This is a genomic window from Chitinivibrionales bacterium, from assembly GCA_035516255.1.
In the GTDB taxonomy this organism is placed as follows: domain Bacteria; phylum Fibrobacterota; class Chitinivibrionia; order Chitinivibrionales; family FEN-1185; genus FEN-1185.
Map to the genome: position 1 here is coordinate 1 of DATJAL010000061.1, position 57,671 is coordinate 57,671.

The 57,671-nt window shown below is 54.9% G+C and carries 52 protein-coding genes (1 of these 52 running past the window's edge); 26 read left to right on the top strand and 26 right to left on the bottom strand.

Annotation, left to right across the window (positions count from 1 at the left end; all coding sequences use genetic code 11):
• Positions 1–179: 179 nt before the first annotated feature.
• Positions 180–656, top strand: coding sequence for a hypothetical protein (locus VLX68_17480; GenBank protein ID HUI94034.1), 477 nt, complete (start codon positions 180–182; stop codon positions 654–656).
• Between the two features lie 53 nt (positions 657–709).
• Here the strand turns inward: VLX68_17480 and VLX68_17485 are convergent, their stop codons facing one another.
• Positions 710–2,401, bottom strand: coding sequence for a hypothetical protein (locus VLX68_17485; protein HUI94035.1), 1,692 nt, complete (start codon positions 2,399–2,401; stop codon positions 710–712).
• 3 nt (positions 2,402–2,404) lie between these two features.
• Positions 2,405–3,238 carry a TIGR02147 family protein gene (locus tag VLX68_17490; protein ID HUI94036.1) on the bottom strand — a complete coding sequence of 278 codons (834 nt, stop codon included), beginning with the start codon at positions 3,236–3,238 and terminating at the stop codon, positions 2,405–2,407.
• A 190-nt stretch (positions 3,239–3,428) separates the two neighbouring features.
• Between VLX68_17490 and folD the strand changes: the two genes are divergently transcribed.
• A complete protein-coding gene (gene folD / locus VLX68_17495) occupies positions 3,429–4,280 on the top strand; it encodes a bifunctional methylenetetrahydrofolate dehydrogenase/methenyltetrahydrofolate cyclohydrolase FolD (protein ID HUI94037.1) in 852 nt (283 codons plus the stop codon).
• Positions 4,281–4,731: 451 nt separating this feature from the next.
• On the opposite strand, the gene VLX68_17500 is transcribed toward folD, so the two are convergent.
• Positions 4,732–5,466, bottom strand: a complete 735-nt coding sequence (locus VLX68_17500) for a hypothetical protein (GenBank protein ID HUI94038.1) — start codon at positions 5,464–5,466, stop codon at positions 4,732–4,734.
• Between the two features lie 209 nt (positions 5,467–5,675).
• On the opposite strand from VLX68_17500, the gene VLX68_17505 reads away from it, so the two are divergent.
• Positions 5,676–6,503, top strand: a complete 828-nt coding sequence (locus VLX68_17505) for a hypothetical protein (protein HUI94039.1) — start codon at positions 5,676–5,678, stop codon at positions 6,501–6,503.
• 370 nt (positions 6,504–6,873) lie between these two features.
• Positions 6,874–7,215 carry a hypothetical protein gene (locus VLX68_17510; protein ID HUI94040.1) on the top strand — a complete coding sequence of 114 codons (342 nt, stop codon included), beginning with the start codon at positions 6,874–6,876 and terminating at the stop codon, positions 7,213–7,215.
• 175 nt (positions 7,216–7,390) lie between these two features.
• On the opposite strand, the gene VLX68_17515 is transcribed toward VLX68_17510, so the two are convergent.
• Complete coding sequence (locus tag VLX68_17515; protein ID HUI94041.1) at positions 7,391–8,113, bottom strand: hypothetical protein; 723 nt, start codon at positions 8,111–8,113, stop codon at positions 7,391–7,393.
• 586 nt (positions 8,114–8,699) lie between these two features.
• Here VLX68_17515 and VLX68_17520 point away from each other — a divergent pair.
• The 4 genes from VLX68_17520 to VLX68_17535 all read left to right on the top strand — a co-directional run bounded on the left by VLX68_17520 (position 8,700) and on the right by VLX68_17535 (position 12,502).
• Positions 8,700–10,760 (top strand): sodium-translocating pyrophosphatase, encoded by a 2,061-nt coding sequence (locus tag VLX68_17520; GenBank protein ID HUI94042.1) that lies wholly within the window; start codon positions 8,700–8,702, stop codon positions 10,758–10,760.
• A 269-nt stretch (positions 10,761–11,029) separates the two neighbouring features.
• On the top strand, positions 11,030–11,506 hold the full coding sequence (locus tag VLX68_17525) for a DUF2147 domain-containing protein (protein ID HUI94043.1): 477 nt from the start codon (positions 11,030–11,032) through the stop codon (positions 11,504–11,506).
• Positions 11,507–11,535: 29 nt separating this feature from the next.
• Positions 11,536–11,919, top strand: coding sequence for a hypothetical protein (locus VLX68_17530; GenBank protein HUI94044.1), 384 nt, complete (start codon positions 11,536–11,538; stop codon positions 11,917–11,919).
• 16 nt (positions 11,920–11,935) lie between these two features.
• The gene (locus VLX68_17535) at positions 11,936–12,502 is read left to right on the top strand and encodes a hypothetical protein (GenBank protein HUI94045.1); all 567 of its coding nucleotides are present in this window, start codon (positions 11,936–11,938) and stop codon (positions 12,500–12,502) included.
• Positions 12,503–12,684: 182 nt separating this feature from the next.
• Here VLX68_17535 and VLX68_17540 read toward each other — a convergent pair whose 3' ends face one another.
• The 3 genes from VLX68_17540 to VLX68_17550 all read right to left on the bottom strand — a co-directional run bounded on the left by VLX68_17540 (position 12,685) and on the right by VLX68_17550 (position 16,654).
• Positions 12,685–14,385: a glycoside hydrolase family 30 beta sandwich domain-containing protein gene (locus VLX68_17540; GenBank protein HUI94046.1), complete on the bottom strand. Its 1,701-nt coding sequence runs from the start codon at positions 14,383–14,385 to the stop codon at positions 12,685–12,687.
• A 105-nt stretch (positions 14,386–14,490) separates the two neighbouring features.
• Positions 14,491–15,537 carry a glycoside hydrolase family 16 protein gene (locus VLX68_17545; protein ID HUI94047.1) on the bottom strand — a complete coding sequence of 349 codons (1,047 nt, stop codon included), beginning with the start codon at positions 15,535–15,537 and terminating at the stop codon, positions 14,491–14,493.
• A gap of 70 nt (positions 15,538–15,607) precedes the next feature.
• Positions 15,608–16,654: a glycoside hydrolase family 16 protein gene (locus VLX68_17550; GenBank protein HUI94048.1), complete on the bottom strand. Its 1,047-nt coding sequence runs from the start codon at positions 16,652–16,654 to the stop codon at positions 15,608–15,610.
• A 318-nt stretch (positions 16,655–16,972) separates the two neighbouring features.
• Between VLX68_17550 and VLX68_17555 the strand changes: the two genes are divergently transcribed.
• The 4 genes from VLX68_17555 (at position 16,973) to VLX68_17570 (ending at position 21,233) form a co-directional block, all read left to right on the top strand.
• A complete protein-coding gene (locus VLX68_17555) occupies positions 16,973–18,214 on the top strand; it encodes a linear amide C-N hydrolase (protein ID HUI94049.1) in 1,242 nt (413 codons plus the stop codon).
• Between the two features lie 17 nt (positions 18,215–18,231).
• A complete protein-coding gene (locus VLX68_17560) occupies positions 18,232–19,167 on the top strand; it encodes a hypothetical protein (GenBank protein HUI94050.1) in 936 nt (311 codons plus the stop codon).
• Between the two features lie 108 nt (positions 19,168–19,275).
• Entirely contained in the window at positions 19,276–20,232 is a 957-nt protein-coding gene (locus tag VLX68_17565) for a hypothetical protein (protein ID HUI94051.1), read from the top strand.
• A gap of 80 nt (positions 20,233–20,312) precedes the next feature.
• The gene (locus tag VLX68_17570) at positions 20,313–21,233 is read left to right on the top strand and encodes an expansin EXLX1 family cellulose-binding protein (GenBank protein ID HUI94052.1); all 921 of its coding nucleotides are present in this window, start codon (positions 20,313–20,315) and stop codon (positions 21,231–21,233) included.
• A gap of 248 nt (positions 21,234–21,481) precedes the next feature.
• Here the strand turns inward: VLX68_17570 and VLX68_17575 are convergent, their stop codons facing one another.
• Complete coding sequence (locus tag VLX68_17575) at positions 21,482–23,707, bottom strand: S8 family serine peptidase (protein HUI94053.1); 2,226 nt, start codon at positions 23,705–23,707, stop codon at positions 21,482–21,484.
• Positions 23,708–24,183: 476 nt separating this feature from the next.
• Here VLX68_17575 and VLX68_17580 point away from each other — a divergent pair, with 476 nt between their 5' ends.
• The gene (locus VLX68_17580) at positions 24,184–24,474 is read left to right on the top strand and encodes a GIY-YIG nuclease family protein (GenBank protein ID HUI94054.1); all 291 of its coding nucleotides are present in this window, start codon (positions 24,184–24,186) and stop codon (positions 24,472–24,474) included.
• A gap of 4 nt (positions 24,475–24,478) precedes the next feature.
• On the opposite strand, the gene VLX68_17585 is transcribed toward VLX68_17580, so the two are convergent.
• On the bottom strand, positions 24,479–25,222 hold the full coding sequence (locus VLX68_17585) for a YceH family protein (GenBank protein HUI94055.1): 744 nt from the start codon (positions 25,220–25,222) through the stop codon (positions 24,479–24,481).
• 625 nt (positions 25,223–25,847) lie between these two features.
• Between VLX68_17585 and VLX68_17590 the strand changes: the two genes are divergently transcribed.
• The 4 genes from VLX68_17590 to VLX68_17605 all read left to right on the top strand — a co-directional run bounded on the left by VLX68_17590 (position 25,848) and on the right by VLX68_17605 (position 29,603).
• Positions 25,848–26,654 carry a hypothetical protein gene (locus tag VLX68_17590; GenBank protein ID HUI94056.1) on the top strand — a complete coding sequence of 269 codons (807 nt, stop codon included), beginning with the start codon at positions 25,848–25,850 and terminating at the stop codon, positions 26,652–26,654.
• Between the two features lie 19 nt (positions 26,655–26,673).
• Complete coding sequence (locus VLX68_17595; GenBank protein HUI94057.1) at positions 26,674–28,143, top strand: hypothetical protein; 1,470 nt, start codon at positions 26,674–26,676, stop codon at positions 28,141–28,143.
• Between the two features lie 220 nt (positions 28,144–28,363).
• Positions 28,364–29,107, top strand: coding sequence for a DUF5777 family beta-barrel protein (locus VLX68_17600; protein HUI94058.1), 744 nt, complete (start codon positions 28,364–28,366; stop codon positions 29,105–29,107).
• Between the two features lie 97 nt (positions 29,108–29,204).
• Positions 29,205–29,603: a hypothetical protein gene (locus VLX68_17605; GenBank protein ID HUI94059.1), complete on the top strand. Its 399-nt coding sequence runs from the start codon at positions 29,205–29,207 to the stop codon at positions 29,601–29,603.
• 26 nt (positions 29,604–29,629) lie between these two features.
• Here VLX68_17605 and VLX68_17610 read toward each other — a convergent pair whose 3' ends face one another.
• From VLX68_17610 to VLX68_17620, 3 genes are all read right to left on the bottom strand, one after another.
• A complete protein-coding gene (locus VLX68_17610; protein HUI94060.1) occupies positions 29,630–32,149 on the bottom strand; it encodes a glycogen/starch/alpha-glucan phosphorylase in 2,520 nt (839 codons plus the stop codon).
• Positions 32,150–32,472: 323 nt separating this feature from the next.
• Positions 32,473–32,913, bottom strand: coding sequence for an Hsp20/alpha crystallin family protein (locus VLX68_17615; protein HUI94061.1), 441 nt, complete (start codon positions 32,911–32,913; stop codon positions 32,473–32,475).
• A gap of 47 nt (positions 32,914–32,960) precedes the next feature.
• A complete protein-coding gene (locus VLX68_17620) occupies positions 32,961–33,149 on the bottom strand; it encodes a hypothetical protein (protein ID HUI94062.1) in 189 nt (62 codons plus the stop codon).
• 595 nt (positions 33,150–33,744) lie between these two features.
• Here VLX68_17620 and VLX68_17625 point away from each other — a divergent pair.
• The 4 genes from VLX68_17625 to larC are packed head-to-tail and all read left to right on the top strand — an operon-like array spanning position 33,745 to position 37,105.
• Positions 33,745–34,395, top strand: a complete 651-nt coding sequence (locus VLX68_17625; GenBank protein HUI94063.1) for an HAD-IA family hydrolase — start codon at positions 33,745–33,747, stop codon at positions 34,393–34,395.
• A gap of 20 nt (positions 34,396–34,415) precedes the next feature.
• Positions 34,416–35,132 carry an ABC transporter ATP-binding protein gene (locus VLX68_17630; GenBank protein ID HUI94064.1) on the top strand — a complete coding sequence of 239 codons (717 nt, stop codon included), beginning with the start codon at positions 34,416–34,418 and terminating at the stop codon, positions 35,130–35,132.
• A complete protein-coding gene (locus VLX68_17635) occupies positions 35,125–35,937 on the top strand; it encodes an ABC transporter permease (protein ID HUI94065.1) in 813 nt (270 codons plus the stop codon). The genes VLX68_17630 and VLX68_17635 overlap by 8 nt, the downstream gene beginning before the upstream one ends.
• Before the next feature lie 10 nt (positions 35,938–35,947).
• On the top strand, positions 35,948–37,105 hold the full coding sequence (gene larC, locus VLX68_17640; GenBank protein ID HUI94066.1) for a nickel pincer cofactor biosynthesis protein LarC: 1,158 nt from the start codon (positions 35,948–35,950) through the stop codon (positions 37,103–37,105).
• 35 nt (positions 37,106–37,140) lie between these two features.
• Here larC and VLX68_17645 read toward each other — a convergent pair whose 3' ends face one another.
• From VLX68_17645 to VLX68_17655, 3 genes are all read right to left on the bottom strand, one after another.
• Entirely contained in the window at positions 37,141–37,881 is a 741-nt protein-coding gene (locus VLX68_17645) for a class I SAM-dependent methyltransferase (protein ID HUI94067.1), read from the bottom strand.
• Entirely contained in the window at positions 37,860–38,597 is a 738-nt protein-coding gene (locus VLX68_17650; protein HUI94068.1) for a dolichyl-phosphate beta-glucosyltransferase, read from the bottom strand. The genes VLX68_17645 and VLX68_17650 overlap by 22 nt, the downstream gene beginning before the upstream one ends.
• Positions 38,598–38,674: 77 nt before the next feature.
• Positions 38,675–40,285, bottom strand: coding sequence for a DUF6311 domain-containing protein (locus VLX68_17655; protein HUI94069.1), 1,611 nt, complete (start codon positions 40,283–40,285; stop codon positions 38,675–38,677).
• 366 nt (positions 40,286–40,651) lie between these two features.
• On the opposite strand from VLX68_17655, the gene metK reads away from it, so the two are divergent.
• Both metK and VLX68_17665 read left to right on the top strand, forming a co-directional pair.
• The gene (metK, locus tag VLX68_17660) at positions 40,652–41,815 is read left to right on the top strand and encodes a methionine adenosyltransferase (protein HUI94070.1); all 1,164 of its coding nucleotides are present in this window, start codon (positions 40,652–40,654) and stop codon (positions 41,813–41,815) included.
• 197 nt (positions 41,816–42,012) lie between these two features.
• Complete coding sequence (locus VLX68_17665) at positions 42,013–43,599, top strand: aromatic amino acid ammonia-lyase (GenBank protein ID HUI94071.1); 1,587 nt, start codon at positions 42,013–42,015, stop codon at positions 43,597–43,599.
• A gap of 19 nt (positions 43,600–43,618) precedes the next feature.
• Here the strand turns inward: VLX68_17665 and VLX68_17670 are convergent, their stop codons facing one another.
• Positions 43,619–43,843 carry a hypothetical protein gene (locus VLX68_17670; protein ID HUI94072.1) on the bottom strand — a complete coding sequence of 75 codons (225 nt, stop codon included), beginning with the start codon at positions 43,841–43,843 and terminating at the stop codon, positions 43,619–43,621.
• 564 nt (positions 43,844–44,407) lie between these two features.
• On the opposite strand from VLX68_17670, the gene VLX68_17675 reads away from it, so the two are divergent.
• On the top strand, positions 44,408–44,944 hold the full coding sequence (locus VLX68_17675; GenBank protein ID HUI94073.1) for a hypothetical protein: 537 nt from the start codon (positions 44,408–44,410) through the stop codon (positions 44,942–44,944).
• 89 nt (positions 44,945–45,033) lie between these two features.
• On the opposite strand, the gene VLX68_17680 is transcribed toward VLX68_17675, so the two are convergent.
• The gene (locus VLX68_17680; GenBank protein ID HUI94074.1) at positions 45,034–46,452 is read right to left on the bottom strand and encodes a FecR domain-containing protein; all 1,419 of its coding nucleotides are present in this window, start codon (positions 46,450–46,452) and stop codon (positions 45,034–45,036) included.
• Complete coding sequence (locus tag VLX68_17685; GenBank protein HUI94075.1) at positions 46,449–47,021, bottom strand: sigma-70 family RNA polymerase sigma factor; 573 nt, start codon at positions 47,019–47,021, stop codon at positions 46,449–46,451. The genes VLX68_17680 and VLX68_17685 overlap by 4 nt, the downstream gene beginning before the upstream one ends.
• A gap of 175 nt (positions 47,022–47,196) precedes the next feature.
• On the opposite strand from VLX68_17685, the gene VLX68_17690 reads away from it, so the two are divergent.
• Positions 47,197–47,742 (top strand): hypothetical protein, encoded by a 546-nt coding sequence (locus VLX68_17690; protein ID HUI94076.1) that lies wholly within the window; start codon positions 47,197–47,199, stop codon positions 47,740–47,742.
• Between the two features lie 40 nt (positions 47,743–47,782).
• The gene (locus VLX68_17695; GenBank protein ID HUI94077.1) at positions 47,783–49,456 is read left to right on the top strand and encodes a tetratricopeptide repeat protein; all 1,674 of its coding nucleotides are present in this window, start codon (positions 47,783–47,785) and stop codon (positions 49,454–49,456) included.
• 72 nt (positions 49,457–49,528) lie between these two features.
• Here the strand turns inward: VLX68_17695 and VLX68_17700 are convergent, their stop codons facing one another.
• The 8 genes from VLX68_17700 to hypF all read right to left on the bottom strand — a co-directional run.
• Positions 49,529–50,077, bottom strand: coding sequence for a hypothetical protein (locus tag VLX68_17700; GenBank protein HUI94078.1), 549 nt, complete (start codon positions 50,075–50,077; stop codon positions 49,529–49,531).
• A 212-nt stretch (positions 50,078–50,289) separates the two neighbouring features.
• Complete coding sequence (locus VLX68_17705) at positions 50,290–51,186, bottom strand: hypothetical protein (protein ID HUI94079.1); 897 nt, start codon at positions 51,184–51,186, stop codon at positions 50,290–50,292.
• On the bottom strand, positions 51,183–51,854 hold the full coding sequence (locus VLX68_17710; protein ID HUI94080.1) for a hypothetical protein: 672 nt from the start codon (positions 51,852–51,854) through the stop codon (positions 51,183–51,185). The genes VLX68_17705 and VLX68_17710 overlap by 4 nt, the downstream gene beginning before the upstream one ends.
• Positions 51,851–53,419: a hypothetical protein gene (locus VLX68_17715; GenBank protein ID HUI94081.1), complete on the bottom strand. Its 1,569-nt coding sequence runs from the start codon at positions 53,417–53,419 to the stop codon at positions 51,851–51,853. The genes VLX68_17710 and VLX68_17715 overlap by 4 nt, the downstream gene beginning before the upstream one ends.
• Before the next feature lie 90 nt (positions 53,420–53,509).
• Positions 53,510–54,514, bottom strand: coding sequence for a hydrogenase expression/formation protein HypE (hypE, locus tag VLX68_17720; protein ID HUI94082.1), 1,005 nt, complete (start codon positions 54,512–54,514; stop codon positions 53,510–53,512).
• A gap of 3 nt (positions 54,515–54,517) precedes the next feature.
• The gene (gene hypD / locus VLX68_17725; protein ID HUI94083.1) at positions 54,518–55,603 is read right to left on the bottom strand and encodes a hydrogenase formation protein HypD; all 1,086 of its coding nucleotides are present in this window, start codon (positions 55,601–55,603) and stop codon (positions 54,518–54,520) included.
• A complete protein-coding gene (locus tag VLX68_17730; protein HUI94084.1) occupies positions 55,600–55,824 on the bottom strand; it encodes a HypC/HybG/HupF family hydrogenase formation chaperone in 225 nt (74 codons plus the stop codon). Before VLX68_17730 ends, hypD begins: the two co-directional genes overlap by 4 nt.
• Before the next feature lie 82 nt (positions 55,825–55,906).
• Positions 55,907–57,671: the 3' portion of a carbamoyltransferase HypF gene (gene hypF / locus VLX68_17735; protein ID HUI94085.1), read on the bottom strand. 506 nt of this gene lie beyond the right edge of the window; only the last 1,765 of its 2,271 coding nucleotides appear in the window; the start codon falls outside the window, past its right edge; the stop codon is at positions 55,907–55,909.

The following is a 57,671-nucleotide window of genomic DNA, read 5'->3' on the forward strand; positions in this document are numbered from 1 at the left end:
CGAGAATTGTTTGAGTATATTGAGCATGTGTATAATGGCCAGAGAATCCATACGGCGATCGGCATGCCGCCCCGTATATTTGAGTCTGTAAAGTTGAACCAATGTGCCTAAACGAGTGTCCATTTTAAGGAGTCAGGTCCAGTGTACACATCTATACTGATGCAAATGGTAAAGCCTTAATGGTTGAAAGTGGACTCGTAGGTATTGGCAATACGTCGCCGGGTACTATTGACGGAGCGCAACTAAAGCTTGATGTCACCGGATATGCTGGGTTTAACGGTCTGCGTGTAGGGTTGGACGGTTCCAATGATATTTTAGCTGATTCCGCCAACGGTCTTACCATCACTTCAAAGAACGCCAGCGCAAAAATGCAATTCAAAACAGGCGGAACTTCTAATATCCGTATGACAATTGACTCAGGGGGAAACGTCGGAATAGGCCAGACAAATCCGGGGTCCAAGCTTGATGTTGCTGGTGCTCTTACTTTGGAACCTACAAATACTCCGGCCAATCCTGCGTCGAGCGCAGAAGGCAGGATTTACATTCGCAACAACAAGCTAATTATTCAGTACAATGATGCTGGAACCATCCGATACAAGTACCTTGCCCTTAACGGAACGGGGGTAACGTGGGTGCATACCACGACTGCGCCGTAATTTGTTCGTGACGGAATAGTTCCGGGGTGATGGCCGCTCTGGCCATCACCCTTTCAGAAGGGAAGCCGGTATGTCGAGAGACCCAGATTTCGGTCAACCAGATAAATTGTATTCCCAAAAATGTGAATGTCATCACCGCCCCTACTCGGCTGAAATTTCGCAACAAACGTACCTTGTGCGTCGAAAATGTGTACTTCAAGAACGCCTTGACCACCGAAGTCAACAACATCTCGCGTGTAAAGTCGCCCCTTAGTATCAATAGCCATTATGTTTGGGCTACCGCTTGTCCCAACTCTAAATTCGGTACTGCTTATCGTCACCAATGAGGTATCCACTACATGAATACACTGGCAAATGCCATCACCAACGAATACCGTTCTGCTGGCGCTTGCTACAATCTCCACGGCCGACTGCACCTGGACACTATCGACTATTCGCCCGGTGGAATCCTCTTTAGCAATGGTATGGCCGTTATTATAGATAACGTACAGATAATTGTTTGAATCAATCGCCAAATAAACGGGCTGGGTAACTGCCCAATGTCCAAGCGTTGTGCCGTCTGCCGCATATTTATTGATACCGTTCGACGAGACTGCATAAATCCTGCCACGTGAATCGACAGCTACGTCTGTGGGTGAATTCAAATCGCCCGAACCAATTACTCTTATGGAATCACCAGTCCTGTTGAAAACTCTTACAAAACTGTCACCGATGTAAACACCATAGAATAAAGAATCTGGCCCAATAGCAAATCGGTCTACCGGCTTCAATTGAGGAACGCTATCGATCAGTGCGATGTTGGTAACCACCTTAATGGTTGTGCCTCCGCTGAACTTTCCCGCATTGTCACCCTTGTCGATGGAAACCACCTTGTACTCATAGCTCTGGTCTTGAATCCCCGTGCTGTCTCTGTAAACCGTACCTCTGACCAACGTAGTCCCGTTGATCGGTGTCTGGCCGAAGCTTGAGTCAACATTCCGCCGATATACGTTGTACCCCTTGACCAATGCCGAATCCTCTTTGTTCCAGGTGAGCGTGACTATCTGCCTTGCGGTGTCATAACTAATCTTCAATCCCGTTGGTATTGGAATCCCTGTAAACGGCAGTACGATCGTATCAGCCAAGGTATCATTCTTTCCTGCCCTCACCGCCAGACTCGTATCCAGCACGCCATAGTTGTCCAGAACTGAGAGAATGCGCACGTTATAGCTGCCTTGCGCCATGTTTGCCAGCGTAAAATTACCCACTGAATCTTGCGGCTCTGTGAGGGTATTGGTTCCCATCACGATAATGAAGACTTTGCGGGCGTCATCGCCCGGTTGCAGGCGGATAACACCCCGCAAAGAACCAGGGGCTTTCAGGGTATCGGTGGGCGGATTGATCGTGGAGTCTTTGACTACTTTTATGGAGTCCTGGTATACAACTCCGCTATCGCCGGTGGCGAGTACGTTATAAGTGCCGGTGTTAAGTTTTGCGGCGTAGTTGCCGTTACTGTCGGTGATTGCGGAGTCAACGGTTGCGGCTGTCGCCAAAATTTTTCCCAATCCGCCGGTGCGCGGGTTGTAATTGACCGGGTAGAAGCGGACGGTAGCATGCGCAGCCGGCGTTCCGCCGGGGTTATACAGCATTGCTGAAACGCTCGGGTTCCCTACCTCTGTCCCACCCGCAATATTTTTCGTACAATGAAGGAAAATGAGAGAAGTTAGGACCACTAGAATTGCTGCTGCCAACAATAGTTTTTTCATATCTTATTCCTCTTTTTCTTCCGTTGACACCGGAAAACACTGGAAATTCACCGCGAACACCTGCGCCGGGTTCCGTTCGGCTTCTGCTATTGACAAAAGCCTGCCTCTGCACTCCGCGATCGCATCAACAGCTTGTTTATATGATTCCTTTGAGAGGCCGACTATGCAAGCAGTAACATTTCTTTCGTCCTTGTTATGCGAGTCCAAAGATTCAATCGCCAGATGTCCCAGATTTTTATGGAAATTCATTGCCGCGACCGATGTTACTTCGGGGCCTGTGCTGATAACGGGAGGGCTCTGCACGAAGTGCCCGCCTTTTTCCTTTATCAAGCCAAGTTCAAGGAGAAGCTGAAAGGATTTTCTCGCCTGGGATTCGGTGATCCGCGGCGTGACACGTTTTGCCAGTTTGGCAAAATCTTTTTTAAATCCTTTTTGCGTCACAATCTCGCGTATCACGGCGTTGTGCCAATTGCTCAAATACGAATAAAGCCGCTCGTCGATCTTGCCTGCGCTGGAATTTTTCCTCATCACCATCATCCTTGAGAAATACCGGTCTTTTTCCCTGTGCGTTTTGGCCTGGGTGAAATTCACCATGTTTTCGAAATAGTCGGATTCCTTGGGGCTGAGTTTGAAAAGGTCGCACAGCTTGAGGCACAGGGTCTGGTTGAGGTTTCTTTTTCCCTGCATCACGAGCCAGAGAAAGTTGGAGGTTGAAAGCCCGAGCTTGAACGCGGCAAAACGGTGGGAGAATGTATGGTTCAATTGCTTGTGTTCGTTGAACACGTCTTTAAGATATAGCCGATAATCGGTGTACTCATAAATATTGGTTTTTTTCATGGATAAATCCTTTTGAATATAACATACCAAAATGGGCGGGGGATGTCAATAGGGAAGAAAAAATATCGTGTTCATTTAGAACACAGTCTGCTGGCAAAGCCTTGTTAATTTGCGGTCTGTGATATCTTCAATCCTTTATTTATTTTTATCTTTCTTGGAAAATTCAATCTCTATCAAAAAAGGACAACCCATGCCTCCGCTCATTCTCGACGGCGCCTCCCTCGCAAAGTCAATCGAAGAATCCCTCAGGCCCCGCGTTGAAGCGGTTGCAAAGAAAACAGGCGCGGTCCCAATCCTGGCCACCATTCTGGTGGGCGCTGACCCGGCAAGTGCCACCTATGTAAAAATGAAGGGCAATGCCTGTTCGCGCGTGGGCATGCAATCGAAAAAGGTGGAGCTTCCCGAAGCGACGACCACCGAACAATTGCTTGCCGCGATCGACGGGCTTAATGCCGATAAAAACGTCCACGGCATCCTTCTGCAGCACCCGGTGCCGGGCCACATTGACGAGCGGCAATGCTTTGACCGCATCGCTCTCGGCAAGGACGTTGACGGCGTGACTTGCCTGGGTTTCGGCCGCATGGCAATGGGCGAGGCGGCCTACGGCAGCTGCACGCCCGCCGGCATCATGACCTTGCTCGAACATTACAAAATCCCGTTCGCGGGAAAGCACGCCGTGGTGGTGGGCAGGAGCCCGATTCTCGGCAAACCCATGGCCATGATGCTGCTCAACAAGCATGCAACGGTCACCATCTGCCATTCAAGAACGCAGGACCTGCCGGGTCTGGTGCGTCAGGCCGACATCGTGGTGGGCGCGGTGGGGAAACCGAAATTCATCAAGGCGGACTGGATAAAGGACGGCGCGGTGATCGTTGACGCCGGATACCATCCGGGCAAGGTGGGCGACGTTGACCTTGAGGGAGCAGCGCCGCGCTCAAGCGCCTACACGCCCGTTCCCGGCGGGGTGGGGCCGATGACGATCGCGACGCTCCTGCGGCAAACGGTAGAGGCCGCCGAAAAGGCCTGCGGTATCGGTAAATAAGATTGCCACAGAGACACAGTGGGCACAGAGAAAATTGTAGTTTGACAGCCGAGAAAAGTCTATTTCATAGCCGCAGCTATCAGCGGCCACCGGTCAGCAGCCAGTCAATCTGCAAGAAGTAAACCAATCTGAATGATTTGCTTTTTGTGACATAACCTCTGTCCCCCTGCCCCTTTCCCCGAATCAGGAAAAGGGGAGCGGAAGCAACCTGTCGTTTCCAATGTTTCACGATGGTAAGTAAACTCGTTAGATTCCTGTTCAGCTGTCGTCACAAGGGTGCGCCCAACAGAAGGTTCAGGCTTGCAGCTATTGGTACCTGGCCGCACCCAGGAGGGGGTAGCGGAGGACCGGCCGCGCTGGATTTCGGATACGATATCGTAGGAAATAATTTGGAGCGCGACCGGGCCGTAGCGAGGGGGAAACCTCCCCCAACCAGAATTTTTTTCAAAAATTAAATTCTTACCATCATCGCTAATTTTATCGCCTCATACAGCGACTTCACCAGCGGCGGCGCGTAAAACCGTTTGGCGTATTTCACGATATCGGCGTCGGGCTTCTTTTCCCGGTTGAACCACGAATACAAAAAGGGCCTTCCCGTGTCGCTCCTTCCGGTGCGCTCGTAAATGACGCGCCCGGTTTTGTCCCATATCTGCACGTGAAAGCTCGTTTTGGCCGTATAGGAAGTGGGCCGTTCATAGGAAGGGCCGTTGAACCTGTCGTGGCGCCAGCCCGTTGGCCGGATCGCCGCGTTCCTGATTTCGCAGGAATAGGGCACGGCGATGAAGTCGGCGCCGTGCTTTTTCGCCAGGGACTGCACGCGCAGCGAAATGTCGCGGAGGTTCGCCGTGTCCTTGTCGAGCAGGGAATAGCCGCCGCGCCTGAAATCAGAAAGGGAATCGAGCGTGTCCGGCTTGCTTTGGCACAATCTGAAATTCTGTGAGACCTCAAAGGAGAGCAGCGCATTCGCGGCCCGGATAAAAAAGGAATCGTTGAAAAGGGAATCGGGGATCGCCTTGGTGTTGTCCACGTAGAGGACATGGAGGGTGTCAAGCGGCAGGCACAGCACTGTTTTTCCTTTGTCAAGAAGAAGGCCGGCGCTGTCGTTTTCGTAGGTCGCCATTCGGCCCGCGCAGCCGGCCAGGCACAGGGCCGCAATCGGGACCAACAGGGACAGGTTCTTTTTCATATTCGTCCGGTTTGCAACTGGTGATGGTGGTATATTTATTTTATTGATATTCTATCTCCTAAAGATAGATTATCGTACGGTGCCGCAGGTAACCGTGATTTTCGCAGGACGCGGGTGGCGCGATGATGAACCATGCTTCATCGCCGGGAATCCCGGCCGCATCAGCCCGCCTTCTATTCAGATAGGAACCTTTACCAAAGGAGTGTGCCATGAACCGGCAGATATTGTTTTTTCTTGCGGCGGTGGCGGTGATCGTCATTATCATCGTCACGGTGGTCATGATGGGCCCGGGCAGGGTGGCGACGTCAAAGGAGCGGTCGGCGGCGAGCCTGGAAAATTCCGGCGTGTACGATTCTGCGATGTCGTCGTACGGCATGGCGCTCGTCGCAAAGACCGAGGGCAGGACCTTTCCCGATATTCCGAATAAAACCACGGCGGCAAACCTCAAGATATCGCAAATGAACCCACAGACCTGGGAGAAGCCCATTGCCGAAATCGTTGACTGGCTGAACGTGGACACAAAGGTGCCCGGCGAGGTGCAACAGCTTTTCGACGGGCTGGCGCGCTGCGAGCAGAAGGTCAACTACAAGAATTACATCTTTGAAATAAAAACGAACAAAGTGAAGCTCGACCAATATAAAATGGTCTGGCGGCAGATGTTCTGCCCCGAATCCACGCTGCAGGCCGGGCTTGTCGAAAAGGCGTTTTCGCAGAGTGCGGTCATCATGACGATCACCGGCAATGAAACGTATTCATACGATTTGAACTTTGTCAACACCGCAACGGGCAAGCGCATCAACGTGCCGGTGGATTTCGACAAGCCGGCGCCGTTTCTGATCAAGCCGGGATCGTACTGTCTTCTCATGAAGAGCAAGACCCTGTTCAAGCACGGGCTGCAGGCCGAACGGGACTGGACGTCCGGCACCGAGGCCGTTTCGTTTACCGTGCCCGATTCGGCGAACGTGATGTCGGCGATGTTGCGGACCGAGGTGGAAAGGAAGAAGGAAAAGGCTCCGCGCGGCGATTTGATGAAATAATTTTAAAATTTTTGGCGGGGGAAGTCTCCCCCTGGCCCCCGGCTTCCGCCGCCTTCTTGACAAAAACAAAAATCGGGAAGGCGGCGGCGATCCGGGGGCACACCCCCTCTTTGGCGCCGGTACTCGGTGGTTTGCAGGCAGACTTGGTGGCTGGCGAGACGGTGGCGGTTACTCGAGCTATTATTTTGTGGAAAAAGAAGAATATTATAGACAGCACAGATAAAGTTGAAATAAAGTACTCGTCTGGCTGACCACTTGAGAAAAAAAATAAAACCGGCAAAAGGTCTTCTGCCCGGCGTTAGGTAGGACTGGAGGCCGCTCTGGAGAGCGGTGCTGCCCGGCGCCCCGCGAGCACTGGATTAAGCCGAAAATGAAACTAAAAATGCAAATGTTGAAAAAGTCAAATAATGATTTAATTGACGCGCTTGAAAAAAAGGGGTTCAATCGCGTACTTGTAGAGCAATTACTTGAAAATATAAAAAAAATATCTTTTAGGAATATTCAACTAAAAATTGATGAGCCTGTCTTTTCAAAATATGGAATTTGGGATGCCTTCCTTGCCGATGATTTGATCTCGATGTCAAAACCAATTGTGGATATTCCACAACAACGATGGAATGCATTTAACAATATTGGTTTGAAAAAGGCTACAATTCTGGATGTATGCAACTTCTTTGGGGCAATAACTGAATTGATTTTTTTTATTTGGTAAGACAAAAAGAAGAGGATGAATTTTCGCGCCAGGTTGGACTGGAGGGTGAGCTCAAACGAATTGCCGGCCGACCCCTCGCCGCAGGCGACTTCGGGCGGACCGGCAACGAGGCGAACAGCCGAGCCCGAAAGGAGAACCGGTGCCGTGACCGGCAGGCGCCCAAATCATATTGATATTATTTTACTTTTAACTCAAATCCCGCCTGAATCGCAAAATACCCCTTCCCCCGGAACTGCGGATCCCGAAAGTACAGGCCAGCCATCACCGCGAGAAAATTCGATTCAAAGGTTTTCCATTCAGGCTGTATTATGGCCATGGCGCTCAGGCGGTCGGAGAACACCTTGGTGCCGAGCACTGAAAGGGTGTGGTAGTTGAGGCCGCTCATGACCATTTTGTTTATTTCAACCAGAGCATAGGCGTCGTCCTGCACGTCGACGTCTTCCGTTTTGTGAAGTGCCCAGGAGTGTATTTCAAGAAAATAACCCGAGCTTTTCATATCGAAATAGTTCGCGGTGACGCAGTCGACCGCGATGAAACGGCCGAGCTTTACTTTTATTTCGGGTGCGGCAGAGCACCACCAGCCGTTGACCGAGGCGGGATGAATGGCCTTGCGCGCGGAGTCGCCGTAATCGGAAGTTGCCGTCGCCATGGGATAATACCCGTATCCGAAAACATTGAACATGCCGTAGTAGCCGCCGCGCAGGGTGATGTCGAAAAAGGCGATGGGCTCCAGGGTGACGCGCAGGCCCAGGAAATCGTCCGCCGGCGTCCATTCGTTCGCGAGTCCCGCGTCGAGTTTGGTGGATTTCCAGAAAATGTTTTTGCTTTTAGACAGGGGCAGCCGGTACTGGGCCCGGGAATCGAGCAGCACCCCGAGGGGGTTGAGTGAAAATCCCAAGGATTGATAATAGATAAGGCCTTGAGTGGCAAATGTAGATGAGGCAAAAAGAAAAATAGGAGCTAGAAGGACGATACTATTATGTCTGGCTCTTTTCATCTGTTTACAAAAATATAATTAATGGAAAATAGAAAATTTGTTTCTTAAGACATGACCTCGCCCCGGCCCTTCGGGCCACCCCTCTCCGAATCGAAGAGGGAAAATGGTTTGTGTTTTTCATTTTCCCCAGGGCGTTGCCCCGGGCTACAGATATTTCGCCCCTGCGGGGCTCAGGAAACCCAACCAAAACATTTTCCAATCAATCAATTGGTAAGTTTCCATTTCTCAAAAACAGTCGCTTCAAGGGTGCGCCCAGCAGTAGGTTAGGGCTTGCAACGGGTGGTTCCCAGCTGCACCCAGGAGAGGGGAGTGCCGGGGAGGCCGAGGCCGGGGGAGATACTTCTCCCCCGTATTTCTTATTCATCTTCAAGCATTCTTCATAACTTTTTCCCCCACCAGAAACCTTTTTTTCATGCCATCTTTTATTTATTTTGTTAGGCCGCCACTGTTTTGTTTTTATCATACATTTTAACCGAGGAGCAGGAGTATGCATTACATCACCTGGTGTGCCCTTGGGGCAGGAGTTCTGGGAGTTCTTTATTCGCTTGTCACCGCGGGCTGGATCATGAAGCAGCCGAGCGGCTCCGACCGCATGAAGCAGATTTCCGAAGCGGTCCGCGAGGGCGCCACCGCGTTTCTCAACCGGGAATACCGCACCGTTGCCATGGTTGCCGTGGTCATTGTCGTCTTGTTGGGTATCATGGGTTGGAAAACAGGAAGCGGCGTCTGGATCGCCATCGGCTTTCTCATCGGCACGGTCGGCTCCGCGCTGGCCGGATATATCGGCATGATGGTGACCGTGCGCTCCAATGTGCGCACGGCCGAGGCCGCGAAGAACGGGCTGCAGAAGGCATTGTCCCTGGCTTTCAAGGGCGGGTCAGTGACGGGCCTTATGGTTGTCGGCCTCGGCCTTCTCGGCGTGACCGGCTTCTACATGGTGGCGAAACATTACGCGCCCGAATCCGCGTTTCATGCACTGGTCGGTCTCGGGTTCGGCTGCTCGCTTATGAGCGTGTTTGCGCGCATCGCGGGCGGCATTTACACCAAGGCCGCCGACGTGGGCGCCGATCTGGTAGGAAAAGTTGAAGCAGGAATACCCGAAGACGATCCGCGCAACCCGGCCGTGATCGCCGATAACGTGGGCGACAACGTGGGCGACTGCGCCGGAATGGCGGCCGACCTGTATGAAACCTATACGGTGACGATCGTCGCCGCTATCCTTCTTGCCAAGACGGTGTTCGGCGCGCAGAGCATGTGGGTGGAATTCCCTCTTCTCATAGGCGCCATTTCCATCGTTGCGTCGATCATCGGAACGTACTTTGTCAAGATGGGGAAGACGCAGTACATCATGGGAGCATTGTACAAGGGGCTCGCGGTCTCCGGTGTGCTTGCCGCGATCGCATTCTATTTCGTCTCCGTCCTTTTCATCAAGCAGCTCCCCGCGGGTGAGCAGGTTTTTTCGGCCCTGAATGTGTTCCTCATGGCTGTCATCGGCTTGGCGCTTACCGGCCTCATCGTCATGATCACGGAATATTTCACTTCGACGAGTTTCGGGCCGGTCAGGCATATTGCCAGCGCGAGCCAGACAGGCCACGCGACAAACATCATTGCCGGTCTTGCAGTGTCGATGAAGTCAACGGCGCTCCCGGCGCTCGTGATAAGCGCCTCGATCCTGGGCGCGTTCTGGCTCGGCCACGGTTTCCAGAACGCCGCGGCGGGTCTCTTTGCAATCGCCCTTTCCGCAGTCGCCATGCTTTCCATGACCGGTATCGTGGTGGCCATCGACTCCTACGGCCCGATCACCGACAATGCGGGCGGCATCGCCGAGATGGCCGAGTTGCCCGAGGCGGTACGCAACATCACCGACCCCCTCGACGCCGTGGGCAACACCACAAAGGCCGTCACAAAGGGGTATGCCATCGGCTCGGCGGCGCTTGCAGCGCTCGTGCTGTTCGCCGAGTTTTCCCGGTCGTTCGGTACCGCGATCTCGTTCGATCTCTCCGATCCGCGGGTGCTGGTCGGTCTCCTTATAGGCGGCTTGTTGCCGTTCTTTTTCGGCTCGCTGCTCATGGAGGCCGTGGGAACCGCCGCAGGCGGCGTTGTCGAGGAAGTCAGGCGCCAGTTCAAGGCGTTTCCCGGCATCATGGCGGGAACGCAGAAACCGCAATATGGAACCTGCGTTGACATCGTGACAAAAGGCGCGATCAAGCAGATGATGCTTCCCGCTCTTCTTCCCGTCGCGGTGCCCATTGCCGTCGGACTCATCCCGGGCCTGGGCAAAGAGGCGCTCGGCGGCGTGCTCATCGGCGCGATCGTGACCGGACTGTTCCTGGCCATCGCCATGACCAGCGGCGGCGGCGCATGGGACAATGCCAAGAAGTTCATCGAGAACGGCGCGTACGGCGGCAAGAAGTCAGACGCGCACAAGGCAGCGGTCACGGGCGACACCGTGGGCGACCCGTACAAAGACACGGCGGGCCCCGCCATCAACCCCATGATCAAGGTGGTGAACATCGTGGCGCTGCTCATTGTGCCGCTTATCAAGTAGGCCCTTTTTATTTGCAGTATAGTTTTTGATGAAGGACAGGCGGGGTGACAGTGTAAGTTTCCCCGCCTTTTTTATTGCTCTCAGGAAAGGTAAAATTCCCCGCAGCTCTGCTGCGGTTCTAAATTATTCTTAAATTTCTTGGCACCTTGAAGCTCTGCTTCGAGGTAGTTCATTTCGTCCACCTAGTTGAGGCGCTTTCTTTTCCCTGATTTTCTTAGTATATTTTTCTTATCCAACGATCATTCAAGAGTATTCATTTTATTTTTTTTATGAAAACTACCTATCGTTTTTCGATCATCATCCTCCTGTCACACTTTTATTTTATTTCCGCCTCTCCCGGCGATTCGATTCTCGGCAAATGGCAGAATCCCGAGGGCACGGCGTGTTTTGATTTCTACAAGGCCGGCAACGAATACCGCGCCAGGCAGCTCGGGCTTTCGCATCCCGATTTGATCGACACGCTCAATCCAGTGGATTCCCTCAAGTCAAGAAAAATGTACGGCGCGACCGTGCTGTCCGGGCTTGTGTTTAATGCAAAAAAGAACCGGTGGGAAAAAGGGACGGTGTATGATTGCGAAAACGGAAAGACCTACTCATGCCTTTGTACGATCACCGATAACGGGCAAAAACTGCGCATGCGGGGCTATCTGGGGATAAGCGTTTTGGGAATTACAAAAAACTGGGTGAGGCCCACGGTCGAGACCCGGCGAAAGATCGAGCGGATCGAGGCCGTGGCGAGAAAATAACATTGAACGATATAGCAAGCAGGTGTTCCATGAGAGTTCTCCAATTTCTTTTCGTTCTGTTTCTTCTTTCGATGGCCGGTTGCGTCAAGACGACCCAAAAGACCAAACTCATGGTCGTGACCACCTACCAGTACAATGACGTGTGGATCCTGGACTGCCTCTCAAAGCCCGAGGCGGACAGCATCATCAAGGTCGTTTCGGCCCAGACCGCGCAGCCGGTCCTCAAGATTTCCTATTCCGCAAGGGACCTCATGAAATTAAACAAAGACAGGAACTACAAGCTGTCCTGCAACCGCCTTGACGTCCTGACCGCGGAGCAGCGCGTGCCCCAGGCTGCATCGGGCACGGCCTATGAGGTGGAAAAGGCCAACGGGGTATGGGTGGTCAAGGGGACGTACAAATGGTCGCGGTAAGAACCTGGAATCAAGCATGAAAAAACTGGCCTTGCTGTCGGCCGCCGTTCTCCTCATCTCGTGCGCCAACACGTATTTCTGCAATTTCACCCTGCTCGACGTGCAGCGTCCCGCGGGTGCGGCCGAGAAGTGCGGTCCCGTTGCGATCGCCAGGGACCCCGATACGATGTCCATAAAGTACCGGTTCAGCGACAGCCTTTTCGACGCCGTGTTCTTCATCACCGAATACCAGTTTGAGTTCAACTTGAAAAATAAGACGGGGAAACCCGTTTCCATTCTCTGGGAGAAATCCGCGTATGTCAATCCCCGCGGCGAGCGCAAGCGGGTGATCCACCGCGGCGTCAGCTATGCGCAGAAGTCGGTGCAGCAGCAGCCGACCGTTGTCGCCAAGGGAGAGACGGTTTCGGAAATCATGCTGCCGTCCGAACATATCAACGTGTACCTGTACGGCAGCGGCGGCTGGTCGCTGTACCCGCTGTTCTCACAGGGCGACGTGGGGAAAAACGTGAGCGTCGTGCTGGCGTTCCAGATCGGCGGCGTCGTAAGCGAGTATGTGTTCACAATGAAGATAAACGCCATATAGTCATTTTGCCGGATAACCAGGATCGATTAAAATCGCGGCTTATCATTTCACTGGTATTTTTCCCTTTCCTTGTTTTCCCCTCATTTGCCAAGGTCACGATTGCGGCGGTGCTTCGAAGGGCGCTTAAAAAAATCTGCTGTTGCGGGATTGTCCGGGGCGATAACAATTGACAAGAGAGAGAATCAATTCCCTATTATCCAGTGGAACGGCTGGAGCGAACACTTCCCGCACGTGATCTTTACCATATATATCCCCGTGCCGAGTCCTCGCGTGTTGAGCGCCGCCCGGTCGCCTGAAACAATTTTTTTAATCAGCGCCCGTCCGCTCATGGCAAACAGCTCGACCGCATAGGTGTTTACAGAAGGAAATTTTAGGGAAATCCCGTCAGCCGACTGCCGCGCCCAAACGCGGCGGCCGAACGCCGCGGCCTGCGCCATCCTTTCCGAAATGGAAACAGTCGGCGCCCATTTGAACGTGAAGCTTGCCTTTGAGGGCACGAGGTAGGAAAACGACTGGCCGCCCCACACCACCCTGACGGTCTTGTCGGCAAGCGTGTCGTTGAACACGAGCAGCGCGATGGACTGGTCCGGGTTTACAAAGGCAACATTGAGGAGCTGGTTGTCGTAGGTTGACTGTATGCGGTACGCGCCGTTGGAGACGAACTTGGTGATGTGGCCGATGTCGTAGTAGTCGATGCGAAAGTCAAACGTGCCCTGTTTTGACGCGTCGTAGCGCCACACGCGCACCAGGCCCCGGCAGTCGCTGCAGCCGCCCACATGCGGCCCGTTCTGCTCGTCGGCGGCGATGGGCCATTTGACAAATGATCTTGAGAAATCGCGGATCACGGCGACCATTTTCCGCATGTCGGCCTCCTGCTGGGGCCGGCCGTCGGTGAACCCCGACCATTCGGTGAAGTAAACGTTATAGCCCTGGTCAAAAACTGTTGTCTGAAGCGAAGGGTCGCCGCCGTACCCATGAAACGCCACACCGCCGATGATGGGACTGTACTGGATCGCCGGGTCGTTCAAAAACGGCTGAACCAGGCTGAAGTGGTCCCAGTTGAAATCCAGAAGCAGGATCTTGGTGGTCAGCTTTGCGGCCGCGAACGCGGGCAGCCAGTAACTCGTGAGCATGGTGTGCATGGCGTCGCTGCCCATTATCGAAACCGACGGATAGTCGATGCTGTCGCAGCAGGACGGTTCATTGTTGAGCGTCACGTAATTAATGTGCACGCCCTCCGCATCGTATGCCTGGATGGTCTTGAGGTAATAGTTTACATGGTGCGGATAGCACGCGGGGAGGATCTCGCCCCCAACGAGGCTGTTGTTCGATTTCATCCATGCCGGCGGGCTCCAGGCGTTCATCTGCAGGGTGAGCGCGGGGTTAAGCGCCCGCGCCCTCTTGGTCAGGGGGAGCACGTCCCGCCGGTCGTGGTTGATGCTGAAATTGGGCAGCATTGAGTCGTATTTGTCGGCCGCGCTGTCGTCGTAGGTATACCGCTCGAGCGTGAGGTCGGACGAGCCCATGGGGTTGCGCAGGTAGCTCACCCCGATCCCCTTGACCGGGTCGAAGAGGGCGGTCATGAGGCTGTCGCGGAGTTCCGGTTTGACAACACTGTCCACCAGCCAGGCTGCGCCGTCGGTGAACGATGCGCCCGCGCCTTCCCATTGCTGGTATTTTATTTTCTCGTTCACCGAGAGGACCATGTCGGCGTGCTGCGTGTCCTGGCCGAACACGGCCGAATCGCAGGGTTCGAGCCCGCGCGCGACCCACGTCGACGTGGTCGTGGTGATCCAGGCCTTCACGGTTTCACCCGCGGCGAAACTCGGCGATGAATGCAAGGTCAGGATGATCAGCGTAAAAAACAGTATTAAACGTTGCATACCGCGAGGCCCCGGTAATTTCCATGAAATAGTGGTTTCGGCAAAGTAATGAAAATAGTGTTGGGAGAACGCAAAGCGGTAGCGTGATCTGTCATGCGCAGGGTGTCATCTGTCCCAAATGATTCTGGTCTGAAAGACATCTTTTACTCCTGATATCCGGAGCAGGTATGTTCCTTTGGCAAGCGAGCAAAGCGGCAGCGTGCAGAAATTGCCGGTGCAGTTGGCGACGACCGAGACGCGGCCGTCCAGCCCGTAAAGGCTGGCCGTACGGCGGTCAGGGGAGGGCATGGTGACCATGAGCGAGTGAGTAAGCCGCTGTACCGAATAGCCGGGGCGCGGCGCAGCGGTTTTTTTATCGCGGGCGGAGGCACCATTCGACCATTGGTACACCTTGACGTAATCAATCACCATCTGCTGGGGAAAAATGTTGTTGTCGATGGCGCCGCCCCAGTCGCCGCCGAGTGCGATGTTGAGGATGAAATAGAACCGCCGGTCGAACGGCCACGATTCCCAGCCGGAGTGCTCGTTGACATAGGTGAAATAGCACAGGGTGTCGAGGTAGCCGCGGATGGTGTCGGGCGTCCACTCCATGGCGTACACGTGGAACGCGGTCGCGAAGTCGTCGGCGCGCGTGGTGTCGGTCTTGGCCGTGCCGGCGCGCCAGTTGTACGTGAGGCTGTGCGCGGAAAAGTGGATCACGCTGGGGTCGTTGCCCACGTGTTCCATTATGTCAATTTCGCCGCTTTGGGGCCAGCCGCCGTAGGCATTGTCGGTGGGCATCATCCAGATGGCGGGCCAGGTGCCGCCGCCGTAGGGCAGCTTCGCGCGCACCTCGAAGCGGCCGTACAGCCAGTCGCCCTTGTTCATGGTGCGGATGCGCGCCGAGGTGTATTCGTTGTTCTGCCAGAAGTCCTGCCGCGCCTCGATGATAAGGGTGCCGTTTTCCACCCTGCAGTTTTCCGGCCGGTTTGCGGTGTAGTATTCCGCCTCGTTGTTGCCCCAGCCGCCGGCGCCCACCTGATAGCTCCATTTTGTCGAATCCGGAAGGCCGGAATAGGTGTCGAAGCTGTCGGCCCACACGAGCTTCCAGCCCTGGGCGCAAAGGGAAAGGGGGAGCATGAAAATAAAAGCGGCAAAACGGGAAATCGCCACGGCATCCATTCCTTTACTGATAAGAATTGGCAGAACGCTTCTGATCGGATGAGGACGGCGTGCGCGCCGTTCACCGCTGGACGACGACGCGTCCGGTGAGCGCGCCGAAGGCGCCGCGGACCGCCGCGCAATAGACGCCCGGGGAGAGCCTGCCCGCGTCGATCCTGAATGATGAGGCAGTCCCGCGTGCCGACAGCACCTTCTCGCCCCGCACCGAAACCAGTTCAAAATAATAGGTCTGACGGGAGGGGAGGTCGACAAAAACCGAGCCGCCCGACGTTTTCAGGGAGGCGGACGGACGTGCGGGGCTTGCGGCAGCCGGCAACACCGTTCCCACGTTCGGGTCCCATTGGTACACGCGGACATAGTCCACGATGAGGCTTTCCGGGAACACGGTGGTATTGTTGATATTGCCGTCGAAGTTGCCGCCAACGGCAAGGTCGAAGATGATGTAATACTGTTTGTCAATAGGAACGTCGGGATGCTGTGCTTTTACAAGCGTCACGAAATTGACGGTGTCAAAATACCAGCGTATCGAATCGGTGTTCCATTCGATCGCGTACGTATGGAAGTTGTCATGCACGTTGCCTGTGGGCATGGTATAGGTGCCGCCCACCTGGGAGTTGTTCGATGCCCAGTGGAAGGTGCCCGAGGTCCAGTTCGGAAGCCTGCCCTTGCCTTCCATTATGTCAATTTCTCCGCACACCGGCCACCCGCCGCCCACGCCGAGCATCCAGAACGCGGGCCACATGCCCTGGGTGAGGGGCAGGCGCATGCTCGCTTCGATGCGGCCGTACATGAATGTTTTCTTGTTCGAACTGTTAAATCTGCCGGAGGTGATGGTGCCGTTGTTTCTTGTTTCAATAATGAGATGGCCGTTTTTCACGAAAATGTTGGAGCCTGCCTGGTCGTGGCCTGCGGTGTATTGTTCCTGTTCGCCGTTGGGCGGGTTGTTTGTCGGATTCACCGTCCAGTTGCTTTCGTTGAGGGCCGTGCTGTCGAACTCATCGGACCAGAATAGTTTCCAACCTCCGGAAAAAGCATTTGATGACAGTAAAAAAAGGAACACAAATGTGAGTTGGACAAATGTTGTTGTTTTCAGGCGGTGAAGCGCCATTTTGTAAGCCCTCTCTATCCCCCCGGTTGTGTTGAAGCGATTAAATTATCTAAAACTTCTTTCTTGCTCATAATATAATGGTGCATGCGGCGTTTTGCTTGGAAAAAAATCTTCTTGTTAAAAATTTTTTATTGGACAGCAGGTTCGTATAAATAAGCATTTCCTAAAAATCTGCAACTGCAAGGATAAGAATTGCAATGCGGATATTTCAGTCCGTATTTTCAGTTATTTTGCAACTTTTGCTATAAATTCATTCATTGCATATGATAGAATAATATATATCGGGTGTGTTATGCTCTTCGCCGTCGGAAGGAACCCATGACCGCTCAACGCAGAATCATGGCCGCAATTATCCTCGCACTGGCCGCAACAAATTTACAACTGAATGCCTGCACCGTATTTTGTATTCAGAAGGGCGACCAGCCGGTGGTCGGAAGGAACTATGACTGGGGGTTCAACGAGTGCATCGTTTTCATCAATAAAAGCGGCTTGTCCAAGACCGCGTTTGCCTATTACGGCGAGGCGCCGGACAACCCGGCCCAATGGCTGTCCCGGTACGGCAGCGCGACGTTCTGCCAGTATGGACGCGAAAACGGGTTTGCTGGCATGAACGAGGCCGGATTGGTGGTGAACGGGCTGTACTTGAGCGAAGCGCAATACCCCGCTCCGGACGCGAGAAAATCGGTTTCCATGGATCAGTGGATCCAGTACCAGCTCGACAATTTCAGCACCGTGGACGAGGTCGTCGCGAGCGATAAAACCATCCGGATACGCCAGCCCTCTGGAGATTATTCCCGGGTGCATTTTTTCGTCACCGACAAGAGCGGGGCCACAGCGGTGATCGAGCACCTGAACGGCGTCATGGTGTGCCATACAGGCGCTGGCCTGCCCTATGCCGCGCTCACCAACGATACCTACGACAATTCCCTTGCTTACTTGAGCAAGGGACTGACCGATACGGCAAGCACCGGTTCACTTGACCGGTTCTTTCGCGCAGCGACTCTTTCGAAAAATTACGACACTGCCGTTGCAACCGGCACGTATGGGGAATACATTTTGTCAAGAACGGAGCAGGGATCTACCCAATACAGCGTTATCTTTGACCCAAAGGGCCTGTATGTGGTCTTTAAAAGCCAGTCCAACCAACAATTCCGCTATTTCAACCTTGCATCGTTCGACATGTCATGCCGCACGCCGGTAAAAATGTTGAATGTGGAGGCCGTGGCCTCCGGGGACGCGACCGCTGGTTTCACGGACTATTCCACGCAGGCGAACGAAACGCTCATCCTGGACGCATGGGAAAACCTCGGAATAACCGTGTACCAGCCGGCGCTCGATTTTTTCGCACAGTATCCGGAACAGTGTACATGTACCGATGCAGGCGTGGCCGGCGTAACGCGGAGCCTGCCGGCATGGAACTCATCCAGAGCAAGACTGTTCGATCTGCTGGGAAGGTTGCTGGGAACTGCAATCATCCGGTATCCCGCGCGGGCGGGGACAAAGGTGATGCTCCCGAAACAGTCATGCGCAGCGGCTGGAGTTATCATCCAAGGCAAATGACCGTAAAAAGGATTCGTATGAAACAGGTTGGCCCTGTTGTTGCCGCAATTTTTCTTGCAGTGAGCGTAGTAAGCGCCTTGCCGAATGATTCACTCTCTATGCCGCCCGCGCAATCCTTCACCCTGCTGCCGGAATATTACATGCAGTTCGACATGTCCGCTTTTGCTCTCCAGCGCGATGCATTTTTCCGGCGCCAATATCTCGCCGAGCCCCACCCGGACCTGGACTTTTATTTGTTTTCGTTTAAGAGCTTCATCGCGATGGCATGGGACGTGGATTTCCTGTTCGGGCTCGGCGAGGTGCCGGGTGACAACGTGTTTACCAACCTCAACGTATCGCTGGGCTACGGCCCAGACCTCGAACTGCGGCTCCGCAACGCATGGGTGACCGCCGGCCTCGAACACCGTTGTTTCCATGATATTGACAGAAAGGACTTCCCCATCGTCTGGTGGGACCGGCTGCACGCGGAGGCGTCGTCGCCCAACGCGCGCCTCAACACTTATTGGCGCACGCTCGTGGCCGACCGGGAATTTTCGTACAGAAACCGCGTCGCATGGCAGGCCGGGGCGGGATATTACCTCAAGGAACTGTTCGGCTGGGTCGATCCGTATAAAATTGACGGGAACGATCCTTTCATATGGGATGCGTCGGCAAAATGCCGGTACGCGTTCTACAAGCGCCGCAGCTGGATTTTTTCCATGCGCGGCGAGACAACGGTGGGCAATTTCAGCCGCCTGGACGGCTCCCATGTCGCGAACGGGACCAACTGGTTCTGGCGCGAGGCCGTGGGCGTCGAGGCCTTTTTCATCCGCGGCGCGCGCGGCGGCTGCGTCTACGCGCTCTATGATCTCGACGACATGCCGGTGCAGCCAAGCGACCCGCCGTTCACCCTGGGCGATTCGCGGTTTTCACGGAACGGACTTTTGCAGATAGGAATTACCGTTTTTAATTAGTCGTCATGTTCATTTCATCCCGTAATTTTGATGATTTTAATTTTAGCAAACCACGTTCAGCCTCGTTATATTAACTGGTATCAAGCTTATGTCGGTTGAAAGGAAATTATGAAAATTGTTGCTTCGATCGCTCTCGTTCCGCTTTTTCTTTTTCTGAATTGTTCCAATCCGCTGCAAAAAATACTTGACCAGTTCGACAGGACACCTGAGATCGACGCGTTCACCAAGGCGGTAAAGGTGAGCCTGCCGCTTGCCTACGCGGCGAACACCGCCATGGACGCGGTGAACGGGATTGTTCAACCGGGCGTCACCGTGGTGCGCACGCCGCCGAACCCTGATTCCTTTCCGTGCAACGCTATCGTGACCATCTCAGTAACCCCGGCGCATCCGCTGCCGGTGGGTCCCACCACGGTGAACGGCGCCATGGTGGTCGCGGCGCTGTGGAGCGACTCGAACGCGGCGGTGGGGTCGGTGTTCTTTACAAACACGAATATCAAGGACGGCACCTTCTCGCTCAAGAACGTCGCCCTCGTACCCATGGTGCGCGACACGTCAGGCACCATGGTGGTGTTCGCGTCCGAGGGCATCAACACCGATTCGGCCGAGACGTTCAACGCAACCGTCAAGCTCACGGATTCCGCGGTGAAGGTGCAGCTCGGCGGCGTGCCCACTACGCTTCCCACCGACAGCTCACTCGCCGTGAACCAGAAGGCATGGATCACCATTGCAAAGCTGCCCGCCGGCGGCGTTTTGGGACAGGAGACCTACACGCTGTACGGCGCGAGCCAGTATCTGGGTGTCAGCCCCTCAACCACGGATGTGGTCCAGGCCGTTATGCTCGCGGTAACGATGAAACCCTTCGCATGCCGCAGTAACCCTCTCGTCTCAACCCAGACCACGGGCTATGCCATGATCCTCGACCTTAAAGTGAATACGAATATCGAGATGGGAACCACGATACTGGGGTTCGGCAACGCATGCGATGGAAAAGGGATCATACGGCTCGCGACCGGCTGCTATATCATGAAGACCGGGTCGACCGTGGCGTTGAATTTGGATAAATAAAAAGATTTCTCGCAAAAGGACGCAAAGATCGCCCGAGAATAAGATTGCCACAGAGACACAGAGAAAAATAGGAGGCGAGAGTGAACGTCGAGGTGTTTGCAAAATACTGTCCTTTGTCAATTATTATCATGATAGGATTCTCTTCACTCTCCGCCCAACCCGACTCCGGCAACATCATCCACGCCGGCCAGGCCACCTATTATGCGGCCACGGGCGACGGCAACTGCATGTTCGGCCCGTCGCCCAATGATCTCATGGTGGTCGCCATGAACAATACGGAATACGACAGTGCCTCGGTATGCGGCGCTTCCATTCATGTCAAGGGACGCTTGGGTGAGGTGACGGTGCGCATCGTTGACCGGTGCCCCGAATGCCCGAAGGGCAACATCGACATGAGCCCGCAGGCGTTTGCGAAAATAGACGACACGATCCTCGGCCGCGTGCCGGTAACGTGGTGGTACGTTGAAACGCAGGTGACGGGCCCCATCCAATACCGCGTGAAGACGGGCAGCAACGCCTGGTGGATCGGCATCCAGATCCTCAATCATAGAACGCCAGTTGTCAAGGTCGAGGCGCTTTACAACGGCGCATGGGCGAACGTCCCCCGCACGGACTACAACTACTTCGTTGACACGAGCGGGCTCGGGCCCGGACCGTTCACCCTGCGTGTCACCGATTTTTACGGCCAGCAATTGGTGGACACCAATATTCCCCTTTCGCCCGACGCCATTACAAACGGACTGGCGAATTTTTCGAGTCATTCGGCGGTGATCGCCATGTCTTCCGGAATGAAAATAAATAAAAAGGATCGTGCATTTATTTCAATGAATTTAGGCGGCGGATTTGAAAAATTTCAGGCGGCGGACGTGTTTGATGTTTTTGCGGTGGATGGAAGTTTCGTCCACAGAACTAACGTGGACGGAATGAAAACATTACGTGCGGGGAAAAATACTGCAAGTGGGGTTTTTATTGTTAGGCCGGTCGACTTTGTAAAATATTAGCAACCCTTAGAAGATTATTAGCATTCATTCCACATAGCTAAAATAAAGAAGTATACTCCATATCGATTCATTTGAACCGCCGCTTCAAGGGTGCGCCCAGCGGAAGGTTCGGGTTTGCCCCCGGCCACACCCAGGAGAGGGGAGTGGGTGCAGATCACCGCCGCCGCATTGGTTTCTTTTTTAGCAAGGGGCGGCGGAAGCTGCACCCCGGGGGAGATACTTCTCCCCCGAATCATTTTTATTTTTAATTAAAATCTTGTAAAAACCTGCTCAATTCCCTTCCCGCCCTTCCATCGAGCCTTCGCCACAAAGCAGCCTTTGGCGATAATCTGAGGAACGACGACCGCACGGCCTGGCTGCATGGGAAGGGAAGCGCACAATCTCCCTCGTAAATCGAACACGTCAACGAATATTTCTTTTGCGTCTTTAACGCCCGGTCCGGCCAGCGAAAGCATGTCGCCGCCGCTGAGCACCAGCAGGATGGTGCGGGCCGTCACCATGGAGGCCGCCCCTAACCGCGTTGACATGACAGGAATCCCCATGCTCTCGATCGCCGCAAGCGCGTTGACCTTTCCAGCGCCCCAGCGCACATCCGGCGTGGTGATGTTCCCCGTGTATTTGTCCTTTGTTGCGGTGTTCTGCAGGGTTTGCACCACGGTCTGGGGGGTGAGGGTCTTGTCGGCCTCGAGCATGAGCGCGATGATGCCCGCCACGATCGGCGCGGACACCGAGGTACCCTGGGTCCACCCATAGCGGCCGCGCGTGTTGCTGTGGTCCGGCCACACGGCAGTCCGGCCCGTCTCCTCGGCTTGAGAGCTCATGGCACCCGTGATGATACGGCCGCCGGCGCAAATCTCGGGTTTTACCCTTCCGTCAACCGTGGGCCCGATGCTCGACCACGGTGCCCACTGGTACAGCGTGGTGTCGCCGATGCCGGTCACGGTGCCGTCATAAAGCGGCTGTACGGTTTTGCTGAAATAACTGCCCACCGAAATGATCGTCTTTGCCGTGCCGCCCACCTCGTCGATTGTGGTGATGGTGTCGCCGTCGGAAAATCCCGGCAGGCTCAACCCGCTGAAATTCTGTTTGTAGCAGTTCCACGCGTGGATGGTTTGGACGGTGGTTGACGCCAGGCGCACGCCGGGAACAAGGTTCATGCCGTTGGCATACATCGCAACCTCAATGTGCGGCTTGAGGTTGGCGGCATTGCGGCGCTCGACATAGGTGTAGAATATCATCGTGTCGGGGCCGGTCGCGCTATTGGGATATAACACCGTGTCTATGGATTGGAAGTTGACGCTGGTAGTGAGCACGCGGCCGCTTTTTTTATATGCCATTGTTGTGAGGTCGATGAAATAGATGGTGTCGGTGAACGCCTTGTTGGGCTCGCCCCAGATGTCTGCATAGGAATAGGCATAGTGATGGACATCGGTGGGGCTTAGGGAATCGATGATTATTTCAGGCCAGACCCATGTTCCTCCTGCCCCGCCCGCCGGGAGCGTGAATTTAATGTGCGCCTTTAAGTTCCCATCGTTGCCCGCGGCGCCCACGATGATGTGGCCTGCGCCTGAGAGCTGGTCGATGGTTTGGTCCATGAGCGACGTGCCGTCGTGAGGCCCTTCCTGGATGCCGATGCTCATGTTCACCACGCACGGCATGGCAAGGGAATCGGCGATCGAAAAAACCCACTTGAGCCCGTCGATGAAATTTGCAACGCTGTTGCCGTATTTCACCGCGATGATGCCGGCCTGTGGCGCTGCACCCCAGAACGGGTGGGTGGTATCGGAGCCTGCGCCGCAACTCGCGACAATTGTGCCATGTCCCGACTCTTGCGTGCCGAACAAGGTGTCCTGGTCGATTTCCTTCTGCATTTTAACGAGCCCGTAGCCGTACGGTTTGGGTGGAATCCCCGATGTATCGGTCTGGTCCCACATCGCAATGAAACGAGTGTGGCCCAGCGAATCGAGGAAATCAGGGTGATGGGGCTCGAACCCCGTATCAAGAAAACCGATGAGCACGCCTTTGCCCGTGAAATGTTTGGTTAGATAGTTGGGTGCCCTGCCCTGCACTTCATTGATATGCGCCTGGTTCCGCGCCGAATCCATGGTGGGGTAGAATTTCGTGCGGTTGTCCACGAACAGGATGCCGTCAACCGCGGTGAGGTACGGTGCCGTGCTTTCGCAACCTTCGAGGGTGATGACGTCGCCGATGCGCGATATCAACCGCCAGCCGGCTGCCGTGAGGCCCGATTCGGAAAATGAGGCGTCCACCAAGGCCGCAACGCGGATGGTTTTTTTGCATCCGGACTTTTGTACGTCCTGTACTGCGGCGCGAAGGTTTTCTTTTGTCGGATACTTCGGGTGTTTTTGAAGCTCGAACGTACCGAGATAGGGTCCAAAATTTCTGCAAAAAGCGGGATTGAACGAGGCCAGGATCATAAAACAGATAATTAACAGGCACGTCCGGTAAATCATGGTAATCTCCACCCAGTCCTTCAATGTATTAATAATATTATAGCACTTGTGGGCGGGATTTGCCAAAAAATGTTTATAAGAATGTTGAAGGGCAAGTCTGCCTTTGACCCACCGGCTTCCGCCCGCGCCTTGAATATGATGCAAAAAAAATGCCTGCGCGGCGGCGATCCGACTTCATCCCGCCCCCTCAATGGGAGAGGGGGAAAATATGGAGTGAAAATTATTATTGGTGGCTGGTGATCCAATCTTGGGAGCACGAGCTTTTACACGGTCAGAAAAATATTGTAGCTCTTTAGGATGCCTGAAATATTTATACTTTACAACTGCTGTTTGCGGGCGCGCCCAACGGATGCGAGAATTTTGCAACGGTGGTACCCGGCTGCACCGAGGAGGGGCAGCCAGAGACCCTGCAGGCCGGAGGCTGAGGTGGCTCGATCGAGGGGGAGCTTCCCCCACCAGATTGTATTTTATCACTAATGAAATATAAGAAGATTAAACAAGCCTGGTTTGTTTACATTCTGGAGTGCGGGGACGGCACGTTCTACACCGGGATCACCAATAATCTGGAAGGCCGGATCAGGGCTCACCGATCGGGCAGGGGGGCGAAATATACGCGGGGCAGGCTGCCGCTGAAATTGGTCTGTTCGATATCCTGCAGGAACAAAAGCACGGCGCTTAAAAAAGAATACGCTGTAAAACGGCATTCGAAGAAGGACAAGCTGGCAATGATCAGAACATCATCAAGTGTGCAGGAGGATGAATTTTAATACACTATTGCGGCTTTTTTAACGCGATAATCGCCTGCTTCAAAGTCACAACCTCCTCTAAGAGCATTGCGACCTTCTGCTCCACGACGGAAAGCCTGTCGTTCAGGGGAAGCCCCGTAGCAGGAGCGGCGGCCTGCGGCACGGCTGCAACAGCCTCGGACGGACCCGGCTGCGCCGCCGCATCACCCGAAAAGAGGTGCGCGTAACGCTGTTCTTTTCTTCCCGGCTGCTTAGGCAGCTTGACAATGAGGGGGCCGTTCTCCCAGTTCATGAGTTTCTGGATCGTCGTCTCCAGTTCGGCAGGATCTTTGAACGAATACATCCTGCCCGTGACGCCGCGCAGCTCCCCGCCGGTGAGCGGGCCGCGGAGCATGAGCGCGGTGAGAACGGCAAGCTCGGGCCGCATCTGGTTGGTGGCGACGGTGCGGCCATTCACGATGCTGTCCTGGTGCGTTGCGCCCGTCTCACCCTTTATGGCTGAAAGCCTGGCGGGAAGGCTGTGTTCGTACTTGGGGACCCTGCCGCCGGCGGTTGACATCTGCCACGCCAGATCCTTCGAGCGAAGCGTCGTGAGCGTGGCGCTCACCTCCTCCTCGGAAAGCGACATCACCGGGTCGCGGTTGTTTTTCTGGTTGCACGCCAGCACCAGCGCATTGAGCGAGAGGGGGTAGTATTCGGGCGTGGTGAGTTCCTTTTCGACAAGCGACCCGAGCACGCGCGCTTCGACGGGGGAGAGGGTGATGTCCATGGGACGGTGTCCTTTCTTTAATTGGATAACTACAAATAGCAAAAATAAATATTCGCCAGTGAATTTAAAAAAAATGTCGGGGGAAGTCCAGCCTGTCTCACAAACTACTTAAATAATCATGGCGCCTGCCGGTCACGGCACCGGCAACTTTTCCGCCCTTCCTGTTGGGCGGGTTGATCCTTCCGGTCTCGCCTTCGGCTCGGGCAACTTGGCCCCTTTATGCTTGACGGCGAGGGCCGGGCAGCACCGCGCTTTGGCGACGGCCTCCGGGTCGCCCCTGGCGCGGCGGCGGAGTTCCTGTTAGTCAATAACTATTGGCGGCGCCAATCGGGCTTAACCTTCTTTCCAAATTATTTGTTTTAAGGTTATTAAAAAAGTAATGTTACTTAACAACTGCTCACCGCGGGTGCGCCCAACAGAAGGTTGAATCTCGCGACTATCAGTACCCGGCCGCACCCAGGAGGGGGTTGCGGGAGACCGGCCGCGCAATTTCGGGAAAGAAAATATTACAGAACATTGGGAAGCGCGGACGGACTGGAGTGAGGGGGAATCGTCCCCCACAATATGTTTTTAACTATATTAATAAAAAGAATAGATTCCATCACCTCAACACAAAGGACCGCCAATGAAGAGGTTTTATTATCTCTCGTCCATCACGATCATCGTACTGTTTTCTCTTGCTTTTTCTGCCAAGGACAAACCAGCCGAAGGCGTGATTCTCAAGGCCGACTACGGCGCAAAGCAACAGTGGACCTACACCATTTCATATACATCGCAGGGTAATTTCAGGCAGAAATCCGCGAACACCGCAAAGTCCACGGAAATCAAATGCCTCTTGGTCGCGTCGAAAAAGGACGCGAAGAAACTGTCCCTTAAGGCCGACAGCGTGTCGATCAAGTCCGACATTTACAAGGAGGATCTGCAAAAAGAAATCACCGAAAAGCTGCAGAAGTCCGATTATTCCCTTTCCCTCGCCAACGGATTTCCTTCCATAGACACTTCCAAGGAAATTCCGGCGGGCAACTACCTCGAGTGGGACCTGTACCGGCAGCTCGCGAAGCTCCTGCCCTCGCTCCCAGCAAAGCCGTTGAAGCCCGGTTTCACATGGGAGCGAACCGACGTGTTTCCCATGAACAGCCCGCGCGGCAGGGTGTCGTGCGAGGTCTACCGCAACTACACCTTCAACGTGCTCGCCGGCGATTCGGCCATGATAAGCTGGAAATTCCGGTACGCGGGAAGCGGAAAGGCCGACAGCTCGGCGCTCAGCAATGTTCCCGTGTTCGGCACCGGCAACGGCACCGCGGTGCTCGACGTGAAAAACGGCAGCATCATCACCGCCGAGATGAATTTCACCACGCCCGTGGCCATGGTCGGCGACGTAAGTGTGGTGTGGCATGAGAACGCGGTGATAAAACTGGTGGACGTGAAATAGTTTTTCCTAGGAGGCGGCCATGCGTTCCAAGTCCAGTCGTCCCTTCACGCTGCTGATTTGTCTTGTCGTTTCTTTGCCGATTGCGGGCCTTCCCGCCACCGTCTCCATCGGCCCCAACAAAGAGGTGCTGCTCGACGGAAAGCCGTTTTTTCCCATCATGACCTGGCTGCAGAACGCGTCACGCATCGCCACGGAAAAGACCTACGGCATAAACACCTTCGTTGGCCAGGGCGACAATTCGACGGCGCTCGCGTATTGCAACGAGGCGCAGGCGCAGGGCGTGTATGCGGTTCCCTCGTGGAACGCCCCGGAAATCGCGTCGGTAAAGGCGCACCCGGCCATGCTCGGCTGGGTGTTCGGGGACGAGCCCGATCTGCAGGGCAACAACATTCCGCCGTCGGCCATAAAGTTGCAATACGATTCGATCAAGGCGGCCGACTCGGACCATATCACCTTTCTCACCATCACCTCTGGGTTCTACAGCGGTGACGCCCTGCCGGCGTGGATGAACGGCAGCGATTCCATGTATTACAGCTATCCCAAATTCACCGATGTGATCGGGTTCGATTATTACCCGGTGTACGGCTGGTGCAGGCCCGACTGGATTTACAAAGTGGGAGGCAGCCAGGACGAGCTTGTCAGCAAATACTGCAAGGGGACCAAGAGCACCTACCAGTGGATCGAGTGCGTCGCGACCTCGGGCCAGTGGTGCTCGATCCCCGCGCGCGGTACCGACGACGGGCCCTATCCCTACGAGGTGAAGGACGAAGTGTGGCTCGCAATAGTAAAGGGGGCGAATTCGATCGGCTATTTCACGCATTCCTGGAAGTGCCCGGGCTATTCGCAGTGCTGCGTTTCCGATTCACAGATCGCCATGCTCAAGCAGGTGAACGGCCAGATCACGGCGCTCACCAGCGTGCTGTGCGGTGCCGATTCCAAGGCGGCCGTCACGGTTCAAACAAACGATCCGAAAGGATCGATTGCCTTCCGGGTCAAGGAATACAACGGGAGCCTTTACATTTTCGCTGTTGACGTCATAGAAATCACGGGGGCAAAAGACACGCAGCAGGTCACCGTCACCGTGCCGGGGCTTCAGGGTCCGGTAACGGTGTATGACGAAGAAAGGACGATCACCCCGAACGGCACATCATTTTCGGATACCTTCCTTAAAATCAACCCCGTGCATATTTACGTGTCTTCGACCACAGCTACAATCCAGCAGAAAATTCAAGCCTATGGTATGATCAGGCCTCTGCGGGTGTCCTACAGTGGACGGGCGTCCTCGGTAAAATTTTTTGTGCAGAATAGATCATCAGGTATTATCCGGATATATTCCTGTTCGGGCACGCTGCTGCGCACCATGAATACTGAAGCAGGCGCGGCCACCTGGGACTGCCGTGACGAATCGGGTAAAAAAGTCGCTGCCGGGATTTATCACGCGGCGACTTCCGGATCGCAAAAGTCTGTCATTCCAGTTCTGGTACGATGATCAAAAATGAGCCGGTGTCTTTGATCCGGCTCCCATTTTCGCCCAGCATAAAAACCGGATTGCCTCCCCGTTGCCTAAAATCTCTGGTACGTTTTTTGCAATTCTGCAAATAAGTCTTCCGTTAAACGTTTCCATTAATTTAGTTGCGGCATGGCTCCCGTGAAACAGAACCCGTATTTTTTTTATCCGGCATTATCAATTTCGCGAAAGGATCTTATAAATGAGAATCCGGCATGCAATGCTTTTTTTGGCAGCGGGAATTGCCCTGGCATCGGCGTATGATGAAAAGTCAATGCCCGATCTCATCATACCCGAGCAGATTGATTCCAAGAGCCTCGAAGTGAACGTAACCCACCGGTTCTACCGCATTCCCACGGCCCAGTTTCCCGATAATTTCATCGCAGGCGCAAATGTTAAGGTGGGGCTCAGATATGCGATCTGGGAAGGACTGGAGGTGCGGTCGGAATATGTTTTTATCCCGAAGGAATTTGCTTTTGACGCGGGTTATACCCTTTCATTTCCGCAGCTCTATTTCCGGGCGCAGGCATATCTTCAATTTTACGGCGCGCAGTCGGACGTTTCGTCGAACTGGAATTATAACGCCTTGTATGAGATCAATCTCCAAAGTACCGCGATCCTGTGGAGGCTTTTTCCTGTTGTCAACTTCGCCTTTGACGGCCTTTCCAAAAAGTTCGGCCTCGGGACGGGATTGGACATCATGATTCTGGATAATCTTGACTTAGTGGGAGAATATTATCCCGTTCTGGGGGCGCGGGACATCCAATTCAACGGGGCGCCCCGCGTCGATTATTTCCTGGCGGGCGTCAAATTAACCACCCACGGCCATCATTTCATGATAAACGTTGGGAACAGCAGGGACATGGTCATGCGGCGGCTCATGCGCGGCGCGCCGGACAACACGCTCTCCTACGGCTTCACCATCCAGCGGTTGTTCGCGTTCTAGCCCAAGAGACCGGCCATGCCCGAAACGGTGCAACCACGCGGACGATTGAATCTTCTGAAAATGCCGGCCGCCGGCGAATGGCGAATCGCAGTGATGAGTGTCATCCTTCAATTCGGCATGGCGCTTTTTTTCAAACCGCGGTGCCGATGAGAGGGCACTGGGCCCTGCGGTTTCCATTGAGGTTCTTTACGGAGGAAAATCCTATCCGGCATCGTCATTTGTGCGCGACGACAATGGAAAGGCGATTGCATACCGGTTCACCGGAAACAGGAAGATTATTCCGCTTATGCGCACCGGGTGCGTCGTCTGCCTCGAAAGCCGTCCCGGAGGGAAAATCGGCAACGCTGCCTACAGCATGCGCGATCTGGCGCGCAACGCCGCGCGTTTTTCGCTGGTGCCGGTTCCGTCAATCGAGGGGGAGGGCGAAGTGACGATACGGATTTCGGCCGGGGGAACCACACAGACAGCGCCGCGGCAATTGGAATCCCGCAGGTAAAGTCGAGTTTTCAAAAACCGGACTTCTCAGCTGTCAAGCTCGATTCGTATCGGCTTCACGCCCCAGATGTCATCGGCGTATTGCTGGATGGTGCGGTCGGAGCTGAAGCGCCCCATGTTCGCCACGTTGAGAATCGACATCTTGGCCCACTTGTCCGGCTTGCTGTAGGCGTCGGCAAGGGTCTTCTGGCACTGCACGTAGGAATCGAAATCCGCCATCACCATGTACCGGTCGCCGCCGTTGAGCAGCGAGTCGTAGATGGGCCTGAAGAGCTGCGGGTCCTCGGGGGAGAAAAAGCCCATAGAGATGAGGTCCATCACCTTCCGGAGCTTTTCGTTCTTGTGGTAGTAGTCCCACGGGTTGTAGCCCTTGGCGCGCACCTCGCTCACCTCGTTGGTGCGCAGGCCGAAAATGAAGATGTTCTCGTCGCCCACTTCCTCCCACATCTCGATGTTCGCGCCGTCCATGGTGCCGATGGTGATGGCGCCGTTGAGCCCGAACTTCATGTTGCCGGTGCCCGACGCCTCGGTGCCGGCCGTGGAGATCTGTTCGCTCACGTCCGCCGCCGGCATGATGAACTCGGCAAGCGATACGCGGTAGTTTGGGATAAAATGTACGGCGAGCAGGCTGTTGGTGTCCGGGTCGCCGTTGATGACGCCTGCCACGTTGTTGATGAACTTGATCATGAGCTTTGCCATGTAATAGCCAGGCGCGGCCTTGCCCGCGAACAGCATGGTGCGCGGCACAAAGCCTTTTTTGTTCCCCGCCTTTATGTCGCTGTACATCGAGATGCAGTGCAGGATGTTGAGCGTCTGGCGCTTGTATTCGTGGAATCGCTTTACCTGTACATCGAACATGGTGTCCGGGTTGAGCCGGATGTTCTCCCATTTCTTGATGACCTGCGCGAAGCGCTTTTTATTGGCGAGCTTCACCTCGTGCCACTGCTTGCGGAATTCCGGGTCGTCGGCAAATGGCGCGAGCTTCTTGAGCTCCATGAGGTCCTTTATCCAGCCGCTGCCGATCCTGCTCGAGATGAGCGACGAAAGGGACTGGTTGGCGGTGTAGAGCCAGCGCCGTTGCGTGATGCCGTTGGTCTTGTTGTTGAATTTTTCGGGCCACATGTCGTAGAAGTTCTTCACCAGGCCGTTGGCGAGCAGCTTGGTGTGCAGCTCCGACACGCCGTTGACGGAATGCGACCCGACGATGGCGAGGTAGGCCATGCGCACCTTGGGTTCGGGCCCCTCCTCGATGAGCGACATGTCGCGCAGCTTCTCGATGTCGCCCGGATATTTGTACGACACCTGGCGCAGGAACTTGCTGTTGATCTCGTAGATGATTTCCATGTGGCGCGGTAGCAGGTTTTTCATGAGGCTCACCGGCCATTTTTCGAGCGCCTCGGGCATGAGCGTGTGGTTGGTGTAGGCGAACGTGCGCACCGCGATGTCCCACGACTCGTCCCAGGTCAGGCCGTATTCGTCGAGGAACAGCCGCATGAGCTCCACGATGGCGATGGCCGGGTGCGTGTCGTTGAGCTGGATCGCCACCTTGTCGGCAAAGTTGTGGAAGTCCTTGTTGTTCGAGCGGTAGCGCCTGATGATGTCCTGCAGCGAGGCCGAGGTGAAGAAGTGCTGCTGCTTGAGGCGCAGTTCCTTGCCCGAATGGTTGTTGTCGTTGGGGTACAGCACCTTGGAGATGTTCTCGCTTGTCAATTTATCTTCGCAGGCGCCGATGTAGTCGCCGCTGTTGAAATACTCGAAGTTGAACTCGTGCGCGGCGCGCGCGCTCCACAGGCGCAGCGTGTTGACCGTGTTGTTGCCGAAGCCCGGCACCGGCACGTCGAAGGGGAGAGCGATCACCTCGTCGGTGTCCACCCATGCCACCTGCTGTTTGCCGTGCTCGTCGGTGTGGTAGAGCGTCTTGCCGTAGTACTTGATGCGGACCTTGTATTCGGGCCGCTCCATCACCCACGGGTTGGCGTTCTGCAGCCACTGCTCAGGGAACTCAACCTGGCTTCCGTTGATGATGCGCTGGTTGAAGATGCCGAACTCGTACAAAATGCCGTAGCCCACGGCAGGAAGCTCGAGCGAGGCCATGGAATCGAGGAAGCAGGCCGCGAGCCTGCCGAGGCCGCCGTTGCCGAGGCCCGCATCGTGCTCCTGATCAACGATGTCCTCAATGTCAAGGCCAAGGTCCTTCATGGCCTCGGTGCAGCTCTTGAACATCTCGAGGCTCACGATGTTGTTGGAGAGCAGCCGGCCCATGAGGAATTCCATTGACATGTAATACACGCGCTTCACGTTGTTCTCGTGGTACTGCTGCTTGCTGATGATCCACCGCTCGATGAGCCGGTCGCGCACCGTGAAGGCGAGGCTCAAAAACTGCGAGTACGCGGTGAGGGAGTATTTGTCTTTTGCGAGACAGTATTCGAGGTTGTTCAGAAAGCCGAGCCGCACATTGTCCCGGCTCATCCCCTTGAAATGGACCGACCAGTTCTTGTTGTTCTTGTCATCCACCTGCTTCAAGGGCTCGGAAGAGGATTTGAGCATATGGTTCCTTTTCTTCGGGGAAGGAGAGGGCGTTTCTATTTGGTAACAGGACACAATAAAATAATTGATGAGGGAGGATGTTTGGAGAAACTAATGAGCAATGTATCAGCGTAAAAAAAAATGCGATGAGGACATTTTTGGTGCCGGTCATTGAGGGTGTCATTCCCGCGGAGGCGGGAATCCAACCTTTGGATTTTATAGGAAAAAATGGACTCCCGCTTTCGCGGGAGTGACATTATCCTAGGATTTTTTGAATAGATCATAAAAAAGAAGGCCGCGGTATTCCGCGGCCTCTCCCCTGGGTACTCGGAAAAGGGGTTCTCTTATTCCACTTTCACCTCGATCTGTTTGGGTCTCGCCGCCTCGGTTTTCCTGAGCGTCAATTCAAGAACGCCGTTGGCGTATTTCGCCTCGACGTGCTCGGCGTCAACGTGGTCCGGGAGCGCGAACTCCCTGCGGAACGAGCCGTATCGCCTTTCATAATGGTAATACCGGTTCTTTTCTTTTTCGGTCTTCTCCTCTTTCTTCTCTCCGCTCAGGGAGAGAACGCCGTTCTTGACCTCGACGGCGATGTCCTTCTTGTCCAGCCCGGGCATATCGGCCCTGATTTTGTAGGTGTCCTTTTCCTCAACGATGTCGACGCGCGGGTAATTGACAAGTGAAATGTCCCGGTCCCATGCGTTGAAGATGCCCGTGCCAAGAAAATCGTCCAGCAAGTTGGACAAGGTGGTTGCCGGTGTTTCATACCTGATGAGTGCTGACATAAGTCCTCCTTTTTAAGGTTTATAAAAATTGGTTGTCGTTTTTTGTCTTAGACTTTCGAAAGAAATTCCTCCACGCTTTTACAGGTATTGAGCGTGATTTCAAGGTTCGTGATTTCGTCCTTGCTGATTATGCTTTCCCTTTTCGGCCTTCCTCCAAGAAAGGGAATGTAATCTTTTTTAAGAACGTCCTCGAGTTTTATGGATCGTTTGTCTATCACATGCCTGTTCGTTTCCATCTGATCCTCCAATGTTCAATTGCGGATTCTGTTTTTCAACAGCTAATAAAGGCAATGGGTATGCCAATAGAAAAGTGGCGGAATTTAAGGGATTTTGAGGGGGGGATTTTGGTGGTGTTTGATAATTGAACGGGGAATAAATCAGATGGTTTGATTATGAGACAAAGTTCTTCAAGATAACTTAAAAAATTTTTTGAATTCCTACCTTCTGAGAACTTTGATACATTTATATGGACAGAGATGATTGGTGTATTGTCAAATTTCGTTGCTCGATTGGCGCCACCGATAACTGTTGACTAACAAGAACTCCCCCGCCGCGTTAGGCAGGCAAGAAGGCCGCGCTCAAAATCAAATTTTCACCAACCAGCGTTCCGCGAATCGAAAATTGCGTTGATACTTTTCAACCGCCGCATCAAGGGTGCGCCCAGCAAAAGGAACGGGCTTGAATCAAATGGCGCCCGGCTGCACCCAGGAGGGGGTAGCGTAGGACCAATCGCGCTGATTCCCGGCATTTGAGAAATATAGGAGCGCGATTGGGCTGAAGCGAGGGGGAAACTTGCCCCACATGAAATGTTTTATCTTATTTTAAAGACCTATGAAAAATTATTCCCACTACCTCTTCGACGCCGACGGCACGCTCATCGATACCACCGAGCTCATCTACCAGTGCTTTCTCTACACCTGCAAAAAGTTCGGCGACAGGCAGGTATCGCGGGCGGAAGTGATCAGGAACATCGGCCTCACGTTGCGAAGCCAGATGGAAGTGTACTTCGGTCCGCTTGACAATGAGCGGTTCTCCATGCTGGCGGGCGAACACATGAATTACCAGCTGTCAATTTATCCGAAATATCTGAAGCTGTTCCCGACCGTGAGAGAGGGGCTCGCCTGCCTGCGCGAACGGGGAAGGCATTGCGGCATTGTCACCTCGCGCAGGCGGCAGACGCTTGAACTGTACCTTAAAAAGACAGGGATATTTGAATTCTTCGAGATATTTGTTACGCCGGAAAATACTGAGAAGCATAAGCCCGAACCCGATCCGGTCCTCGAAGCGCTGTCGCTCTTCAAGATCAACGATAAATCCACAGTGCTCATGGTCGGCGATTCGGAGTTCGATGTTCAATGCGGCGTCCAGGCAGGCGTTGATACCGCTTTTGTAAATTGGAGCCACAATGATCATTCGTCATTCAGGATCAAGCCGTCATACCTGATTGACGATTTCAACCAATTATGCCCTCCGGCCGCATGACATTGTATATTTAATCGCACATGGTAACCTTCACTTCCGTCACGAAAAAATTCGGCTCCGGAACGCTCGCGGTCGACGATGTGTCGTTCGCCGTGGGCGAGGGCGAGTTTTTCGCCCTGCTCGGCCCCAACGGCGCGGGAAAGACCACGCTCGTCAAGATGATGCTTGATTTTGTCAAGGTGACAAAAGGCACAATCGATATAAACGGGGTCTCGAGCGCGCTCCCTTCGGGACGGCAGGGTGTTGGGTATCTTGCCGAGAATATTAAAATACCCGGATATCTCTCCGGGCTCGATTATCTCCGGCGGCTGGCCGAACTGTGCGGCATGGAAAGCGCCGCGGCAAAAAAGACCATCGCGGAATTGCTCGACACCGTCGGAATGTCGGGAAAGGAAAGGGCTGCGGTAAAGACCTATTCAAAAGGCATGCTCCAGCGCATCGGCCTCGCGGGTGCCATGCTTGCCGGCACCAAGGTGCTCGTGCTCGACGAGCCGGTAAGCGGCCTTGACCCCCTTGGCATCCGCGACGTCCGGCGCATCATGGAGGCGCTCAAGCAGAAGGGCGTCACCATCATCCTCAACTCCCATCTGTTAAGCGAAGTGGAAAAGACCTGCGACACCGCGGCCATCATCAACAAAGGCAAAATCGTGCTCAAAGATAAGATCGCATCGATCGTCCGCGAGGGGGAGACGCTCGAGGATGTGTTTGTGCGGGTGGTTGAGGCCGGCCATGCGTAAGTTGCTCCATATTGTCAAATATACCGTAGTTGACCTGCTCCACCAGAAGAGCTTTTTTATACTGCTCGGCGTGAGCATCGCGTTCGTTCTGCTGCTGCGCGGCTGTTACAAGGGGAATTATGTCGATGCGTCGAGCGGCCACGCCATCGACAGCGTCAAGGTCGCCTGGTATGCCTCGATCTTCGCGTTTCACGTCGTGTGCGCCGGTGTTTTACTCATTGCCGTCATTCTTTCGATGGGCCTTTTCAGCCGCGACCGGGAAAACGGCACCACGCTTTACATGCTTTCCGCGCCTGTGTCCCGCACCGTGTACGCGGCGGGCAGGGTTGTGGGCGTATGGATCGTTTCGTTCGGGTTCATGTTCGTGCTCCACCTCACCATCTTCATCATAACCTTTTTAAACGCCGGCGGCACCATGCCCGGATACCTGGCCGCCTCGCTGGTCTGTTCTGTCAATGTGCTCTTCGTAACGCTGCTTGTCTGCCTGCTTTCCCTGTTCATGCCGGATTTCGCCGCCGCGATTGTCGGGATCGGCATTGTCGGGATCAGTTATGTTTCCGACCTGTTCTACGTGATCATGCAGAGCAGCGTGGTGCAGTCCGCGGTCGGCACCGCGGCGGGCAAGGTGTCGGTGTGGAGAATGGCATGGCCCAAGATTTCATCTTTGCAAAGCTACGCGATCTCGCTTGTCGACAATAGCCCTTTTCACAGCATCGGGCCGGTCCATCCGCTGATCAACATGACCCTGTACAGCTGCCTGATCTCGTTTTTTCTCGTCCTCGCGTTCAGGAAACGTGAATTATAAAAAAGGAATCATGATGAAGACCCTTTATTTCGACCTCATGTCCGGCGCCAGCGGCGACATGATCTTGTCCGCGCTGGTGGATGTCGGCGTGCCCAAAGCCTATCTCGGCAGGGAACTATCAAGGCTCAGAATCCCGGGCTTTGCCTTTGACGTGGAAAAACGGAAGCGCAGCGGCATTTCCTGTTTACACCTGAGAATGAAGTGGGACACGCCGCGCTCATACCGCCACCTCCGCCAGATCCTCGACATGATAAAAAAAGCGAATTACAAGAGAAGCGTCTATGAGCGGTGCGAGGCGGTGCTCATGCGGCTGGGAAGGGCGGAGGCGAAGGTGCACGACATGCCGCTTGAAAACGTCCATTTCCACGAGGTGGGCGCGGTCGACACGATTGTTGACATTGCGGGAATATGCCTCGGCCTTGATTTTCTCGGCATTGACGAGATACGGTTTTCCGCCCTTACCGACGGCAGGGGAACGGTGGAGACCCTGCACGGCGTCATGCCGGTGCCGGTGCCCGCAGTCGCCGCGATGGCCGAGGGATTTGTCTTGAAGATCCTTGATGTCCCCACGGAACTCCTCACGCCCACGGGCTGCGCGGTACTCACCGCGCTTGGCAAACAGGAAACGGCCGTGAGCGGAACAATCATCAAAACGGGATACGGCTGCGGCGACAAGGTTCTCAAGGAAACACCCAACGTGCTCCGCGTCTTTCTTGTCAAGGCAGACCCGCAACAGCCGGGCGACTGCGTCAATGTCATTGAATCGGACATGGACCATATTTCCGGCGAGATCATGGGCCACGCCGCCGCGCTCCTGATGCGCCAGGGCGCGCTCGATGTTTCCTGGACGCCGGTGTTCATGAAAAAGGGGCGTCCCGGCTACCGGCTCACCGTGCTCTGCGCGCCGGACAGGCAGCAGGAGTTCATCGACACCATCATGCTGCACACGCGCACGCTCGGCGTGCGCGTGCATCAGGCCGGCCGCGTTGTCGCGGAAAGAAAGCCCGGAACCGGCCGCCTGCGGGGACAGGTGATTGCGGTGAAGGAGTGCTCGTACAAAGGGCGCTCGTTTACAAAGCCGGAATATGAGGCCCTGGCGAAGATGAGCGGAAAGACGGGCGAGCCGGTGATCGAGCTGATGGAGGAGTTTACAAAAGCGGAAAGATAAGGGCGATACATCGTTTACACAAGGAATTAATTCCATCATGTTGATCGGTCTTGCGCGACAGCCAGAAGCGAGAGGCCGGGTAAGAACGGAAGCAGCTTTGTCCAGCCGGCCTCGGCCGCGAGAATCGTCTTAAGGACAGAATTGAGGGGATCTGGAATTTCGGACATGTCACTCTTGCTTAACTGCCGATTTCCCTGATAAATTCTTCTGATCCACCTAACCAAAGCGATCGGCGGAAACAGCGTAACGTTGAGCCATTCAATGCTCACCGGTGAAAATCCGCTTTTCAGCAGTGCACGCTCCAGGCTCCACCTCGAGTAGCGGCGTTCGTGGCCGAGGGCGCGGTCGTGCGCGCCGAAAAGGAATGGATGGGCCGGGACGGAGATAACGAGCATGCCGTTCGGCGAGAGAGCTTGCCGGATGGAGGTCAACAGAGCTATTTCGTCGGGGACATGTTCCATGGTGTCAAAACATACCGCGCCGTCAAATGAGTGTTGGCAAAATGGAAGGGAACATCCCATGGCCTGGACACAGACCAATCCTTGACGTTTTTTCGCATATGATAATGCATCCTTCGAAATATCTACGCCCACGGAACGCAGGCCCACCCGCCGAAGCTCCAAAGAGATGATGCCGGTGCCCATTCCAACATCAAGGATGAGGTCGCCCGGCCTAAAGTACTTCGAGACTCTTTGCAGGTAGTTGTGACGCATCCCCGCGAACCACCAGTGAGATGCTTCCAAAGAAAACATTTTTACATATTCTTTTCGGTCCATGGCAGTTTTCCATATCTGTGGTGGATGCGGATGACATCAATGAGCATTTGCACCGAATCGTGAATGGGGTGCACTCTGCTCGGTGTGGAATTCATCCATTGTACGGCTATTTCCCGGCATTCTATGTTCTTTTTTAAAACCTTTAACAGTACTTCCACGTCGAAGGCGAACCGCCGGACAAGAAGATCTTGGAAAACTTCCTGGGCAAGTCCCAACGGGAAGAGCTTGAAGCCGCATTGTGTATCTCGCAACGAGAATCCCAATGCGATGCGAATGATAAAATTGAAGATCTTTCCCATTCTTTCCCGGAAAAAGGCCTGACGCCGAACGAGTCGCGAAGTCTGCTGGGCGCGGGACCCGATCAACACGATGTTTTCCGACGCCAGCGGCAAAAGTTTTTCGATCTCCTCGATGGGCGTTGACATATCGGCATCAAACAACAGGATGTATGAATTTTTGGCCGCCAGAATGCCTCTCCGGGCCGCCGCGCCCTTCCCCTGGTTCGTCTTGGTCCGAAGCAATCGTACACGATGGTCGTTCAAAAAAGCCTTGATCGCAGCAGCTGTCCCGTCGGTGCTGCCATCGTCACAGACGATGACCTCGAACTGGTAGGGTCTTTCACCGCAATAGCGCAATACCTTGCTTATGGTCGCGGGGAGCCGTGCGGCCTCGTTAAACGCAGGGATGACGATTGAAATGCTTCTGACGTTTTGCACGTAATGCTTTCTCGGCACGGTTAACAAATGGAAAAATATCGTTTTCCAAGCACGTTCGACCCTTGTTAACCCTTGTGTTACGGCATAATTATTGGATAGCCGTCAACCCAACGTACTGCATGATTTCTAAGAGAATCCGAAGGCAAGAAATCAGGTACGGTGGATTTGTTAAGAAAAACATAGAGTGTATTCTTATCGAAGGATCCCCGTGCATAAAGATTCTTCTGATCGTTCCGATAATTGCTCTTCGCAAAATAATCGGCACGCGCCATGCTCGCAACATTTATGGTCAGACCGTGGTCTCCTGCATATAATGCGAAAGGCACGTAATTATCGCTTTCAACAAGCGCTGGAATGCAGGCAATATGATCATATCTCTTCGCACACTGCGCCCATACGTTTGAGTGCAATGAATTTTTCCATAATGTCCTGTCGATGGAGACGCTTCTGTAAAACGGAAAAAAGTCCATTATTTGAATGACAACGGCAAACGAAATGATGATTGCTGCTTTCCTGCTGTTCTGTATTCTCACAATGAGCACAAGGCACGAAAGCGTGAGGATGTAAGTGATTGGCCAGAACATTCTTCCGCTGGCCCTGATTATTCCAAGTTTTTCATACACCAATTGGGGGAGCCTGAGGTGCAGCAATTCATGGTTTGCAAAGGTGATTGCGTTTGAAATCGACAACAAAAAAAGAATAAGGCAGGTCAACGCCAGGGGGACAGCATTGCTTTTCTTCACTATATATTTGTGCCGAAGACCTGCGATTCCGCTTGTCACCCCAAGTAAGATCAATCCGAGTCCCAAATAATTAAATCCTTCATACTGGCCCAAAGTTGCAGAGGGCAGGGCGTTAAAGAAAAGGAACGAGGTGAAAGGCATTGGATTGAGAGGAGCGAGGAGGTTCATCGAATAGTAGCCGAATCCAGATGCGGACGCTTCCTTGATTCCGATGATAAAATATCCTTCAATCCACATAGCGCCACAAAGCATGAATGCCGAAATGACGGAAAAAGAAAAAATTGAGGCGCGATGCCGCCCGTCGGACTCGAGCGAATTGCGGAGAAAATACCCACTATAGAGAAGGACGATCATGAAAAGAAAATAAAAATGAATCATCGACGCCGCGAAAAATAGAACCCCCCATTTTATGCGCGTATGAAGCGTATCTGGATCGAAATAAAGGTACAGGGCGGCTAACAGTATCCAATGCGCCGTGAGGCTTTCATGTAATTCTGCGCGCTGAACCAGAACCGGCGACATGATGAAGAACAGAGTCCCGACGAACGCGATATATCGATTTTTAATAAAGCGTGAAACAAGATACCACCCGAAAATCCCTTGAAGCATGTAGGAGAGAAGCAGCCATATACCGTGGTATTGGAAGTGTGCCGGTAAGAACGGCGAAAAAGGCTTGAGGAGGAAGGCAATGAGCGGAATGGAATCGGTAAAGACAACGCTTGTGCCCTGTGGATAATTTAGCGATTGAACTATTCCAAGGGGAAAATGCCAGGGCTCCGTTCTGAAAAAGTGCCATCCTAAAAAATGTGTTGCGGCGTCCTGACGCAGAGTCCATTCAATAAATAGGGGATTGAGGATTTTACAACCGTAAACAGCGATAAAAAAGGCGGCTCCCAACAGCGCTGCTGAAACCGGCGAAAAGATACAGGCGGAGGATTTGCTCAAGTTTATCGACATAAGGCTTTTTATTGGTTTTTTAGGAATTTATTCATAACTTTAGTGGGCTCTCAATGATGTATCCCCATCACGATGTGCATATTATACCATATAAACTAAAATGATGGCAAAGTACTTGAATCTAGGTGGTGTCTTAAGTGAGACACTGCCGAAATCTATAAGGGATGAAAATAAAGGTGGCTTAAGGGACAGTCGAACGACCTTCGATCAATGTTTCCTTATAACGCAACTTGGTTTCCCCAATCCCCTTGTCCGCCGCCGCCGGGATATAGTATTTTACTCCATCCATTAACGGTATCCACCCGGAAATTTATTGCAATTACCATAAATCAATTTTTCCGAAAGGCGGAATGAATGAGGTATCTATTTACTTCCGAAAGCGTGTCGCAGGGGCATCCGGACAAGGTCGCAGACCAGATTTCCGACGCGGTGCTCGACGCGATGTTCGAGCAGGACCCCTATTCCCGCGTCGCCTGCGAAACGCTGGTGACCACAGGGCTCGTGGTGATCGCCGGGGAGATCACCAGCAAGGCGGTCGTTGACATTCCGGGGATCGCGCGTAAGACCATCGCCGAGATCGGCTACAACGACCCCACGCTCGGGTTCGACGCCAAGAGTTGCGGCATCATGGTGACGCTCGACAAGCAGTCGCCCGACATTTCGCAGGGCGTCACGGCCGGCAAGGGCCTGCACAAGGAACAGGGCGCGGGCGACCAGGGCATGATGTTCGGCTATGCGTGCGACGAGACAAAGACCTACATGCCGCTCGCCATCCACCTTGCGCACCGGCTCATGGAATACCTCACCGCGGCACGTGAAAAGAAGCTCATCAAGTACCTGCGGCCCGACAGCAAGTCGCAGGTGACTGTGGAATACGAGAACGACAAGCCCTTGCGCGTCCACACCGTGGTGCTCTCGACCCAGCACGCGCCCGAGGCGCCGTATTCGAAGATCAAAAAGGACATGATCGAGAAGATCATCAAGAAGGTTATCCCCGCAAAATTGCTTGACAAGAACACCATTTACCACATCAATCCCACCGGCCGGTTCGTGATCGGCGGGCCGCACGGCGACAGCGGCGTGACAGGCCGCAAAATCATCGTGGACACCTACGGCGGCTACGGCGGCCATGGCGGCGGCGCGTTTTCGGGCAAGGACCCCACCAAGGTCGACCGGAGCGCGGCGTACGCCGCGCGCTGGATCGCCAAGAACCTCGTTGCGGCAAAGCTCGCGAAAAAGGTGAGAATACAGGTATCGTATGCCATCGGCGTCGCAAAACCGATTTCGATTTTCGTGGACACCTACGGCACCGGCATCATGTCCGACGACCGGATAAGCAAGATCGTGGAAAAAGTGTTCGACCTGCGTCCCGCGGCCATCATCGAGAAACTCAAACTGCGGCGGCCCATCTACCGCGAGACAGCGCGCAACGGCCATTTCGGCCGCGAGCTGCCCAACTTCACCTGGGAAAAACTCGACATGGTTGACAAGATCAGGAAGGCCGCCGGGCTAAAGTAAGGCGGTAGGGTGATTGAAAAATAAAAGGGCATAGAACTTCTATGCCCTTTTTCATATATTTTCATGAAAAGATAGCCGCAGAGGCGCAGAAAACACAAGAGGAAATGGGAATAAAGAGTCCACACCTTAAATAACTCTCATTATTCCATGTGCCCCCTGTGTCTCCGTGGCGGATTTATTCTTTAAGGAGTAGACAAATGGACAAGCGCCCCGCAGTCGTGCTCACCGGCGGCAACCTCACGGTCGAAGACATCGTTGCCATCGGCATCGGTGACAAGCGCGTTGCGATCGACAAGGACGCCCTTGCACGTTGCAAGGAGTCCCGGACGTTCTTGACCCAAGAGGTCGAGGCAAAGCGGATCATCTACGGCGTGAACACCTCGTTTGGTCCCATGTGCAATAAGATCATCAGCGACGGCGACATCGAAACCCTTCAGGTGAACCTGATCAAAAGCCATGCGGCGGGCCTCGGCGATCCCATCAAGCCCTACATCGCGCTCGCCGTGCTTGCGGTGCGGCTCAACACGCTTGTCAAAGGGTATTCCGGCGTGCGCACCGAGCTGGTCGAGCTCATGGCCGCGATGGTGAACGCCGGTATCGCTCCGTTCATCCCCGAATGCGGCAGTGTGGGAGCGTCGGGCGACCTGGTGCACCTGGCGCACGTGGCGCTCGCCGTCATCGGCGAGGGCAAGGTGTTTTACAAGAAGGAATACTGCGACGCGGCCGGCGCGTTCGGGCGGGCCGGGCTTAAGCCCCTGCGGCTGAGCTACAAGGAGGGCATCGCGATCATGAACGGCACGAGCGCCATGACCGCCGTCGCCGCGTTCGCGCTGTTCGGCGCCAAGAAGCTGCTGCGTCTCGCGTGTGTCAACGCGGCGCTGGCCATTGAGATCTTCGGCGGCATCGACGACGCGTTCGACGAGGACCTCCACGAGGTGAAGCCGCATCCGGGACAGAAGGCCATCGCCCAGATCATCCGCAGGCTGTACGCGGGTTCGAAGAACATCACGCTGCGCAAAGACATGCACGACATCATCCGGAAGCAGCAGACCGGCGACAAGGTGTACGAGACCAGCATCAACGTGCAAGACGTTTATTCCATCCGCTGCACCCCGCAGATCCTGGCGCCCGTGAGCGAGGCGCTCGACGCAGCGGCAAAAACAATCGAGATCGAAGCGAACTCGTCAAACGATAATCCCATCATCATCCCGAGAAAGAAAAAAATCATCCACGGCGGCAATTTCCACGGACAGAGCGTCGGGTTTGCCATGGACACGCTGTGCATGGCCGTGGCCGAGCTGTGCACGCTGTCGGAGCGGCGGCTCAACAAGCTGCTTGACAAAAGCCTCAACGAGGGCCTGCCCGAGCACCTGATCGTGGGCACCGTGGGCCTTACCATGGGGTTCATGGGCGCGCAGTATCTCGCCACGTCCACCACGGCAGAGAACCGCCAGCTCGCCAACCCGGTGAGCACGCTCTCGATCTCGTGCAATGCCTCGAACCAGGACGTGGTGAGCATGGGCACCGTCGCCGCGCGCAAGGCGTTCAAGGCCGTGAGCAACGCCAAGCACGTGCTCACGCTCGAGACGCTCGCGCAACTGCAGGCGCTGTCGCTGAGAAATGCAAAGACCATGGGCAAAGGAACGACGAATGTTTACAAAGAATTAAAAAAGCATTTTACCGTGTATGACAACAAACGGGTATTTCATGAGGATTTGGTAAAGTTCAGGAAGATTTTGTTCTCGAGTCAGTTGTTTGATGATCTGGAGAGGTATTATAAGTAAATGTTGCGGAAATTCTGAATTATTCGCAATACATGTATTTGCATTGAATCCTGCATCCGCCGTTTGCGCAAAAAGACCGGTGGTTCGCCACATCCGCGTTGTATTCGTTGGTGTCATTCGCAATCATTGCCTCAATTTTTCCCACGCTGTCTTTTGGAATGCTGAAGACCGGTATGGTGTCCTCAAAACAGACGCAAAAGGTGGGTGTACAGGAAACGACCCCGCCGTTTGCATTAAGTTGCATTATTCCAGTTTTAAGCAAGATTGTTCTAAGACTATTTGGATTGGTTGGCTGATTGGTTCTGCAACCAGATAGCAGTAAAAGTACTAGGAAATATTTAAATAGTTTTAACATGAATGTTACTCAATCCAAAAATGTTTCATCTGGATAGTCGCTGAACAGGTTAATCAAAGTTCATCATGGCTCGAACCGATTTTAGAATAAGAACCTGACTCGGAGAGTCAGGCCACACGTTTCACCCTTATTTTACGGATTCACCACCGCCACTCGACGGCGCGACAAGAATTTGTTGATAAAATGGACTCCGCCGCCGCGTTAGAGGCGACTGTAGGGCGCGCTGGAGCGCGTTGCCGGCCGACCCGGCCGCTAGACATAGGGCGGTCCGGCAACGAGGCCAAAGGCCGAGCCCGCAAGGAGAACCGACCCCGGTGATAGGGGTGAAGAATTTTTCGCCCCTATCACCGGGGGAACGCCCATCTTTTTTATTTCTCTCATTTTTTTCCCATTTTCCCCTTTTTCTATCTTATTTTATATCCAGACTGGAGCATCGCACATAAAGGAGGAAGTATGGTTTTCGCCAAAAAGGTACTGGCTGCGGCGTTGTGCATCATGGCGGCTATGGCGTTTCCGCTTACCGCCCAGCAGTATTTCAGCAACTGGAAGATCACGCCGGCCGGCGACGGCTCCGCGACGATGCTCATCACCGATCCCGCCACACCCCTCAAGATAGAAGCGGAAATGGAATACCAGGTTGACAATGCCGGCATTCCCGTGAAGGCGACCGTCAAGTTCAAGGACGGCATCCATCGCGCATTGACAACGGAGGAAGTCGGCTTTTACTGGTCGCTGCTCAAGGGCGCCAATGCCTTCTGGGATTTCCTGCAGCCACAGGGAAAAATAAACAGCTTTACTTCTTCGGTCGACATGATCCCGCTCTCATTTCTCGGACGCACGGTGCGGGTGATTTCAAATGAGGGCAATTATTATATGGGGACGCTGAGCCAGAATACGAATACGCCGGAGTGGTTTTCGCTCGACATTAAGGGCAACAGGGTCTTGTTCTGGAGAAAAGCGGTGCGGGAAATCCAGACCATCAAGCAATAAGAAAAAAATTTTTTGCGTTATAAGCCGCGGGCCCGTTCCTGCGGCTTTTTTATTAAATGGTCAGGGTCACACGTCCGAGGGCCGTTCAGTCACCGCGCGGGGACCAGGCGACGATTTGCGCTCTGGTCGGCGGGAATCTTTGCGATCTCCATCAGCATTTTATCGGCGCTGCACGAACCGGGGAACTCGAACATGTACCGTTGTGCGGTCCGCTGCGCGTCCTCTCGGCGCTGTTGAGCGATTTGAACCTTGACGAGCATGCCGTATTCCCTTTCCCGCCAGGCGCCGTTCGGGTACCGCGCGAGATAGGTTTTTATTCCCTGTTCAGCCTGACCGTAACGGACGAGCTTGGAAAAAAGTATGCTGTTGGACCGGTGCAGCACGGCTTCCTTGACAAGGCTGTCCTCTGTTGCCGCCGATGCCTTGTCATAGGCATCGAGGGCGCTTTCCCAGCGGCCGGTGCGGCTGTAGCAGAGCGCGAGGTCGCAATAGGCGACGTCGCGGTCCGTTGAAGCCGATGCAAGGTATTGCATAATGGCAATGATTGCTTTATCGTAATCGCGGCGATAAATAAGGCCGCGGATCGCGTCGTATCCCTGTTTCTGCAGGGCGGGCTTTTGAAGACGGTCGCCGCGCTGCTGGCGCGCACCCGTTGCGGGTGCCGGGACCAGTGCGATGTCGGATGAGGCAATGGATTCGAATTGTTCGGTCAATTGTTTCTGTTCAACCTCGGGAATAGCTGTTCTTTCCCAGGCGCCGGTTTCACAGTGAATGATGCACCTGTCTCCGCATGACAGCAACATCCAGCCGTTGGTCTGGCTGTTGCTGAGTTTTACGCCGCCCTCGACAACGGAAACGAGCACCTCGGCGCCTGTCTTTTCAACGGAAAAATGCGTTCCGGTGGTAAACACCGTGACGGGCGCGCACCTGACCGCAATCGTATCGTAAAGCCCTTTGTGCGCCGCGATCTGCACATCGCCCTGGTCCAGGTTGAAATACACGACCCGCGGCCCGCGGCGGTCTATCGAGACGCGCGTGTTGAGGCCGGCATGAATGGCGCACATCCTGTTGAACATGACCAACGTGTCTTTTGCCGACGTCAGCAGTGGAATTTCGGCGCCCACGTTGCGGACGGCGGAAGAAACCTCAACTCCGCTTTTTTGAACGTTCCGCAATAAATAAATGCCTGAACCCAGAACAAGCAAAAGAACGGCCGCCGCGGCAAGCCAGGCAAATGTTTTTCTCCGTGTCGTCAGGGAAATGATCCGGGGCCGGCGGTTTGCATTTGCAAAGGCGCGATCAATGACGGATTCCGTTGCCGCCCGGTCGAGAAGGAACTGTTCCGGAGCCGGCCGCTTGATCAGGGCGAGCGACCGCAGCGCCTCATCATGGATTTTTTTACAGCGGCCGCATGCCTGGATATGCGCCTGAACGTCCGACTTTTCCTTCCCCTGGAGAAGGCCGTCGCACAGCAGGTAAATGTGACGCTCGCTGATTGGACATCTCATGCTAAATCCAGAAGTCCTTTTTTTCTGAGGTGTTTCGTGATCGTCTTTCTGCCCTTGAACAGGATCGCCTTTATCCCGTTCGAATGCATTCCGGTTTGGGCCGCGATCTCATCGATGCTGGCATCCGCGAAGTAAAAGAGGGAAAAAACCTCCCGGTTCTTCGGCGACATTTCCAGAACGGCCGACCTGATTTCCCCGAACGCGCGGTCCCGGTCCACCGAATCCTCGATGGTCTGCTCGCGTTTCAGCGCATGCTCCGGAACGTCCTCAAGCGCGACCGTTTTTTTATACCCTCCTTCCTTAACAAGGATGGTGAGCGCGACATTGACGGTGATCCGGTACAGCCACGTGCTGAATTTGCAATTTCCCTTGAACTCCTTGATGCCCCGGACCACCCGCATTGCTACTTCCTGAAAAATGTCCTCCTGCATTTGAGGATTTCTGGTCATGCGAGCCGTAACCGACTGTATCAGCCTGCTGTTGGAAATCAGGAGCTTTCTTAAAGCATCCGTTTCCCCGCGCTGGCTGCGCAGGACGAGATCATTGTCCTGGCTCCCGGTATCATCCATATTATAAGACCCTGCATCCGGGGAAAGGTTTCTTTATTTATCTATTGGCAGAAAAATTGCATTGTTAAATATATGATTTCCAAACCGGAAGATGTGATTGAAAAAAGCTGGAAACCATATTCTGAAACTTCAGTCTAATTAAGTAGAAGTGCCTATCATGAGAAGGAGGAATGTGATGCAAAATATTGCGATGAAGTTCATGACGCCGTGCGGTGCCTTTTTAATTCTCGGCTTCCAGTTGCTGTTCGGCCAACAGGTCGTGAACAATTGGAAAATCACGCCGGGCGGGAACGGCAGAGCCGCTACCATGGTCTTTGCCGATCCTTCAACGTATTTGAAGATTGAGAAGGACCTTGAACTGACCGTGGATGCCGGCGGGACAGCCACGAGCGGCACCATTCATTTCAAGAGCGGTTTTCAACGCGCGATGACGCCGGAAGAGGTAGGCTTTTACTATTCTGAATTCAAAGGCGACAATGCGTATTGGGATTTCATGGCCCAGCAAGGCGGTGTCGCGGTTTTCACCTTCGGCCGTGATCCGGTCCCGCCGGAATTCATCGGACAGAAGGTGCGGATCATATCCCAGGACGGGATGAGGTACATCGGCATTCTCAGCCAGGTTCCTCCGCCGAGCACGGGTGATTGGTATTCGCTGAATATCCATAACAGCACCATGCTGTTTTACAAGTTCGCCGTGAAAGAGATTCAGCGCCTCAAGTAGCCGGCGCAGCGGCGGAAGATGATTCGTACCGAGGCGCCCCATGACTGCGGAAAACAGGACTCTCTATCACGGACCATCATGCGAGGATGACGAGGAGAGTGAGGAAGGCCGGGTCCTGAGCGATGCCGAATGGGCGCAGGCGCTCAACAAGCGCGGCGATATTTTCCTCATTGACAAGCAGCGGCGTCTGCGCAATGCTCTTGCAGCGACCCTGGCTGCCGGGGTTGTCTGCGGCGTGGTATTAAGCACCATGCAACCGGTGAAGAGCGTGCCCGATATCCGCCGCACCATTCCGGAAGCAAGGATGGCGAAATTGCTTCGTGGCGGCGTGTCTCAGCCGTCCGGTGAAGAGAAGACCGGACCGATCCGCAGGCAGGAAAACGTGCCGAAAAGGACGGAGGCTGTCCGTCTTGTCAAGCATGCCCCGGCGCGGATCACCCTGAATGCGGACATCCGCAGGACCGCGGCCGGTCAAAAACCGGCGGCCGCCGTTTCCGAGGAAGACAGCATCATCCTGCGCCGCGGCAATGGTCTCAAGCTCACCGATCATGCCGGCGCCATTGCCGAATTCAGGAAGGTGCTCGGCCATGATCCGCACAATGCAGGCGCGCTCGCGGGCGTTGCCGACGTTTTTCTGTACGCCGGCCTGCTGGACTCCGCCGCTGTGATGTACGAAGCCGCCGTGGCCGCGAACCCGCGAAGCGCTCCGGCGCGCAACGGACTTGGAACGACGCGGTACTATATTTCGACCATGGCCGCGAACCCCAATTATGCGGCACGCATGAACATTTCCGATCCCAAACGGTACAGGCAAGCGCAGTACGACAGCGCAATAGCCGATTACACGAAAGCGATATCGCTCGACAGTTCCTACGTTCAGGCGCTCACCAACAGGGGCGTTCTCCGGGAAGCCCGGAGGGATTTCAGCGCGGCGCTCGAGGATTACACCCTTGCCATCAAAATCAAACCTGCCTATGCCGATGCCTATGCCAAGAGGGCCGCGACGTATAAATCCCTGGGCAGATATAAAGAAGCTATTGCGGATTACACGGCGTCAATAAAATGCGACAGCAATACCTATGAATTCAACCCGATGCTCCATGTCGTGAACGCGTATTTCGGCCGCGGGAACGTGTACTACCAGCAGGGAGAACTCGACAAGGCCATCGCGGACTACGACAGCGCGCTCGCTCTCGACCCGAATCATAGCCTTACCCTCATCAACAAGGGCCGCGCGCTGGGGGACGCAAAGCAATACGACAGCGCCATCGTGTGCTTTACAAAAGCGATAGGTCTGCTTTCGCCGCTGGAATATGACGGCGTGCAGGAACACGCCTATTTCGGCAGGGGATTGATGTACAGCCTCACCGGCCGCAACGAGATGGCGCTTAAGGATTTCAACGATGCGATCAGGATGAAACCGGACGACCGGTTCGCCTACCTGCACCGCGGAAATATTTATAAATCGCATGGCAGCTATGATTCGGCGGTCGCGGATTACAAAAAATCGCTGGAGTCCCGCCAGCTGGCGGCAAAGTCATGCTGGCGGATCGCCGAGTGCTTTTCGCTTGAGAAAAACAGGGACGATGCACTGGTGTGGCTGAGGAAATCCATTGAAAACGGGTTTACGGACGTCGATGCATGGAAACATGACAGGGACCTGTCCTTTTTATGGAACGATAAAGAATTTTCCGCACTTTCAAAACGGCAGTAATGCCGGCGGCAGGGTAAAAAAAGGACGTTCCCATTCCGGAAACGTCCAGATGATCGCATCTTAGTAAAAATCCTACTTCATTTCCTGGATTTCCTTTACCGTGTTTCCCGTGAACAGCAACGGTCCGCCGCTGGCGCCGTCAACGGCAAGTGAAAAGCCGTCCCCATTTGAAGACTTTGCGAGCTTGCCGATATACTCTTTGCCTTCCGGGCTGATCAGCCGGCATGTTTTACCGAATACTTCGTTCGGAACCTTGTCGTTGCCGATCACGTAAGAAACGGTCTTCCCATGATCCCGGCTGTAATCCCACACTGTGTTCGGGCCGCCGCACTTGGCAAAATAAAGCGATGCTTCCCCGTTGTTCATTTGACGCTGAAAGCCGTTTTTAAAGTTGATGGTGCCGCCCGTTGCCCTGCCGTCGGCTGAAACGGAAAATTGGAAACCCGACTCTATCCCGAGATAGGTTTCAGGATTGCTGTAGGTCATTGCGGTGATGCGGCCGCTGTTGTCGGTCGTGAGCTTGCATCCCTCATACGTTTCTTCCCCCGCGGATGCCAAAACAGGACATAACATTGTTATTGCGAGCAACCCCGCCATCGCCTTTAAGGCACGGGACACCATAATAACCTCCCTTTTTCAAATTGGCTGTTTTATTACCCAGATGCAACCCTTAAATATAATTAGATAGAGTGTGGCCTGAAAAGATTGCTTATTATAAATCTCTGTCGTATAAAAAGTTCAAATAAGTGGGTAGATGCCTGCAGATTTGGTTTGAAATAGAGAGTCGGGAGCCCAATAATGCTGCTTGAACAGCACGAACCAGCAGTCAATCTTTATTTTGATAGCCAGAAGTCATAGAAGTTGAACCATTCGTGCGGCTTTTCCTTCGCCACCTGCTCGAGAATGCCCACATACCGTTCCATTGCCGTGAAGAGGTACTTGTCCCGGTTTTCCGGTGTGATGCCGTCAAAGAGGATGGGCGCATGGGCCTTGAAGGCGTATTTTTTAAGCCCCGTTTTCGTCACCATGACGGGCACGATGGGCGCGCCGGTGGCCGCGCCGATGGCAAACGGGCCCACGGGGAATAGGACGTCGTCGCCGAGAAAATTGTGTTTTTCACCTTTTTTGCCGATGCTCCGGTCGCCGTGCATGCACACGATGCCGTTTTTTTTGAGCGCCTCGCGCACCGCGAACATGAAGTCGAGGCCGTCACCGGCAACCGGAATGACTGCGGTCCTGCGCGCCGCAAGGGCCCGGCCCAGAACGCTGCGGACCTCGGGCCGCTCGGCGTCGACCATGACATAGCTGACCGGCGCACTGAGCCGTTCCGAAAGAAGGTCGCCGGCGATCTCCCAATTGCCGATATGCGCGCCGAGCAGGATGACGCCCCGCCCCTTTTCCAGCGCCTGCGCGATCACGTCCTCGCGGATCGATTCGAACGAAAAGAATTTTTTTCTGCCGGTGAGGAATGCGTACTTGTCAATAAGGCTCATGCCGAAGGAGAAAAAGTGCCGGTAAAGGTCAAACAGCCCGGTTCTGAGGTGTAAATGGCTCCTGAAGGAACGGACCGCGGCCGCCGGCTCTTTTTTAAACAGCGCGTAATACAAGGCCACGAATAAGAGCAACCCGTAGGCGGGAACGAGCCCGAACCGGGTGACGAGCTGGATGAAAATCCATGTTCCGGCGGCGCTGCCCTTTGATGTGCCGTCCCAGGCCGTTTCGGCGTTCATCGGGAAAGCCCGTTGTTGACGGAAACCACGCCGTATTGCTTGAGCGCCTGTATCGCGTCCTGTTTGCGCTTCGCGTCGGTTTCGAGCCGGCAGTAGCGGTTGAAATATTCCTGCGCCAGGCCGGGATTTTTAAGCGCCGAGGAATACAGCGCGGCGAGCTGGAAGCACGACAGCGCCGCGGTCGTTCGAAAGGTCGCCTGATCCGAACCGGCTGCCGGGTTCGAGGAATACAGATCGATTTCCTTTGTAAATTGCGGGGCGGCCGCAGCGGGATCGTTTTTTTCAAGCAGCGTCATGCCGAGCATATAATGAGCCACCTGAAGATTTGGGGCTATCGCGAACGCGCTTTCGAAGTGGCGCTGCGCCGAATCAAGTGCGGCGCGATTGCGCGAGCCACGGTACAGTTCGTTAAATGCCCCGCCGATGTTCGCCTCCAGGCGGGCGCGCTGCTCGGGATTTCTCTCAGGTGCGAGCGCCTGCGCCATCCTGGCGATGTCGTTTGCAATTGACTGCTGCCGCGAGTCATTGATCTGCCCGATGGTGGCCGACGGATACGGTGTGCCGAAATACCGGTAGTTGCCGTGCATGAGCCCGACAACGAGCGCCCACGCGGCAAACATAACAGGGTACACCGCGGCGTCGCGGCGGATGAGCGCGCGAATGTTCATTGCCGTATCACCTTGTAAACCGCCGTGGGCGGGTTGTTAAGCACGTACACCATCTGAAAGCGGTCCGGGAACGTCTGGAGCACGGGGTAGAGATACTGCCGCGTGGTCGCGGTCCAGGCGAAGTTGTCGAGCACCACGTAATCCACATGCGCGCTGTCTATTTCCCTCATGATATTGTTGACATCGTGCGAGTACGAATACATGACGCCGGCGCGCTTTGCGCGGATGTAGAACAACTCCACTTTCCGGTTCATGACGACGGCGTCCGGCGGCGTGTTGATCCGCATCCAGTCGGCGCAGCTGTAGAAGTTTTTCCAGTCCGGACCCAGGGCCTGGCTTTTGCGCAGGAACATCGACGCATATGAGACGTTGAGGACAAGGACGAAGGCCACGGCGATCCATGCGGCTGCGCGGCCGGGAACCGGCGGCCCCTGCACGTCAAGGGCTGCGTTCTTAAGGCGTGCAAGGAACGGCGTTTTTTTCTGCTGCCCGGCGAATACGCCGACTGCGCCCTCGAGGCCGTAAAGGAGAAAGAAAAATAGAAACGGAACCACGCCCGCAACGAAGCGCTCGCTTGACCATTGCGTCTGCCACATAAGCAGGATGCCGAAGTACATGAACACGTACAACGAAAGGAATTTCATGGCGCCGAACAGGCCGCGCGCCCATCCCAACAGGATGAACACGACAATAAAGATGCCCGCGGCGGTCTGCTGGCCCGGCGTGGAGGGGAACGGCAGGGGAAGCAGGGACCGCTGCATGATGATCGAACCGTATGCCTTGATGTTTTCCATAACCCGCTGCGCCATCTCGGCGGGCGTCACGAAGCCCGCCTCGGGGTCGTAGGTATTTTTCTGGATGATCTGGACGAGATAGGAATTTTCCCACGAGGTGAGCATGTGGAACACGACCACGGTCGCCAGGAGAAGGACGACATGCGCGGCCGCATAGCTGTACCGTTTTGTAAAGAGGGTCGTGAGGATCCACGACGCGCTGAACGCGAGCCCCACGCTCCTGCAGTGCATGGGGAAAACCGAGATCACGGCCGTGAGCCAGAACAGCCACGCTTTTTTCGGGTTCGCAACGCTCAGTTCGTACAGGTACAGCGCGAGGAGCGAGAAAAAAAGATACGGTATTTCGCTCATGAGGCTCAAGCTGAATTGCGCGAGCGTCGCCGAGCCCGCGCACAGCAGCACCATGGGAACGAGCAGGTTTTTGGAATAGATCCGAAACAGCATGAACGCAAGGAGCGTGACGCAGGCGCCGAGGATGCCCTGCGCGATTTTCGCGAGCAGGATGCTGTCGGAAAAAACATCCAGAAAAGAAAGCATGAGGGGAAACACCGCGGGATATGTTTTTTCAACCGGCATGGTGGGGTGCTGGATCTGCCTGAACCCTTTTCCGTCGTGGATCGCCTTTCCGAGTAGGTAGTAGCGCGCGTCGTCGCCGTTGGTGGAAAGGCCAGGGGTGAACTGCGTTCCAAGCAACACGAGCTGGAAAATGATGATGATGCGCACCCAGGTTGACGAAGAGATTTGAAGGCCGGATGGTTTGGTTTCTTGCATGAATCAGATAGAAGGGATTAGGTTAACGGCAAGAAAAAATAATTGCCATGGGGGAGAATGTCAAAGCATATGTCTACGGGAATGTTTTAGTCAGCAAATCCTCGGCAGCAACTCTCCCTGCGGCATCTCAACCGGCCTCGTGGCGCCGATGACGGTTTTCATGAGTACCGGGAACTTGCCCCGCTCCGCCACGTAGCCGATGACGCGCGCCTCCTTGCCGTCGGGGTGGCTGTGCATGGCCGCAAGCGCCTTGTCTTTTGCCTCGGCGGGAACAATGGCGGCGAACCTGCCCTCGTTTGCGATATGTAAAGGGTCCATGCCGAGAAACGCGCAGGCGCCGCGCACGACCTCGGGCACGGGCACGGCGTCTTCGTGGATCACGATGCTTGCCTTTGATGCGTCCGCGATTTCGCACAATATGGCGGCGAGCCCGCCGCGCGTGGCGTCGCGCAGCGTGCGGACCGGCACCGAGCTTAACAACAGGTTGGCAAGTGCCCACAATGGAGCGCAGTCGGAAACGGCCGTTGACGCGAAATGCAGGTTTTTCCGCTGCGACAATACCGTGATGCCGTGCAGGCCGATAGCGCCGCTCACGATCACCGCGTCGCCGGGTTTTGCGTTCGCGGCCGACAGCGACACGCCCACCTTGACAATACCGATGCCCGACGTGGTGATGTACATGCCGTCGGCCTTTCCCTTTTCGACCACCTTGGTGTCGCCGCCGGCGATGCGCATGCCGTTTGACGCGCACACGGCCGAAAGCGAGCGCAGCATTTTCGCAAGGAGCGCGGCGTCGAGGCCTTCCTCGAGCACCAGGGAAACGGTTATCATGGCAGGCTGCGCACCCATCATGGCGAGGTCATTGATGGTGCCGCATGCGGCGAGCTTTCCGATGTCGCCGCCGGGAAATTCGAGCGGCGTCACCACGAACGAGTCCGTGGTGAACGCGAAGCGGCGGCCGGGGATGTCAAAGATGAAGGCGTCTTCCAGCACGCCGGTGCCGCCCGGCACGAGCGCGGGCAACACAACGGATTCAAGGAGCTCCTTGTTTCCCCGGCCGCTGCCGTGCGACATGCGGATGGTCGTGACGCTCATTCCCTATGCTCCGTATTTGAAATACGCCGCGCAGGATCCTTCGCTTGACACCATGCAAGGGCCCACCGGGTTCTCCGGCGTGCACGACACGGTGAAAAGCGGGCATTGGTCCGGCCTCATGCGTCCCCGTATCACATCGCCGCAGGAGCAGGCCTTCGGCATTGCCGCCGTTGCGTCCGCCGGAACCGAAAACCTGGCGGCCGCGTCGAAATCCTGATAGTCTTTTTTTATTGCAAGCCCGCTCTGGGGCAGCATGCCCAGTCCGCGCCAGGCCGTGTCTGCGACATCGAACACTTTGTTGACGGCCGCGACGGCCTTTGGGTTGCCCTGCTTGTGCACAATGCGCTGGTAGGCGTTCAGCACCGCGGCTTTTTTGTTGGCAATCATGTCGCAGACCATCATGATTCCGCTCAAAATGTCAAGCGGCTCGAACCCGGTGATGACCGCGGGCAGCCCGGCGCTTGCAAGGGGCTGATACGGCTTTTCGCCGATGATGGCGCTCACGTGGCCGGGCAGCAGAAATCCTGAAAGCGCGTTTTCCTTGTCGCTGATCAGCGCGGAAAGCGCCGGCGGAACGATTTTATGCGACGCAAAGAAGGAGATATTTTTGAGTTTTTCCTGTTTAGCAATTTCTATGGCGCGGGCGGTGGCGGGCGCGGTGGTCTCGAACCCCACGGCCAGAAACACGACCTGGTCTTTTTTGTTCTGCGACGCGATCTCGAGCGCGTTGAGGGGCGAGGTGACCACATCGACAACGGCGCCTTTTGCTCTTGCCTCGTCGAGGGAGGTGCGGTCGCCGGGCACACGCACCATGTCGCCGAAGGTCGCGAGCCGGGCGTTTTTCTTAAGGGCAAGGTCGGCCGCGGCGTCGATGTAGGAGCCGGGCGTCACGCACACCGGGCAGCCGGGCCCGGAAATGAGCTCCACGTTTTTCGGCAGCAGGGAGCGCAGGCCGAGCCTGCCGATTTCCATGGTGTGCGTGCCGCACACCTCCATGATGCGCACCTGCCCCAGCGAGGCCGCGGTCGCGGCTATCTTGGCGAGAAGCAGCCGCGCGGTTGACGGGTCGGAAAATTCAACGAGGCTCATTGTTCCGCCGTTTTCGCGAGTTCCTTGAGAAGTTCGAGCGTTATCTTTGCCTCCTCCTCGTCGTATTTCTGGATGGCAAAGCCTGCATGGACAAGAACGTAATCGCCGGCGCGCACGCCTTCGAGGAGCGAGATGTCCGCCGAGGTGGTGTTGCCCAGCACCGACACCGTAGCGATGGAACCGCTTACTGCTGTTACCTGAGCCGGGACGGCAAGACACATAATGTTTCTCTCAATAAAAGCGTTTGCTGAAGACGGGGAAAGGTATTAAAATACTACCATATCCCTTAAAATATTTCAATTTTTATCTTCTTCCCGCGGCCGCGATTGCCAACTGGCCGTACGAAACACATTCGTCATTCGGCGGGGTCCGGCGGTGAAGCGCAGGCAGGAGTCCGGCCTGCGAAAGCAGCGGCACGAGCCGCTCAACAAGAAACGCGTTCTGGAACACGCCGCCGCTCAGGCACACGGTTTTACACCCGGATTGCTGCGAGGCGATTGCCGCCGCGGCTGCGGAGGCCTGTGCCAGAGTGGTATGGAACCTGGCGGCGATTTTTTGGACCGGCGTTTTGTTTTTCACCTCTTTATACACTTCGTGAAGCAACACGCCGGCGTCAATGATGATTCCGTCTTCCTCGACAGACAGCGGTAAACCATAGGAGCCTTTTTCGGACGGATCGCAAATCCCTTCAAGCATGATCGCGGGCTGGCCCTCATAGGTCCGCTTCGTGCAGACGGCCAGAAGCGCGCTCGCCGCGTCGAACAGCCTGCCCATGCCGCTCGATTCAACGCACCCCGCGCCGGATTCCACCATGTCAAGCACGGCGCGTTTTTCCGCTTCGGGCATCCACGGAAATGCACCGGCCGCTTTTTCGCCGAGCGTTTTATGCAGCGCGGCGAGCGCGATGCGGCCCGGATTTCGTATGGCCTCGTCGCCGCCGGGCAGAAGCATGTACGAAAGGTGTCCGAGCCGCGAAAACCCCTTATAGGTGGCGTGAAGAATTTCCCCGCCCCAGATGCGGCCGTCAGGACCGTATCCGGTGCCGTCAAACACCAGGGCAAGCGCGTCGCCCCTGATTTCGTTTTCGGCCATGCACGCGGCCGCGTGCGCGTGGTGGTGCTGGACCTTGACAACAGGCAATCCCGTTTTTTCGGCGTACGACGCCACGAGTGACTGCGGGTGCAGGTCGCAGGCAAATTTCTCGGGCGTGACCGAAAGCGCGGCGGTCAGGTGGTTGACGGCCATGTCGAGATTATTCAAATCTTCAAGGGACTCGATGGTGCCGATGTAGTGTGAAAGGTAGCAGCCGCGCTTCCTGCCGATGGCCACGGTGCTCTTGAGCACGCCGCCGAGGGCGACGAGACCGGTTACGTCGGCGGGCGCGGGAAGCGGCTCCGGGACAAAACCGCGGGAGCGCCGCATGATAACCGGACTTCCGGTGACAACGCGCACGATTGAATCGTCATTGCGCATGTGGATCGCGCGGTTGTGCGTGAGAAATGCGTCGGCAATATCACCGAGGCGTTTAAAAGCGGTTTCATCCTTGAAAACAACCGGCTCGTCGCTCAGGTTCGCGCTTGTCATGGTCAGTGCGCCTATTCTTGGATCGTGAAAAAGCAGGTGATGGACAGGCGTGTAAGGGAGCATGATGCCGAGCGTATGCATGCCAGGAGCGACTTCGGAAGCGATTCCCGGGCAGTCAATTCGTTTTTGCAGGATGACAATGGGCCGTTCGGGGGATTCCAGCAATGCTTGCTCTTCCGCAGAAACAAAAGCCGCGCGTTGCGCGGTTTCAACGTCCCTCACCATGATCGCGAACGGTTTTTCTTCCCTGTGCTTTTTCAACCTCAACCTGGTGATCGATTCGCCTGAATCCGCCCTGCACGCGAGGTGGAACCCGCCGATGCCTTTTATGGCGACAATTCTACCGTCAACAAGCAAGTCAATTGCCGCATGCATTGGATCTTTTTCGTTGATGATTGAGCCGTGATTGTCTTTTAAAGCAAGCTTCGGCCCGCAGTCGTGACAGCAGGTCGGCTGGGCATGAAAGCGCCGGTCGCCGGGATGC

Excerpts from the sequence above, each read along its gene's own strand:
- VLX68_17530 (HUI94044.1), top strand. The coding sequence starts at position 11,536 with ATGAGAGTTCTCCAATTTCTTTTCGTTCTGTTTCTTCTTTCGATGGCC.
- VLX68_17630 (HUI94064.1), top strand. The coding sequence starts at position 34,416 with ATGGTAACCTTCACTTCCGTCACGAAAAAATTCGGCTCCGGAACGCTC.
- larC (HUI94066.1), top strand. The coding sequence starts at position 35,948 with ATGATGAAGACCCTTTATTTCGACCTCATGTCCGGCGCCAGCGGCGAC.
- VLX68_17535 (HUI94045.1), top strand. The coding sequence starts at position 11,936 with ATGAAAAAACTGGCCTTGCTGTCGGCCGCCGTTCTCCTCATCTCGTGC.
- metK (HUI94070.1), top strand. The coding sequence starts at position 40,652 with ATGAGGTATCTATTTACTTCCGAAAGCGTGTCGCAGGGGCATCCGGAC.
- VLX68_17690 (HUI94076.1), top strand. The coding sequence starts at position 47,197 with ATGCAAAATATTGCGATGAAGTTCATGACGCCGTGCGGTGCCTTTTTA.
- VLX68_17520 (HUI94042.1), top strand. The coding sequence starts at position 8,700 with ATGCATTACATCACCTGGTGTGCCCTTGGGGCAGGAGTTCTGGGAGTT.
- VLX68_17695 (HUI94077.1), top strand. The coding sequence starts at position 47,783 with ATGACTGCGGAAAACAGGACTCTCTATCACGGACCATCATGCGAGGAT.
- VLX68_17705 (HUI94079.1), bottom strand. The coding sequence starts at position 51,186 with ATGAACGCCGAAACGGCCTGGGACGGCACATCAAAGGGCAGCGCCGCC.
- VLX68_17555 (HUI94049.1), top strand. The coding sequence starts at position 16,973 with ATGACCGCTCAACGCAGAATCATGGCCGCAATTATCCTCGCACTGGCC.
- VLX68_17600 (HUI94058.1), top strand. The coding sequence starts at position 28,364 with ATGAGAATCCGGCATGCAATGCTTTTTTTGGCAGCGGGAATTGCCCTG.
- VLX68_17590 (HUI94056.1), top strand. The coding sequence starts at position 25,848 with ATGAAGAGGTTTTATTATCTCTCGTCCATCACGATCATCGTACTGTTT.
- VLX68_17500 (HUI94038.1), bottom strand. The coding sequence starts at position 5,466 with ATGAAAAAGAACCTGTCCCTGTTGGTCCCGATTGCGGCCCTGTGCCTG.
- VLX68_17550 (HUI94048.1), bottom strand. The coding sequence starts at position 16,654 with ATGGCGCTTCACCGCCTGAAAACAACAACATTTGTCCAACTCACATTT.
- VLX68_17700 (HUI94078.1), bottom strand. The coding sequence starts at position 50,077 with ATGGTGTCCCGTGCCTTAAAGGCGATGGCGGGGTTGCTCGCAATAACA.
- VLX68_17625 (HUI94063.1), top strand. The coding sequence starts at position 33,745 with ATGAAAAATTATTCCCACTACCTCTTCGACGCCGACGGCACGCTCATC.
- VLX68_17615 (HUI94061.1), bottom strand. The coding sequence starts at position 32,913 with ATGTCAGCACTCATCAGGTATGAAACACCGGCAACCACCTTGTCCAAC.
- VLX68_17635 (HUI94065.1), top strand. The coding sequence starts at position 35,125 with ATGCGTAAGTTGCTCCATATTGTCAAATATACCGTAGTTGACCTGCTC.
- VLX68_17685 (HUI94075.1), bottom strand. The coding sequence starts at position 47,021 with ATGGATGATACCGGGAGCCAGGACAATGATCTCGTCCTGCGCAGCCAG.
- VLX68_17490 (HUI94036.1), bottom strand. The coding sequence starts at position 3,238 with ATGAAAAAAACCAATATTTATGAGTACACCGATTATCGGCTATATCTT.
- VLX68_17670 (HUI94072.1), bottom strand. The coding sequence starts at position 43,843 with ATGCAACTTAATGCAAACGGCGGGGTCGTTTCCTGTACACCCACCTTT.
- VLX68_17620 (HUI94062.1), bottom strand. The coding sequence starts at position 33,149 with ATGGAAACGAACAGGCATGTGATAGACAAACGATCCATAAAACTCGAG.
- VLX68_17610 (HUI94060.1), bottom strand. The coding sequence starts at position 32,149 with ATGCTCAAATCCTCTTCCGAGCCCTTGAAGCAGGTGGATGACAAGAAC.
- folD (HUI94037.1), top strand. The coding sequence starts at position 3,429 with ATGCCTCCGCTCATTCTCGACGGCGCCTCCCTCGCAAAGTCAATCGAA.
- VLX68_17525 (HUI94043.1), top strand. The coding sequence starts at position 11,030 with ATGAAAACTACCTATCGTTTTTCGATCATCATCCTCCTGTCACACTTT.
- VLX68_17560 (HUI94050.1), top strand. The coding sequence starts at position 18,232 with ATGAAACAGGTTGGCCCTGTTGTTGCCGCAATTTTTCTTGCAGTGAGC.
- VLX68_17480 (HUI94034.1), top strand. The coding sequence starts at position 180 with ATGGTTGAAAGTGGACTCGTAGGTATTGGCAATACGTCGCCGGGTACT.
- VLX68_17730 (HUI94084.1), bottom strand. The coding sequence starts at position 55,824 with ATGTGTCTTGCCGTCCCGGCTCAGGTAACAGCAGTAAGCGGTTCCATC.
- VLX68_17510 (HUI94040.1), top strand. The coding sequence starts at position 6,874 with ATGAAACTAAAAATGCAAATGTTGAAAAAGTCAAATAATGATTTAATT.
- hypE (HUI94082.1), bottom strand. The coding sequence starts at position 54,514 with ATGAGCGTCACGACCATCCGCATGTCGCACGGCAGCGGCCGGGGAAAC.
- VLX68_17645 (HUI94067.1), bottom strand. The coding sequence starts at position 37,881 with ATGGACCGAAAAGAATATGTAAAAATGTTTTCTTTGGAAGCATCTCAC.
- hypD (HUI94083.1), bottom strand. The coding sequence starts at position 55,603 with ATGAGCCTCGTTGAATTTTCCGACCCGTCAACCGCGCGGCTGCTTCTC.
- VLX68_17665 (HUI94071.1), top strand. The coding sequence starts at position 42,013 with ATGGACAAGCGCCCCGCAGTCGTGCTCACCGGCGGCAACCTCACGGTC.
- VLX68_17675 (HUI94073.1), top strand. The coding sequence starts at position 44,408 with ATGGTTTTCGCCAAAAAGGTACTGGCTGCGGCGTTGTGCATCATGGCG.
- VLX68_17575 (HUI94053.1), bottom strand. The coding sequence starts at position 23,707 with ATGATTTACCGGACGTGCCTGTTAATTATCTGTTTTATGATCCTGGCC.
- VLX68_17595 (HUI94057.1), top strand. The coding sequence starts at position 26,674 with ATGCGTTCCAAGTCCAGTCGTCCCTTCACGCTGCTGATTTGTCTTGTC.
- VLX68_17710 (HUI94080.1), bottom strand. The coding sequence starts at position 51,854 with ATGAACATTCGCGCGCTCATCCGCCGCGACGCCGCGGTGTACCCTGTT.
- VLX68_17540 (HUI94046.1), bottom strand. The coding sequence starts at position 14,385 with ATGCAACGTTTAATACTGTTTTTTACGCTGATCATCCTGACCTTGCAT.
- VLX68_17680 (HUI94074.1), bottom strand. The coding sequence starts at position 46,452 with ATGAGATGTCCAATCAGCGAGCGTCACATTTACCTGCTGTGCGACGGC.
- VLX68_17715 (HUI94081.1), bottom strand. The coding sequence starts at position 53,419 with ATGCAAGAAACCAAACCATCCGGCCTTCAAATCTCTTCGTCAACCTGG.
- VLX68_17580 (HUI94054.1), top strand. The coding sequence starts at position 24,184 with ATGAAATATAAGAAGATTAAACAAGCCTGGTTTGTTTACATTCTGGAG.
- VLX68_17505 (HUI94039.1), top strand. The coding sequence starts at position 5,676 with ATGAACCGGCAGATATTGTTTTTTCTTGCGGCGGTGGCGGTGATCGTC.
- VLX68_17485 (HUI94035.1), bottom strand. The coding sequence starts at position 2,401 with ATGAAAAAACTATTGTTGGCAGCAGCAATTCTAGTGGTCCTAACTTCT.
- VLX68_17585 (HUI94055.1), bottom strand. The coding sequence starts at position 25,222 with ATGGACATCACCCTCTCCCCCGTCGAAGCGCGCGTGCTCGGGTCGCTT.
- VLX68_17565 (HUI94051.1), top strand. The coding sequence starts at position 19,276 with ATGAAAATTGTTGCTTCGATCGCTCTCGTTCCGCTTTTTCTTTTTCTG.